The following is a 57,671-nucleotide window of genomic DNA, read 5'->3' on the forward strand; positions in this document are numbered from 1 at the left end:
CAAGATCGAACACACTTGCGATCTCTGATCTGCAAGGCGGCAGCTTCACAATTACGAATGGCGGCGTATTCGGCTCCTTGCTGTCTACACCAATTCTTAACGCGCCGCAAGTTGGTATTCTCGGCATGCACAAAATTCAAATCCGTCCGGTAGCGATCGATGAGACCCGTATGGAAAACCGTCCGATGATGTACATCGCATTGTCATACGATCACCGTATCGTAGACGGCAGCGAAGCTGTTCGTTTCCTCGTGATGGTCAAAGCGCTTCTTGAAGATCCAGAAGCACTTCTTCTTGAAGGCTAATCATAGATAGTTCAATAAGAGCCGCTCTTGAAGTAGAGAAATCTACTTTAGGGGCGGTTTTTTTGGCTGCGGTTAAAATAGTGTCGAAAAATAATCGGAAGATCGATTTTGGACAAGGAGATCTATACTTTCGCAACCGGTATTTTTCGATATGTGGTATACTCCTACGCGACTAGCGTTGGTCTGTTTTCTTTATAAAAATAGCGGCTGCTTGGAGACATTGTTTTTAGAAAGTGTTATTATTGCAGTATTCTTCTTTAGCAAGCGACGCACAAAATGGTCATTATCGGAAGGTGATTAGAAATGGCTGCTATTGGTCAAGGCCAGCTATCAACAAGAGAATACATTGTTCAGCTACTAAAAACGAAGGGCAGCCTAAGCATCAAGGATCTGACTGAAGAATTAGGCATAACAGTCATGGCTGTCAGACGTCATATACAATTGTTGGAGAAAGAGAAACTTATATCGTCCGAAACGGTGAGGCAATCGATGGGCAGGCCGACGGCGGTATATCGCTTAACGGAGCATGCCGGGAGCTTATTCCCGCATAAATATCATTCATTAACGCTGGAGTTATTGGACGAGCTCTCCGATCAATTTGGCAATTCGGCTGTAGAATCGCTCTTCGAAGGGCGTAAAAATAAAATGGCTCATAAATATGACCAAAGCATGTTAGGCAAAGGACTTACGGATCGGGTTTTGGCGCTTGCCGAAATTCAGAACGAAAACGGTTATATGGTCGAATGGGAAAAAATCAATGACGATGAATTTATAATTAAGGAAAACAATTGTCCAATCGAGCAAGTCGCGACCAAATACCAGCATGCATGCCAATGCGAGCTGCAATTGTTTCAATCGCTGCTTGGCGATGCAGAGGTGGCGAGGACGGAGTGTCTGGCCAAGGGCGGGCAGCGATGCACTTATTCTATCAAAAAGAAAAAAGAACAGTGATCAGCCGTCTAAGGCCGCTCACTGTTCTTTTTATTCGTTAGCGCTTCATGCTGCTGCTATGTCCCGGCGAGAGCTTGGCGGCAGGATCCAAATAAACCTTGGCATTGTTGATGGCGGTAGGCGCTTCTCCGAAGCCAACGGCGATAAGCTTTAGTTTTCCCGGATAGCTTGTAATATCTCCCGCTGCAAAGATGCCCGCAATATTCGTCTCCATTCGGGTATTCACCAGGATGGACCCGTTCTCAATGTTTAATCCCCATTCTGTAATGGGACCAAGCGAGGAGACAAATCCAAAATTCACGATAAGAGCGTCACAAGCAAGCTTTGTTTTTTCGCCTGATTTGACATCCGTAATCGTAATCTCTTCTATTTGCTCTTCTCCATGCAGCTCGGTTATTTCCGCGGGCGTTACGACCTTCACCTTGGATTTCAACAAATTTTCTACGCTGTGCTCATGCGCCCGAAACTTGTCGCGCCTGTGAATCAGCGTCACTTCTTTTGCAATTGGCTCAAGCATGAGCGCCCAGTCGACAGCGGAATCGCCGCCGCCATTGATGACGACCCTTTTTCCTTCGTAAAGCGATAAGTCCTTTATAAAATAGTTCAAATTGGCATGCTCGTATCGTTTGGCTTCGGGAAGCTCCAATCGACGCGGCTCGAAAGCGCCAACTCCACCGGTTATAATAACAGATTTGCTGTAATGGACCGCTTTATCGGTAACGATCACAAAGTGATGCTCTTCTTTTTTGATCACTTGAAGCACTTTTTGCTCAAGGCATACCTGTACGGGAAAATGGTTCATCTGCTCATCCAGCTGCTCGACAAGCTGCTGCGCGGTCACTTTCGGGAATCCAGCTACATCGTATATGTATTTCTCTGGATATAAAGCGGCAAGCTGCCCGCCAAGCTGAGGCATGCTGTCTATGATTTTTACGCTTGCTTGACGCATGCCCGCATAAAACGCAGCAAACATCCCAGCGGGACCGCCGCCAATAATGGTGATGTCCGTAAATGTATTTGAGGATTCATTCGTCACTGAAGTTTCTCTCCCTTGATAATTATATATATTATATAAAAATATATAATAAATGTACCTTATGGGCAAGAACGTGTCAATGAGCGGCGTGAATGCTGCATTTTCATGGGGGAAGGAAAAACGCAATTGCAACTATTAAAATTCTATTCCATTTAAATTGGGGGGTGCAGCAGGAAGCAGGCTAGCGATGTTGAAAGTAAACAATCAGACGAAGCTATTTGCTTGGATGAGGTGGGAAACCTATATGAAAATAGTTGGAGTAGGCGAGCAATTAAAAGAGAGTGAAGAAAGATACCAGCATCTCGTCGATATGCTTCCAGACGGGCTTATCGTTTTGTTGAAGGGTGAGATTGTTTTTGCCAACCGTGCATTTCGAAGCATGATCGGTGCGAGCAAGGATAACGATATCATCACCAATCACATGAGCAAGTTTGTTCATCCCGATTTTTTGGAGCAGTTTAATGCAAACATTAACTTTTTGATACGAGAAGACAACCCATCTAATTTTATATATTACAAGCTGCTCCGACTCGATCTAGAGATCGTAGAGGTGGAGCTCAGAGCGGTAGCGGTAAAATTTGACGGTATGCCGGCCGTTCAGCTTATCATTCATGACATATCCGACCAGATCAGGATGGAAGCATCCCTGCATGAGAAGGATTATATGTACAAAAGCTTGATGGAAAACGTCGTGGCAGGCGTATTTGTAGGACAAAAGCATAAAGTCGTCTACGCGAATCCGTATTTGGCCGAGCTGTATGGGTATACAGAGGAGGAGCTGCTTACGCTCTCGCCTTTTGATTTGGTGTCCAAGGAAGATATTATTCAAATTACAAATGATGTTCTGGATGGCATGATGAACGGAATCGATCAATTTCCTCTCAAATTAAAAGGCACCAAGAAAGACGGAAGCATCATCTATTTGGAAGGGAACAGCTCGATTATTATGTTTAACGGTCATCCTTCCTTGCTCGGCACCTTGCAGGACGTTACCTTTAAGCGTGACAAGGAAAAAACGCTGAGCGACAGCGCAAAGCTCTATCAGAAAATAATTAAATTTGTTCCCGAACCCATCATGCTGAGCGATCAAGGCACGATTCTTTATGTAAATAGGCTGGCGATGCAGGTAATGGGAATAAGCGATACCGCACATATTATTGGCAAAAGCTTGCTTGAGTTGATCCATCCATACGGGCATGATACGCTCTTGGAAACGATGGAGAATATAACGTTTTCGGATGATCCGACGCCGTTTCAAGAACGAGTGATTATAAGGCCGGATGGGCAGCATATCGATGTGGAGCTATCAAGCATCCGAATTAACAATTACTTGGGCAAGGATGTTATGCTCACCGTCATTCGTGATTTGACCGACCGCAAACGCTCGGAGGAGTTGCTAATTCGTTCGGAAAAGCTGTCGGCAATCGGACAGCTTGCGGCAGGCGTGGCGCATGAAATACGCAACCCCTTGACGGCGCTTAAAGGCTTTACTCAGCTGCTCAGCGCAAAATATCCGGAGACGCCGCATTATTTTACGATTATGGCGAATGAAATAGACCGGATAACACTGATCGTAAATGAGTTTATGACGTTAGCGAAGCCTCATTTTACGCAGTTTAATTACGAGCCGCTTGAGCCTATTTTGCAGAGCGTTATTTCGATATTGGAGACGCAGGCGATATTGTTAAATGTGGAGCTGAAGGTTGTTTACGATCAAACGAGGCCATCGGTCTATGGGAACGTGGATCAGCTCAAGCAGGTATTTTTGAATATTATTAAAAATGCGTTAGAAGCGATGCCGCAGGGCGGCGTGGTAGCTTTGTCGGTTATGACGATGGAGGACGGCTACGTCCATATTCGGATAAAGGATGAGGGTTCAGGCATACCGGAGGAATTAATCAAGAGAATTGGTGAGCCTTTCTTAACGACGAAGGAGAAGGGGACTGGGCTTGGCATTATGATCAGCACGCGCATTATTGAAGCGCACAAGGGTACGCTTCAACTTAGCAGTGCTCCCAATGAAGGGACAGTCGTCGAGATTACATTGCCCGTTCAGAACAACCATTTGGAGCTGAATTTATGATACATAAGCCTCTTCGCTGGCTGCATTCGTCAACCGTTTGCGCTTGTGATGAAGCGTGAAATAGATGATCGATGAAGAGGCGATAATAATAGCGCAGAAAATATACATCACTCTGTAGCCATAGTTGGATGCAAGTGATCCAAGCGTATAAGAGCCTATGCCGTATCCAAGATCAAACAGCAGGTAGAAGGTTGCCGTGGCGAGTCCTCTGCGGTGAGCAGGGGCAGCAAGTACCGCAATCGTCTGGAAGCAAGGCAGCAATGCCCCGTACCCAAGGCCGATAACAGCACCAGAGACGAGCAGCAGCACTGGCGAGCTGGCTTGGCTGAGCAGAAGCATGCCAATCGTGAATATGGCAATGCTAGGATAGACGATAACATGCTCGCCTACGCGGTCGAGCAATTTGCCGACAATCGGACGCGGCAAAACAATCATGATGCCGAAGCAAACGAAGAAATAGCTGGCATATTGATCAATGGCCTGTTCGTGAGCATAGACGGACATAAAGGTAACTAAGCCGCTATAGGCGAACGCGACAACAAATCCGCTAAACGCAATCGGAACGGCTTTTTTCTCGATAAGATCACGCCAATGCAGCTTGCTTTTGGATTTTTTTGGTTGAGCCTCTGCGGCAGCAGGTACCTGCTTGTCAGCCTTGCGCCTAGTTGAAGCGCCAAGCACAAATGCGATCAGCGAGCAAACCGCGCATAAAGCGAACATAGCGGTAAAGCCGCCATGCGTCGTTATCGTTAATCCGACAAAAGGTCCGATGACCATTGCGAGGCTCATGAACAAGCTGAAGTAACTAATGCCTTCTCCTTTGCGATGCTCAGGGATGATGCCGATCGCGGTCGTATTGGTGGAAGTGGTAGCAATCGCGAAGGTGCCTCCGTGAAAAAAGCGGACAAGCAAAAGCATGGCATAGCCAAAAACGCCTAAGTATGCCATCGAAAATAATAAAAATAGCAATAAGGAAATGACGACGATCTTATGCTCGCCATATTTGGACATAAGCTGTCCGGCAAAGGGACGAAGCAGCACGGAGGCGATGACGAATACGGTCATGGACAAGCCTGCTTGCGTATCAGAACCGCCGAGTCCGTTCGTCACATATACCGACAACGCGGTCGCCAGCGTATAAAAGGAGAAAAATAGAAAAAAACTGCTTAAGCATATTTTTATGAAGTCAGCGCTCCATAATTTGTTGGTGTTCATTAGGTGTTCCCCTCTCAGTTGGCAGCGTTGCAATGGGTTTATGAAGCCGGGAGCTTACATGGGCTGCTCCACGTTGTTTTTAATTTTAGCCATGAAGCTCATAAATGCTTGAATTTCTTCTTCGCTAATATCCTTAAGCATCTGCGTCACTAAATTAGCCTCGATCGGCGCGAGCGCATGAGCATTCGTTCTGCCATTTTGGGTTAAGTAGAGAAGCTGTGATCTCCGATCTCCCGGATTTGCTACGCGCCTTACGAGCTCTTTGCGCTCCAGCTGATCCACTAATCTCGTTATGTTGGCAGGATCTTTATCGGTGCGGTGTGCCAAATCTTTATGCGTAATGCCGTCATGCTCATCTAGGCACATAAGCAGCGACCATTGCTCAGGCGTAACGTCGTGCTCTTGAAAAAGCTGCTGCAGCTTATGGTTTAGCTTGCGTCCCGTATTGCTGATGACATAGCCTACGGACTGTTTGAATTCCACTTGCGATCACCTGCTCCATTCATTTAGTTGATATAACAATAATACGCTTATCAATTAAATGGGTCAACTGCTCCAATCGAAAATTTCCAATTGGAGTTTATTGCTGGCCAGCGGAAAGCAGTTGATGCTGCTTGCGATATTGTTCGGGTGTCAATTCGGTATGCAGCTTAAAGGCGCGGCTGAAATGAGAGGGATGTTTGAAGCCGACCTCGTATCCGACCTCGGTTATCGGCTTGCCGCTGTCAATGAGATCGATTTTGGCTTGATAGATTCTGCGCAGCATGAGAAACTGGAAGATCGTGCTGCCGGTAACCTCTTTAAACGTTTTGGCCAAATAAAATTTGCTTAAATGAAGCTCCGTTTGAATGCCCTCAAGCGTGATATCCTCGCCGTAATGAAGCTCAATGTAGGAGATGATCGCCTGCACATGCTGCTCCTTGGAGGAGGGGAATGTAGGTTTTTCATTAAGCGGCTTCTGGCAATGCTGATTGATCAATATTAACAAGTCGAGCATCCTTGCCTGAAAACGCTGCTGCGAAAAGGGATCCTGCTGATCGTATAATTGGCCTAGCTTGAGGAGGATTTCCTCAACCTCGGCCTTCTCCGAGCCGCGCAGCTGCAGTCTGACGTTTTGAAGCTTCTGGAACGGCTCCAGCAGGTCGGCAGCAAACAGAGGCTGAATAAATTGTTTGAAATAAAAGGGGTCAAAGTGGAGGATCGAGCGGACATATTCCTCGCTTGGGTCGACATTTGCCCGGTGCAGCGTCATTCCGTGCATGAGCAGCAGATCGCCTGGCTCAAGAACGTGAATGCGGTCATTAATCAGATAATTGACCTTTCCGGCATGAAAATAATAAATTTCATAATGAAAATGGGTATGGTATGGAATTTGAGCGCTAAAGTCTGAGCTTGTACCCATCGTGTAAGGCAAGCTAATTTGGTGCTGCGTGCTCATCATTTTGCCTCCCCTTGTAAATACCCTCATTATACACCAACCACAGTCAAATAAAAGCGCAAACAGGATAATGCGAATGAAGCCGGCGCGAGCTTGAAGTGCTACCATAAAAGCAGGTTCAAATGAGTGGGAAAAGCAGTTACTAAACTTTCAAATAAAGGGGCGGCATTCGAATGCAGATCGTTCGTTTAGGTATTATCGGGCTTGGAAATATGGGCAAGGGGCATATCGGATACTTACTTAAGGGTGAGGTGAGCGGCGTTGAAGTTACAGCTGTCAGCGACAGCTTGCAGCCTAATCTGCAATGGGCCAAAGAAAAGCTAGGCGATCAAGTAGGCTTGTATGCCGATCCGTATGAAATGATGGATTCCGGCTTGATTGACGGCGTTCTAATCGCTACGCCGCATTACTCGCATCCAGAGCTTGCAATCGCTTCCTTTGAGCGCGGCCTGCATGTGCTTTGCGAGAAGCCGGCTGGCGTCTACACGAAGCAGGTCCGTCAGATGAACGAGGCGGGAAGCAAGGCAAATGTGAAATTCAGCATGATGTACAACCAACGGACAAATCCGTTATATGTGAAGCTGAAGGAACTGATTGATGCCGGAGAGCTTGGCGAGGTAAAACGGACCAACTGGATTATTACGAACTGGTACCGCTCACAAAGCTATTATGATTCCGGGACTTGGCGCGCAACATGGGCTGGCGAAGGCGGCGGCGTGCTGCTCAATCAGGATCCGCATCAGCTTGACCTGTGGCAGTGGACGATCAGCATGATGCCAAAACGCGTCCGTGCATTCTGTTATTTCGGCAAGCATCGCAATATCGAGGTTGAGGATGACGTGACCGCTTTCGTAGAATACGAAAATGGCGCAACTGGCGTATTCGTTACGACAACAGGCGAAGCGCCGGGCACGAACAGGCTCGAAATAAGCGGTGATCGCGGCAAAATCGTAATCGAAAATAATACGTTAACCTTTTGGCGGCTGCGCGTGTCTGAGTCTGAATTTAATAAAAGCTTTACCGGCGGCTTCGGGGAGCCGGAATGCTGGAAATGCGAGATTCCGGTTAAAGGCAGCTATCCTGATCATAAAGGGATTACGCAAAACTGGGTAAATGCGATTTTGTTTGACGAAGCATTGATCGCTCCAGGCGAGGAAGGCATTAAAGGGCTGATGCTTTCCAATGCGATGCTTCTCTCTACTTGGACCGATAATTGGGTTGACCTTCCGATTGACGAAGAGCTGTTCCATCAGCATTTGCAAGAGCGGATTTCAAATTCATCTTATCAGAAGGAGGACTAACGGCTATGAGCAAAGCAGATGGCATGAAATACGCGCCAAAAGGAAAACCGAATCGGGTAGTAGAGGACGGACAATTCGTAATCGCCGCCGTTAGTCTCGATCATGGTCATATTTATGGAATGTGCAATGGGCTCATGGAAGCGGGAGCCACTTTGAAATGGGTGTATGACCCCGATTCTGCTAAGGTAGAGGCGTTTATTCGCCAGTATCCGCGGGTGCAGGCGGCTGACTCGGAGGAGCAGGTGTTGGCAGATCCCGAGGTTCAGCTAGTAGCTGCTGCCGCGATTACCTCGGAGAGAGGACCGCTTGGCGTTCGCGTGATGCGAAGCGGCAAGCACTATTTTACGGATAAAGCGCCATTTACGACGCTAGAGCAGCTCGAGGACGCGCGTGTCGCTTTCTCCGAGACAGGCAAAAAATATGCCGTGTATTACAGTGAGCGACTGCATGTGGAGAGCGCCGTATATGCCGGTCAGTTGATTGAGCAGGGCGCAATCGGACGTGTCGTGCAGGTGATTGGACTTGGGCCGCATCGCTTGAATGCAGCGTCAAGACCGGCATGGTTTTTTGAGAAGGAGAAGTATGGCGGCATTATTTGTGATATCGGATCGCATCAAGTTGAGCAGTTTCTATATTTTACAGGCAACCGCAATGCCACCGTCGTGAACAGCAAGGTCGCTAATTATGCAAATAAAGACTATCCGGAGCTTGAGGATTTTGGCGATGTGACGCTTGTGGGGGAGAACGGGGCAACCGGTTATTTACGTGTGGACTGGCTGACACCAAGCGGTCTTGGCACATGGGGCGACGGCAGGACAGTCATTCTCGGAACGGAAGGTTATATCGAAATGCGTAAGTATATCGATATTGCCCGCGAGAAGGACGGCGATCAGCTATATCTGGTTAATGCCGATGGCGAGCAGCATTTGAAGCTGGGCGGCAAGGTGGGTTTTCCTTATTTCGGTCAGCTGATACTTGATTGCTTAAACGGAACGGAGCATGCGATGACGCAGGAGCATACGTTCAAAGCGGCAGAGCTGTCGCTGCTGGCTCAGAAGCATGCAACGAAAGTAGAGTAGCGTCATAACGAAAATAAGTGAGGTTTGCGGAGCTGTCTTCGCGGTCATTGACCGGGGACAGCTTTTTTTAATGTACATGATACGCAGAAGGGGCGAGTGGAGGTTTTATTTGTAATGGTTACTATCTTGACGGGCTTGGGTGCTGCTGCTATACTGTTTAAAGCGTAATTATTACTATTAGTCGGCGGGACCGATTTTTTCTTTACTGTATAATCGTAATAATTACGCTTAATTATCAAACAAGAATAGAATTGAGGAGCAACCGATGACTGTGAACCACACATTAAATAACGAAGTATACAATACAACGAACCAAATTCCAGTTACCGTATTGAGCGGTTATTTGGGCGCCGGCAAGACCACGATTATGAATCATGTGCTGAACAATCGCGATGGTCTTAAGGTCGCTGTTATCGTAAATGATTTAAGCGAATTGAATATCGATGCCAGCCTCATTAAGGAGGGCGGCGGCTTATCCCGGACAGATGAGAAGCTAGTCGAGATGTCCAACGGCTGCATTTGCTGCACGCTGCGCGAGGATTTGCTGAAGGAAGTCGAGAAGCTGGCGAAGGAAAACCGGTTTGATTACATATTGATTGAATCGACTGGCGTCGGCGAGCCGGTGCCTGTCGCTCAGACCTTTACGTATATCGATGAAGAACAAGGCATTGATTTGACTTCATTTTGCAGGCTTGATTGTATGGTAACGGTCGTTGATGCGTATCGCTTCTGGCATGATTATTCGTCAGGCGAGACGCTGCTGGAACGCAGTCAAGCCGTGGGCGAGGACGACACGCGCGAGGTCGTTGATCTGCTGATCGATCAAATCGAATTTTGCGACGTGCTTATTCTGAACAAGTGTGATCTTGTCGGCGAAGAGGAGCTGGCGGAGCTGGAGGGGGTTCTTCGAACGCTGCAGCCTCGCGCCAAATTCATTCGCACTGCTAACGGCGAGGTCGATCCAAAGGAAATATTGTTTACTTCTTTGTTCAATTTTGACGAGGCTAGCCAATCCGCTGGCTGGATCAAAGAAATGGAAGCACCGGCACATACGCCTGAAACGGAGGAGTACGGCATATCCTCCTTCGTCTATGAGCGTGCAAAGCCGTTTCATCCGCTGCGCCTTATGGAGTGGATGGAGGAATGGCCGGAGGAAATTGTGCGTGCCAAGGGAATGGTATGGCTTGCGACGAGAAATGATTTCGCTCAAACCTTAAGCCAGGCCGGTCCTTCCATCCAATTCGGGCCAGCGGGCAAGTGGGCGGCTGCACTGCCTGAAGCGGAACGCGAGTCCATTTTGCAAGAAGATCCCGGGCTTGCGAGCATTTGGCATGAGGAATACGGCGACCGGATCAATAAAGTCGTATTTATCGGCATCGAAATGAATCGGGCGAAGCTGATCGATTCACTGGATCGCTGCTTGTTGAACGACGCGGAACTGGTGCTCAATTGGAATGAATTCCAAGATGAATTCCCAAATACAGCAAATGTCCAGATGGAGTCATCCGTTCATTAGAAAGCATTATCTGCAATGAAATTCGATTAGGAGGTGAACATGGTGAGAGTAATCGTAACGCTTGCTTGTACAGAAACGGGCGACCGCAACTATACAACAACAAAAAACAAAAGGACAACGCCGGAGCGGCTCGAGGTTAAAAAATACAGCCCGCGGCTTAAACGGGTTACCGTTCATAGAGAAACAAGGTAATAGCAGCGATGAGACGACTGGACGATCACGTCCGGTCGTTTTTTTGGCTGAACGGATACATAGCCCTTTTTCTACATCTGCTTGCCGCAAGCAGGAGGAAGAGGCGGCCAGTAGCTGCAGCGACATAGCTGTTTAAATGATAGGGGCTGCTAGTTTATTTGGATAGCTGGCTTGAGCATTAAGCTACACTGTATTTAGTGCAGCAGAAAGGTGCAAATGGTGGAGCTGAGGAGCTTACACAAGGCAAGATAAGTTTAGGAGCAGTAGCTATGCCGCTTGGAACGCAGGAACTTATACAATTGCAGGGCGCTTCTGCACAGATTTGTAATAGAGATTTTTTATAATCGTAGAATTATGAATTGACAGCGCTTCAGATCATTGGTACCATATGCCCATAAACACGTGTTTACGGAAAGAGGGTCTTTGGTTGAGCAAGGAAATAAACAGCACGGAAATCGCCAAGCTGGCGGGCGTTTCCAGAAGCACGGTCAGCCGAGTAATTAACAACTATGCCAATGTCCCGGAGAAGACGAAGCAGAAAGTGATGAAGGTTATTCAGCAGCACAATTATTACCCCAATCTATCCGCTCAAGTGCTGGCAGGCAAGCGTACGCGCACGATCGGATTATTCATGATTGATTCCGGCCGCGTATCCGGCGACAGTCTCTCTAGCCTGCTGCTTGCCCGAATTATTGACAGCGCCTCTTCTCATGGGTATTACGTGCTGACCCATATCGTTCGGGATATGAAGGAGCAGGAAGAAACCCGCGCGATCAAGGAAAGCTTCTATCAGCGAAGAATCGATGGCGGCGTATTTATTGGTGCAGCCAATCACGAACCGCTTATCGAGGAACTTATCGCTGAAGGTTTTATGGTCGCCATTGTCGATCAGCATTTGCCGGGACGCTCCGAGCCAAACCGGATGGTGTTCAACTTTGACAACGAAACCGGCGTTGGCCAAGCGATCGATTATTTAGTGAGCTTGGGTCATAAGCGAATCGGGATGATCAACGGAGACATGAACCGGTATTCTGGTCCATCGAAATGGCGAGGGTTCCAAGCCGCGATGAACAAGCATCAGCTGCCGCTCGCGCAGCAATGGATGCTGCCGGGTGATTTTAACGAGGAAAGCGGCTATAAGGCGATTAAGGAATTTTTGAAAGCGAAGACGGAGCTGCCATCGGCGATCTTTGCCGCTAACGACAGCGTAGCCTTCGGAGCTATTCGTGCTTTCAAGGAGTCAGGCATCAACGTGCCTCAGGATGTTTCGGTAATCGGTTTTGATGATCACATTTTAAGTGCCCATTATAGTCCGGCTTTAACGACGATTCGGGTTGATTTTGCCGATATGATGGATAAATTGACAAAAACGTTAATCTCCAGCATTGAGAATGGCAGCACGGCATTCCAAACGTTTGCGGTAAGCACGGAGCTTGTTGTCCGTGAATCTTGCCGAAGATTAACAGCTGAGAAGTAGAAGCAAGCAAGCCATATAGCAGTGAGGCTGAATGCACATTTGAACGCTGCTCTAATTGGGATAGAGCAGCAGCTTTATTTTTTAGAACAAAATAAACGCGTGTTTACAAAGGTGCTCGACCTTTTGAGAGGGGGGATGTGGATGTAAGGGCTGGTCGTGTTACTGGATCATTTGGAGATAGCGCAATCGATTTTTTAAGCAAATACGACGTTCATTCATTATAAAATCAACCATTATAGGGAGATGCAATCAACATGGATAAAAATATACTCGGCACAAAGACAATCACGCAAATCGGACTTTTAGTACATGATATTGATGAAACCTCACAAGCCTATGCGGATTTTTTTGGCGTGGAGAAGCCAAGCTGGTTTTGGACGGATACGGTCGAAAAAGCGCAAACCGCCTATAACGGCGAGTCGTCGGAGGCTCGCGCTAAGCTTGCTTTTTTTGATATGGGCTCCCTGCAGCTCGAGCTGATTGAGCCGGATGAGCACCCGAGCACGTGGAGGGAGCATCTTGATCAGCATGGAGAAGGCCCGCATCATATCGCTTTTGTCGTCGAAGGAATGAAAGAGAAGGTTGCATTAATGGAGAAGAACGGCATGGCTTTGGTTCAAAAGGGAGAGTACACCGGAGGACGCTACGCTTATCTGGATACGTTCAAGCAGCTTAAGATTATGCTGGAGCTGCTGGAGAACGATAAAAACTAACGGCATTTTGCGAAAACGCTTCACATTTCGAGGAATGAATGGATAGGAGGAAAATAGCAGCATGAACATTCTAATTACAGGTGCCAATCGAGGGCTGGGCTTAGCGCTAGCAAACGAAGCGTGCGAAAGAGGTCATCACGTGCTGGCAGGCGTTCGCAGTCCCGGCTCTTCTACGGAGGGGCTGCAGGAGCTGATTACGAGATTCCCCGGCCAATTGACGATACTGCCGCTAGATGTCGTGGACGAGAACTCGGTTCGTTATGCCAGCGAGCAAATAGAAGGCCGGGAAATCCGCCTTGATTCTATCATTAACAGCGCTGCGATATTGCTTGGCAGGGATCAGAAGCTGGAGCAGCTTGATATGGAGCAAATGGAGCAATCGTTCCAAACGAATTTATTTGGGCCGATTGTCGTGCTCAAGCATTTCTTGCCGCTGCTTCGCAAAGGTGAGAGGCAAAGCATTATAAACATTAGCTCGGAAGCGGGCTGCTTCTCTGGCGCTTATGGCGGCGATTATTCGTATGCGCTGTCCAAGTCGGCACTCAACATGTTCTCGGCTCAGCTTCGCCGCGAGCTCACTCCACACGGCTTTGTCGTTCACGCGCTTCATCCGGGCTGGATCAAAACGGATATGGGCGGCGAGAAGGCACCGGGCGATGCAGGCGTTTCAGCTGCGGGCATTTTGGATATCGTTGAGCGGAAGACGCAAGCCGACGCATTATTTATTGATCATAACGGCGCCCCAATGAATTTGTAGCATACTTAGTTACTTCATCTCGGAGACTATTGAGGTAGTGTCATTCAAGAATGAACCATGTCGCAAAAATAAAATTGTCGGAGGTTATTATGAATTATCGCAGACTTGGAAGAACGGGCTTGAAGGTAAGCGAGATCAGTCTTGGAAGCTGGTTGACGTACGGAAATTCCGTTGATGACGGAACCGCAGCGAAAACCATTGCGCAGGCTTACGAGCTGGGCATTAATTTCTTCGATACGGCTAACGTCTATATGCGCGGCAAAGCGGAAGAGGTCGTTGGCGAAGCTTTGCGGGGCTACGCGCGCGAATCTTATGTCATCGCGACTAAAGTATTTGGCGACATGGGCTCAGGCCCGAATGATCGCGGCTTGTCGCGCAAGCATATTTTGGAGCAGGCGAACGCGAGCTTGAAGAGGCTGGGGCTCGACTATGTAGATATATATTATTGTCATCGCTTTGACCCGAATACGCCGGTTGATGAAACGCTGAGGACGATTGAGGATCTTGTTCGATCCGGAAAGGTGCTGTATGTCGGCGTAAGCGAGTGGACGGCAGCCCAGATGCAGGAGGCGCTTCAGGTAGCGGATAAATATTTGCTGGACCGGATCGTCGTCAACCAGCCGCAGTACCATATGTTCCACCGCGCAATCGAGAAGGAGATCATCCCGCTCGGCGAACGTAACGGCATCAGCCAGGTCGTGTTCTCGCCGCTCGCGCAAGGCGTGCTTACGGGCAAGTATAGCAGCGGGGAAGCAGGCAAGCCTCAGGGCAGCCGCGCGCTGGATGCAAGCTCGAACATGTACATCGGCGGTTATTTGAGCGATTGGCATCTATCCCGCGTGGAGCAGCTAAAAGGAGTGGCGGCTGAGCTTGGTTATTCCGTTGCGCAGCTAGCGATTGCATGGGTACTGAGACAACCGAATGTAGCAAGCGCTTTAGTTGGCGCAAGCCGTCCCGAGCAAATTGTAGAAAACAGCAAAGCGAGCGAGCTTAAACTATCAGATGAGCTTATTGCGCGAATTGACGCTATTTTAGCGGACTAATGCAAACGCGCAAGCCGTCCTTGATTATTGCAGGAGCAGCAATAGCGCCCGTCATAGCGGCAGCTCCCTTTTTGGAAGATAGATAGCTAGTCGTTTGTCGCGAAAAAAAGGAGCTGCCTCCAGGGTCTTATCAGACCTTGCGAGGCAGCTCCTTTTTGTTGCTTATAGGTATACGGCTTTGCCGGTTTTGGATGATTCATAGATCGCTTCAAGAATTTGCGAAACGACGAAAGCTTGCTCTGGCGTTACAACCGGATCGGTATCTTCGTCGATTGCTTTCAGCCACATTCTCATTTCAAGATCTGCGTCGCTCTCGGTTTTGCCATCGTAGAAAGCAACTCCGCCTGCGTTCAAATCCACTTTTGTTGCGTATAGACGGCTGTGCTTCTCGCCATTAATGCGAAGGCCATCCTTCATGTCAGCGCCGCCTTCTGTACCGGAAAGCGTACATTTTGCTTCGTCAACCTCTAGCGTGTTAAGCGCCCAGCTGGATTCAAGCACGATTGTAGCGCCGTTCTCCATGACGATCATGCCGAATGCAGAATCCTCAACTGTGAATTTCGCTGGATCCCAAGGTCCCCAAGCGTTTGCTGCGTTTTCGCGCTGCGAAAGCTTGTGGTACGAAGTGCCAAGCACGACTTTTGGCTTGTAGTTGTCAAGCATCCATAGCGTCAAATCAAGAGCGTGGGTACCGATATCGATAAGCGGTCCGCCGCCTTGTTTTTCTTCATCCAAGAATACGCCCCAAGTCGGAACGGCACGGCGACGAATCGCATGCGCTTTAGCGTAATAGATATCGCCAAGCTCGCCAGCTTCACAAAGCTTCTTCAAGTGTTGGCTGTCTGGACGGAAACGGTTGTTGTAGCCAACAGTCAGCTTCTTGCCTGTACGGCGAGCCGCGTCAACCATGCGCTGTGCGTCATGAGCTGTTTTTGCCATTGGCTTCTCGCTCATAACATGTTTGCCTGCTTCAAGCGCATCAATCGCGATATCCGCATGCGAGTCGTTTGGCGTACAAACGTGAACGATCTCGATGGAGGCGTCAGTCAAAAGCTCTTTGTAATCCGTGTAGACGCGAGCGCCTTCAGCGCCGTATAGGGCAGCCGCTTCGATAGCACGGTGCTCGACGATATCGCAAAATGCAACGATTTCAACGTTGTTTAGTTTCTTAAGGCTTGGCAAGTGTTTGCCGTTAGCAATTCCTCCACAGCCGATAATAGCAAGTTTATATATTTTGGACATGTTAAAAGCCTCCTAGTGGTTTGGTATGATCGATCATTGCGGTACGGCTTGGCGCGAGCTCTTCCGGTATTCGGAGGGCGTAACGCCAAATTTTTTGCGAAATACGGCATGCAGGTAGTTGCCGCCGGCAAAACCGGCCAGCTTCGCGATTTTTTCAACGGATTGCTCGCTCTCCTGCAGCTCGCGGCATACGACAGCAAGGCGAATGTCTTCGAGAATACGACTAAAAGTATGCCCGTGATGAAGCTCCTTGAACAGCCGCTGAATATGCCTGGAGCTTAAATTAAGCTTGTCTGCTACGTCTTCAAGCGTAATGAAGCCGTCATAGTTCGCGTAGATATACTCCAAAGCAAGGCGGTAGCGATAAGCTTTCATATCGCGCGTTGGAAATTGCTTCTGCTCGCTTGCGCTATCGTAAGCGCGAACGGCACGCAGCAAAATTTGGATTACCGTTTGCTTAATGGTCGTATAGCTTCCGACGAAATTATCGTTGCAGGCTTGATAAGCTTCAAGAAAACGCGGCATCGCTTGATGCAGGTCGGCAGTCGGAAAATGAGGAAGATTTCTCAGCTTCTCGATGCAATCACGCGCCTCGGCGGCTTCCCAATCGTCGTCGGAATGGGAGGCGCCGCTATTATCCTGAGCACTCCTGTCAATGATGTCCACGTGCAGACAGAGCTCATCCATCGCTTCAAGGGCATCCGCTTCTTGGTAATGCATAATTTCGGGTCCGGTTAAATAGAACATGCCGGGCTTAAGCGCGTATTCTTGGTCGACAATAATGACTTTCCCTTTGCCCTGCGGGATGAAATGGAATTCATATTCCGCATGCTTGTGAAATCCGACGATTCTGCCGGGAGGAAATTGGGTCAGATGGAAGCGCAGCACATGAATGTCATAGGGTCCCCACCTGATACATAGCTCTAGACGCTCCAGCGCATCCTGACGCTCATGCATGACCTCATAAGGAAAGTTAGGCATGCCGATTCCTCCTCGGTGTACTCCGCTTTACGGTAGCGGTTACTCGCTCAGCTCATCAATTCTAACGGCACGATGCTCGCGAGCGGACAGATTCGAAGCTTCCATCAGCTTAGTCAAGTCGATGGCAAGGCTTACATTTTCGTCAGCCGACGTATTGTTTTCGATATGCGATACCCACTGGTCAAAAGCGCTCTCTCTTGCTTGCGGAATCGGCTGAGCTGTCCAAGCCTCGGAGGATTCAGCGCCTGCGTTGGAAGTGCGAAGCAGCAGCTTGTTATCTGGCGTGCCGTAAAGCAGCGAGCCTTCCGTGCCATGTACTTCCAGCGTGAACGGTGAATGATTGTTAACGAAACCAGCTTCTACAATGCCGATCGCACCGGACGGAGCAGACAGAACCGATACCGCGTTATCTTCCACTTCTTTGCCAGTTACATAGCCGAAATGAGCCGAAACTTCTTTAGGCATTTCATTCATGAACAGTCTAGTCAAATACATCGGATGGCAGCCCAAATCGATCAGCGCGCCGCCGCGGCATTCTTCCAGGTTGTAGAAATGCTCGGGAAGCCAGTTTGCTGTCGCACCGTTGTGAGATAAACGAGCTCGTACCAGCGTAATCTTCCCAAGTACGCCTTGTGACAATATATCACGAATCGCGAGCGTATAGCCGTCATTTAAACGAGGCAGCGATACCGTTAATTTTACATTATTTTTAGCTACTTCATCCAGTATAACGTTAACTTCTTTTAAAGTTGCCGCAACAACCTTCTCTGTGAAAATATGTTTGCCGGCTTTAGCAGCCGCAACCATGACCTCTTGGTGTCTAACAGTCGGCGCGTCAACGATTACCGCGTCAATATCGTCGCGTTTTAGCATTTCGTCTAAATTTTCGTAGAAAGTAACGCCCAGCTTCTCAGCAGCCGCTTGGCCGCGTTCTGCGATTTCATCCCAAACCGCTACGATTTCCGTGCCTGGATGCTCCTGTGCTTGCTTCGTATAATCCCATGCGTGTACATGCCAATAGCTGATTTTACCAATTCGAATCATCGGTTCATCTCTCCCTGGGCGTCTATTAGTGAATTCGTAATTCGTATATAAATATATGACAACAAATATAATCTAACATATTTGCGTTCTTATTTTTAGTGCAATTTAATGACCATCTATATACGAAATTACGACACTTCTATTAATCATTCACAAGTACTGCTTGCGATATTCACGCGGGGATACACGGATGATTTTTTTGAATGTTTTGCCGAAATGGGAAAAGTTATCGAAGCCGACCGCGGCGGCTATGTCGGTTATGCTGATTTCGGTTTCGCGCAGCAGTCGCTGCGCTTCCTTAATGCGCGTGAGAATGACGTAATCGGAAAAGGTGAACCCGGTCATTTCCTTGAACATTCGGCTTAAATAGTAGGGACTGATAAAAAATTGTTCAGCTAGCACGCCAAGCCTAAGCGGTTCTGCAAAGTGAGCATTAATATAGCGGATTACTTCAGATATTTTTGCATGCATGGGCGTAGCATGGTGGAGCGGAGCAGGCTCATGCTTCTGCAAGTATCTGGCTGCGGTCAGCAGCAGCTCGGTTACCGCATGCGGCGGGAAAAGCTCAAACCCTTCTGGGCGCTGTTCGATCTCTGCAAGCAGCCTTCGCATCAATTGGTCAACAGCAAGCTGCTCTTGCCTTGGCAAACGGATAATATGGGAGGCTTGCCTAAACGGCGTTAATAGAAGCTCGGCATGCTTGCCTGCTAGAGAGCGGATCGTTGCATCATCAAAATGAACGATCAGGCGCTCATGCGCGGCATCGCCGCTTTGCATCGTTTTATGAAGCTCATGCTTTTGGATGAAAACCAGGTCGCCTTGCTCGACAGAATAAGAGCGGTCACGGATAAAATAAATCCGCTGGCCAGCGAGCATATAGTATATTTCGTAATAGTCATGATAATGGTCATCTTCCATCGTGAATGGAGCTGCGCGCTTGGTATATTCTATATACAGCTCGGGAGTGGCGCCAAAGCTGTGGAATTCCAGCGGAATATTTTTCATCGATTCGCTCCTTTTAATATTTTCGCAAAATAAGCGGTGTTTTATGAAAAATCAGCATCATATGCAGAGAATTATATCACTCTCATGCAGTAAGATGAAAGCAAGCGAATTGAGGGAGGAATCATAGTATGACAAAAAAACGTTATGTATTGGTAGGAAGCGGAGGCAGGGCTGAATTTTTTTACGGTGCGCTTGCAACCGATTTCAGAGAGACGTCGGAGCTGCTCGCATTTTGTGATATTAACCAAACCCGGATGGACTATGCGAACCGCATTTTAGTGGATAAATATAAATATGAGGCAGTAAAAACATACAAGTCCAATGAATTTGATCGGATGATCGAGCAGGAGAAGCCTGATGCGGTTATCGTGACGAGCATGGACCGGACGCACCATACGTACATCATTCGTGCGCTGGAGCTTGGATGCGATGTCGTGACCGAGAAGCCGATGACGGTTGACGAGAAAAAATGCCAGGATATTTTGGATGCGGTGGAGCGCACGGGCCGTAATGTGCGGGTAACGTTCAACTATCGCTACGCGCCGCATCATACGAAAGCTAGGGAGCTTATCGCGAATGGAACAATCGGGAAAGTAACTTCCGTCCACTTTGAATGGCTGCTGAATACGCAGCATGGCGCCGACTACTTTAGAAGATGGCATCGCAACAAGCAAAACAGCGGCGGTCTGCTCGTGCATAAATCGACGCATCACTTTGATCTCGTCAATTTCTGGATCGGCTCGCAGCCGGAGTCGGTGTTCGCCTTTGGCGACCTATTGTTCTACGGACGTGAAAATGCCGAGCAGCGCGGCGAAACGAAGTTTTATGAGCGCGCGACTGGAAACCCGATTGCTGAGAACGATCCGTTTGCGCTACACTTGGATAAAAATGACCATTTAAAGGCGATGTATTTGGATGCGGAGCATGAGGATGGCTATCGCCGCGACCAAAGCGTGTTCGGAGACGGAATCAATATTGAAGACACGATGGGCGTGCTTGTCCGCTACAGAAACAACGCGATTTTAACCTATTCGTTAAATGCATACTTGCCATGGGAAGGCTATCGCATCGCTTTTAATGGGACGAAGGGCCGCATTGAAATGAATATCGTCGAGCAATCGTATGTCAATTCGGGCGGGGAGAAATCACAAGAGGGCGCCTTGAAGGAAAAAACGATTAAGGTGTTCCCTATGTTCGCAGCCCCTTATGAGGTTGATGTAGAGGTCGGCGTTGGCGGCCACGGCGGCGGCGATCCAGTCCTGCTGAACGATTTGTTCGGGACGCCAGTGGAGGACCCGTTCAACCGTGCGGCTAATCATATTGACGGAGCAAGATCGATTCTAACGGGCATTGCAGCGAATCGTTCCATTCAGACGGGGCTTGCCGTACAGATCGATGACCTTGTGAAATTCCACAAATAGTGTACTGGGGGAAACGGAATGAAGCCATTTATGGACGACGATTTTTTGTTATCGAACGAAACGGCAATCCGGTTATACCATGATTTTGCGAAGGACATGCCTATTATTGACTATCACTGCCATCTAAGCCCGCAGCAAATTTTCGAGAATACAAGCTTCTCGAACCTTACGGAGGCATGGCTGTACGGCGATCACTATAAATGGCGGGCGATGCGGGCGAATGGCGTTGAGGAACGTTACGTAACCGGCGGAGAGGGCGTGACTGATTACGAGCGCTTCGAGGCTTGGGCGAGGACGGTACCGCAAACGGTTGGCAATCCGCTGTATCAATGGTCGCATTTGGAGCTTCGCCGCTATTTTGGCGTGAACGAGCTTATTAATGAGAAAACGGCGCCGGTGATTTGGGAGAAGGTCAATGCGAAGCTGGCAACCGGCCAGTATCGAGCGCGTGATTTGATCAAAATGTCGAACGTAGAGGTCATTTGCACGACGGATGACCCGGCTGATTCGCTTGAATACCATATGGCGATTAAGGGTTTAGAAGATTTTAACGTGCAGGTGCTTCCGTCCTTCCGGCCGGACAAAGCGCTCGAAATAAACCGCGCGACGTTCTTGGAGTGGATCGGCAAGCTTGGCGCCGCGGCTTCAAGCAAAATTGGCAGCTATGATGAGCTGCTTGATGCGCTTGCGGCGAGAGTGAAGTTTTTTGACGAGGTGGGCTGTAAGGTATCCGACCATGCCCTGGATTATGTCGCTTACGCCGAGACGACGAAAGAGGAAGCTGCCGCTATTTTTGCCAGAGCTTTAAATGGGGAAACGGTAAGCTTGGAAGAAGAAAAGCAGTACAAAACGCACACGCTGCTCTTTCTTGGAAGGTTGTATGCCGAGCGCGGCTGGGCGATGCAATTCCATATCAACGCGGCTCGCAACAACAGCTCGCGCATGTTCGGCAAGCTTGGACCGGATACGGGCTTTGACTCGATCAACGATAGCGCAGTAGCGTACCCGCTCGCCAGACTGCTTGATGCGCTGGATACGGATGATGCGCTTCCGAAAACAATCGTTTATTCGCTTAACGCCAAGGACAATGACGTGCTCGGCTCAATTATTGGAAGCTTTCAAGGCGGCGGGGTGCCGGGAAAAATTCAGCTCGGCTCCGCATGGTGGTTCAACGATACAAAAAATGGTATGCTAGATCAAATGAATGCGCTTGCTAATCTGGGACTGCTTAGCCGCTTTGTCGGGATGCTTACTGATTCCCGCAGCTTCTTATCCTACACCAGGCATGAGTATTTCAGACGATTGCTCTGCAATTTGCTTGGCGAATGGGTTGAAAATGGCGAGGCCCCGGCGGATATGGAGCTGCTGGGCAATATGGTCCAGAACATCTCCTACCGCAATGCGAAAGCATATTTCGGCTTCTAGCGTTTAAGAAACGTTCTGCAATTCCGCTAGCTCGGCGGGGGCTGCGGAACGTTTTTTGCGTCCAGCCGATAAGCCGCCATTAAGTATTTGAGCATTTGCGGCCCGGCTATGTTGGCAGCGACGCCAAACAGCTCGGAATGAGCGGTTTTACGGCAAAGCAAATAGAAGGCAGTGCCGCCGATAAGCTCGAAGGCGATAAATTCCTTCCATTTCCACGCCGGAATGACGTATATCGTAAATTCTTTATTTTTGGCAGCACGTTTACGCAAAATAGGAGCCCTCCTGCTTGATTGGGAGCTTTACAACCGTATCTAAATTATGCAAAGCGGCTTATCCAACATTCGCAACCTTTTTAAAAGATTATTAGAGGAGTGGGTCAATTGACGAAAACAGCATTCGTAACCGGAACGGACCGTGGGGTAGGGTTAGCGCTTGTTAAAGGTTTGCTTAAGCAGGGTTATCATGTGTTTGCCGGACAATATGCTGAGGAAGTACCTCAGCTTGCGGAGCTTAAGGATACATATTCCGATCGGCTGAACGTGCTGCGGCTAGATATATCAAGCGATGAATCGGTGGCTGGGGCGTGGCGGGCAACGTCTGCGTTGACGGACCGGCTTGATTTGTTGATCAATAACGGTGCCATTTTGGGCGATATTGGTGCGACCGTGCTTGATCCGCTCAATTATGCGGAAATGATGGAGGTGTATAACGTCAACACTTTAGGCAGCCTGCGGATGAGCCAGACGTTTATGCCGCTGCTGCTAAAGAGCGAAGCGAAATTTCTCGTTAATATTTCGTCAGAGGCAGGCAGCATCGGCGATTGCCACCGAAATAGCTGGTACGCTTATTGCATGTCGAAGGCTGCGCTGAACATGCAATCGAAGCTCGTCCACAATGGCATCAAGCCGCACGGCGGACGAGTGCTCGTCGTACATCCCGGCTGGGTGCAGACGTATATGCAGGGCAAGCTTGATGCGGGTGCGGCGCTCACACCGGAGCAGTCAGCCGATTCAATATTGCGGCTAGTCGAGGCACGCCTAAATACGAATGCGGCCGCAGCCGATTGCGAGTATGTTGATCATGCGGGGAACGCGCTGAATTGGTAGCGGAGGTTGGCGTACGAACCGTTCGCTTCGCATATAATCAGAGTAGTAAGAAGGAGCCGCGTTGCAAATTGTTTGTTGGAGCGTGCTTGGAAAAGTAACTGGAGATGCTGCGCCATGCGAGCAGATTGCTTCTCGCCCATAAAAAAACTCGTCCTTCCTGAATCGGAATTGGACGAGTTGTTCGAGGGTTGGCTTAAGTGATGCGGATTAGCGCCTCTGCCCTGCACCTGCTGCCCAAGCTTAACCAGCTTGCAGCTGGCCGAAAGCGCGGAACAGGATGCTCAGCATTTGGTCGATGTCCTTTTGGGTTACGATTAGCGGCGGTACGAGCCGGATCGTTGACGCGTTTAATGCGTTGATGAGCAGCCCTTCCTGCAAGCAAATCGCAGCAAGCTCGGGCGCGGTCCCCTCTGGTACGTCAAATGCCAGCAGAAGCCCTTTGCCGCGAATATTTGAAATCGGAACTTCGCAGGATAGGTTGCGCAGGCTAGCTGTCAGATACTGCCCTTGCGTCTTGGCGTTGCTCGCCAAATTTTGCTCCAATAGCTCCTGAAGCACGGCGTAGCCTGCTGCCATTGCAAGCGGCGCTCCCGTGTAAGTTCCGCCTTGGTCGCCCGGCTCGAATAGATCGTATTTGCTTTTCGTCAGCATCGCCGATAGCGGGAAGCCGCCGCCAATGCCTTTGCCAAGGGTGATAACGTCGGGCATAATACCGTAATGCTCATAGGCAAAAAGCTTGCCCGTTCTGCCCATCCCCGTCTGTACTTCATCAAAAATAAGCAGCATGCCGTACATGTCGCACATTTTGCGCAGGCCATACAAATAAGCTTCATCCACAGCATGGACGCCGCCCTCACCTTGTACAAGCTCGACCATTATCGCGCAGGTCTCGTTCGTAACCGCAGCGAAGCAAGCATCAAGGTCATTGATAGGCACATGCTTGAAGCCGTCCACCTTGGGCGCAAAAAGCTCCTTCCACTGCTCTTTTCCTGTCGCAGACATCATGGCCAAGGAGCGACCGTGAAAGCTGTTCTTTAACGTAATGATTTCATAGGCGCCATTCATATGAACTGCGCCATGCTTTCTTGCCAGCTTTATTGCGCTTTCGTTCGCTTCGGCGCCGCTGCTCGCAAAAAAAGCTTTGTCCATGCCGCTTACGCTGGTCAACAGCTCGGCGAATTCAATCATAGGCTTATTATAGTAACCGGGGCTTGCATGCACTAACGTTGAAGCCTGACGTGACAAAGCCTCCTGCAGTACAGCAGGGGAATGTCCCAAGCTAGTTACAGCCCAGCCGCCGACAAAGTCCAAGTAACGTTTTCCATCCGTATCCCATAAATGCATCCCTTCGCCGCGTTCCATCACAATGCTAGGACGGCGTGCCGTAAAAAGAACCGATTTCTGAGCCGTTTCCAATAAAGCTGCCGTTACCGAATTTTCCATCTGAATCATTTACGTGCCTCCCGATTATTCGTCTCATTGCATAAATATACAACATAGAGAATAAAAATTCAATACCCTACTTAAATCTTATTATGTCAAGCAAAGTCACGATAAGAAATCACAGACATAGCTATTTCTTCTTAAAAAGCTTGCTGAAGAGCATTATCAAAGGAGGAGAGACCTAAATGTGGAATGGAGATTCTTATTTAGAAAAGCTGTATAACGAAGCGCTTGATCGGCATCGCAATCAAAATCTGCAGCTCAGAAACGAACGGAAGCCTAAGCTGAAAGCGGCGCTGCGCGAGTTGATCGGCCATTTTGAGCCAAATCCTGATCATGCCCCTAAGCTGCTGGAGCGCGTTCAGTGCGACGGATATATTCGCGAACGCGTGGAGCTGTCGGCTACACCGGAGCTGGCCTTTGCCGCTTATGTGCTTATTCCAGATGGCGCCAAAGGGCCGCTGCCAGGCGTGCTGGCGCTGCATGGCCATGGCTACGGCAGCCGAGAAATTGTTGGGCTGTTGAAGGATGGCTCTCCTGATGAGTCTGAGCCAGGCATCCATCAGCATTTTGCCGTGCAGCTAGTTAAGAGGGGGATGGCCGTTATCGCTCCCGATGTCATCGGCTTCGGCGAACGCAGGCTGCTTGCCGATCTTGCGCATAATCCTGATTCCCCAAATTCCTGCCACAACTTGTCGACGCAGCTGATGATGCTTGGGAAGACGCTTACCGGCTTGCGCGTAGCGGAAGCGTTAAAGACATTTCAATGCTTCTCTTCACGGCCAGAGGTCGATGCGGACCGGATAGGCCTTATGGGCTTCTCCGGCGGCGGCTTAATTGGCTTCGCGGCTGCTGTGCTGGAAGCTCGGATACAGGCAGCTGTGCTGACTGGCTTCACGAATACGGTCAAAGAAAGCATCTTCGCCGTCCATCACTGCATCGACAACTACACGCCGGGGCTGCTCCTTCACGCGGAGCTTCCAGAGCTAATCGGGCTTATTGCGCCTCGCCCGCTATTTCTGGAATCAGGCGAGCGTGATCCGATTTTTCCAGTGGCAGGGTTTCGGAAGGCAGCCGCAGAAATCCAGGCAATTTATGAGTCCGAGGGAGCGAGTGGCAAGCTCGAAATCGACGTATTTCCAGGCACGCATGAAATAAGCGGACGGCTTGCTTACGACTGGCTGAAGCGGACGCTTGTTAAAGCGCCATGATAACCAGCTGCTTTCAGGCATGAAAGCGGGAGGCGTTATATTACACCATCGATTTGAATGGGCAGGCCGCTGGGGGTGTCATCATTCGCCATACATAATCGCAGTAGAGGCTGTCTTCCGGGGACCGCCTCTTCTTTCATTTAAGTCGTATACCGCTTGCGGAACTTGGTCGGCGCCAGTCCGATTTGACGGGTGAAGCAATTGGAGAAGTAAGGGACATTCTCGAACCCGACGTATTGGGCAATTTCAGCTATTGGCCATTCGGTCTTCAGCAGCAGCAGCTTAGCCTGCTCAAGCCGATATTTCGCTAAGTAGTCGATAGGCGTCATGCCATAAACCTGCTTCATGCATCTCGTAATATAGTTGTAGTGAAAATTGAGCGCTTCCGCCATCGTTTTGCTCGTCACTTCGGTGCGGTAGTTGTTTTTAATATAAGCCTCCGCCTTCTCCGCGAGCGTAACGGATGGGCTTGTATAGCTGTCATTTTGCCGCAAATCCATCATGCGCAGCAGCTCCTCGAAAGTTTGCTGCTGCGTCCAGAAGGCGCTTGATTGGCGCTCCCCTCCCGCTTTGTTCAACGTTCGCATCAAGCGATACGTTTGCTCGGGGTAGGGAAGCGTCCATGCTTTTTGGAGATGGAGCGAATAGGGGGACGCTAGGAAACGATTGTAATGATCTTCATGGCTGATGCTGGCATGGTCGAGCCCGGACTGCTGCCACTCTCCCACAGACTGAAAATGGACCCAGTAGAAGACAGTCCGCTCCTCCGATGGCTTCACCGAGTAATGGGGACCGTCTGGAAGCAGCAGCAGCGTTTGCCCTTCGGTCAGGCTCCATTTCCGGTCCTCCTCGCCGATAAATAAGCAGCCGGATTCAACGATAAGCAGATCAAATACGCCGAGCTGCTTCCGGTTCGGATGCTGATCGCCGCGTTTGTGGACGGTCACGCCGCTCTCTAAATAATAGGGCAGCGGAGGCGCTGCGAAATAGACATGATCTTGTGCTTCCGGCATCATGCTTACTCCCTCCAAGCTTGTGTGAAATTTTATAAGAAATAAGTTATATTCGTTCATATTTATGTTTTATTCTAACCCATACAATAGAAATCAGCAGTATGAAATTTAATAGATGCTAAGAGAGGTGCGATAGATTATGGGGCAAACGGCGAGCAAGGATAACGCAAAGCCGGTTTCACTTAAGCAAGTTAAAATAAAGGATGGTTTCTGGAATTATTATATTAATCTAGTGAGGGACGTCGTTGTTCCTTATCAGTGGGATGCGATAAACGACCGCGTAGAGGGAGCAGAGCGAAGCGGGGCGGTTAGCAACTTTAAGATCGCGGCCGGACTTACGGAAGGTGAGTTTTACGGCTTCGTCTTCCAGGATACCGATGTGGCAAAGTGGCTGGAGGCGGTAGGGTACCTGCTTGAGACGAAGCGGGATGATCGGCTTGAGCAGGTTGCTGACGAGATGATCGACATTATTGGCAAAGCGCAGCAGCCTGACGGTTATTTGAATACGTTCTACACGATCAAGGAGCCCGGCAGCAAATGGACCAATCTAACGGAGTGCCATGAGCTTTATTCTGCCGGTCATATGATTGAAGCCGGTGTTGCTTATTATAAAGCGACTGGCAAGCGGAAGCTGCTGGATATCGTATGCCGCATTGCGGATGATATCGCAGTCGTCTTCGGCGATGGACCCAATCAAATTGCCGGCTATGACGGCCATCAAGAGATCGAGCTTGCGCTGGTGAAGCTCTATGAGACGACGGGCAATCGCAAATATTTGGAGATGAGCAGCTACTTCATCGACAAGCGCGGACAAGAGCCAAGCTTCTTCGAGGCAGAGGCTGACCGCAGAGGCAGAACGACGCATTGGAGCAATAACAAAATCCATATCGAACCGGAATATTTTCAAGCCCATGCTCCTGTGCGCGAGCAAGAAGCGGCGGTTGGCCACGCTGTACGCGTCGTTTACATGCTGGCGGGCATGGCGGATGTTGCGCGCGAGACGGGAGACGAGTCTTTAATTGAAGCTTGCCGCAGGTTATGGGACAACATTGCCTCGAAGCAGATGTATATTACGGGCGGCATTGGCTCGGTGGCGCATGGCGAGGCGTTCTCCTTTGACTATGATTTGCCCAATGACACGGTCTATTCGGAGACATGCGCGTCGATTGGTCTGATCTTCTTCGCCCACAGAATGCTGCAGCTCGAGCCTAACAGCCGATATGCGGACGTTATGGAGCGGGCATTGTTTAATACCGTTATTGCCGGGATGTCGCGTGACGGCAGGCATTTCTTCTACGTGAATCCGCTAGAGGTAACGCCAGACGTGTGCGACGGCAAAAACAAAAACTTTAATCACGTGAAGCCTGTTCGCCAGGAATGGTTCGGCTGCGCTTGCTGCCCGCCGAATATCGCTCGGCTGCTGGCATCGCTAGGCGAGTATGTGTATTCAACGAAAGGGAATACGATTTATTCGCATCTCTATATCGGCGGAGAGATGGAGCTTGCGTTAGGCGATACAACAGTTAAGCTTAATCAGCATTCCAGCATGCCGTGGGAAGGCTCGGCACGCTTCGAAGTGACGCTGGAGCAGCCGGCTTCGTTTGCCCTAGCGCTGCGTATACCGGACTGGTCAGAGAATGCGGCGGTGCTCATAAACGGAGAGGCGTACCCAATAGCGGATCAAATCGTAGACGGCTATGCTCGTATCGAGCGGCAGTGGATATCCGGCGATGTTGTGGAGCTTGCGCTTGAGATGCCTATTCAGCGTGTAAGAAGCCATCCGCTGGTTAAACAAAACGCAGGTAAGGTTGCCTTGCAGCGGGGGCCGCTGGTCTATTGCGTAGAGGAAGCGGATAACGGACCGCTGCTAGGGCAGCTGCTGCTGCCGCAAGATGCGAAGCTCGAAGCTGCTTTTGCAGAAAATCTCATTGGCGGCATTCAGGTAATCAAGGCGGAGGGTCTTAAGCTGCAATTCGAGCAGTGGGGCTCGCAGCTATACCGCTCCAATGCCGAAGCGGCTCTTGAGCCAGCGAATATCACCTTTATCCCTTACTACGCTTGGGCCAATCGAGGCAAAGGCGAGATGGCTGTTTGGGTGAAGGAGCGTATCTAGGAAACTTAAATAGAAGGCGATTGCTTCCCGGACTGAATTCGGAAGCGGTCGCCTTTTTTGGATTTTAAAATCTATAGTTTATAGGGTTGACACTATACTTTTTACATTGTGTAGATTTTTTTTTGAAATTACAATTTAATTAATGTATGCCAGAAACGAACCATTAAGGGCGGATCGATGCGATGATAAAAATACAGCAAGTAATAGACGATTTAACGGCATCCGTTGATTCGATTGCAAGTCGCGTAGATACACTAAAGTTTGGCGATTCCCAAGCGGAAGCCAAGGGCATTGCCGTTACGTTTATGGCGACGCAACAGGTGCTTGAAGAGGCGGTTCGACTTGGGGCGAATTTAATTATAACGCATGAAGGCACGTTTTTTAGCCACCATGACCAAACGGAACCGCTGGGTGTGGACGATCTTGTTTACGAGGCTAAAAAACGGTTTATCGAAGAGCATAAATTGGCTGTTTATCGTTTCCATGATTATTGGCATCGGTATCGGCCCGATGGCATTATGGAGGGGCTTATTGAAGCTTTGGATTGGCAGAACCATCTAACGGAATATTTGCCGAGCGCTGCGCTCGTAACCATCCCCGCGATGAAGCTCGAACAAGTCATCGGCTATATCAAAAAACAGCTGGGCATCGGCTATATTCGCGCAGCTGGCGATTTATCGATGAATTGCAGCCGCATCGGCCTGCTTGCCGGCTACAGAGGAGGGGCTGAGAACGCGATTCCTTTGTTCGCCAAACATCATGTAGACGTGATCCTTTATGGCGAGGGCCCAGAGTGGGAGACGCCCGAGTATGTGCGAGATGCCATGTTTAACGGCAAGAGCCATGCGCTTGTCGTGCTCGGGCATTTGGAAAGCGAGCAGCCGGGCATGAAGCTGCTTGCCGATCGGCTCGGCAGTCGTTATGCCCATATTCCCGTTCATTTCTTACCTGTAGACCCCGTGTTCCGAGTGTTATAAACCGCTAATTAGGAGGAAAAATGATGCATTTGCATAGTGCAATTTTGGTCGATGATGAATCATTTACTCGCAAAGGCTTGATGAAGCTGATCGATTGGGAAGCCTGCGGTTTTCATATTGTAGGGGAAGCAGACAATGGCGAGGATGCGCTTGAGCTGATCAAGCGCGTACAGCCTGATCTTGTTATAACGGATATCCGTATGCCTGTTATTGATGGGCTTGAGCTGATTCGGCGCGTCACCTTGGAAAATATAGCCATTCCTTATTTTATTATTATAAGCGGTTACAACGATTTCAACTATGCGCAGCAAGCGATGCGTTACGGCGTCCATGACTTTGTCGTGAAGCCGATTGATGAGGTTGAATTCAGCGCGATTCTTGATCAGCTGAACCATAGGCTGAGGCTTGAGCAAGAGGAGCAGGTGCGCAGCGACCGGCTGCTCGGCGGCGAAATGATTAAATCCCTTATTCTCGGAGAAGCAAACGAAGCATCCATTGCAGAATGGGAGCATCGTCTGCAATTGAGACAAGCAGAACGTTTATACTATTTGTTCGCTGAGCTGAATGACAACCACGGCTGGCAGCCTGCCGAGGCTCAAATTTCAGATGCACGTTTCAAGGAGGTCGTGGAGCAGGAGCTGAATCGAATTACGGCTGCGGGTCAGCCCATCTGTCTGCATGAGCATCGCAACCGTATCGGCATTCTGCTGCCCAGCTCCCTCTTTGCGCCCTTCAATGGGGAGCTTGAGCGATTTTTGAGCCATTTCAGGGCGGCGCTGGATGCTCATTTTGGCAAAGGCGTGTTTCTGTATGCGGGATCTCCCGTCCATAAGCTGTCAGACATTCGTGAATCCTACATGGCTGCGAAAGAAGCGATTTTATATAAATATGTAAATGAAGAGCAGCGAATCGTCATCTCCGAGCAGATCCAAGCCGAGAAGCTGAATTACATCGGATTTGATTCGGCTGCATTTAATCGGTTTATGGAGCAAATGGAGGAGCTGCAGCTGGAAGCGGTGAAAGCGACTATCGATAGATGGTTTCACGATTTTCGCGAGAAGCGTTACGCGCCAGAGGCCGTGAAGATGAACATTCAACAGTGCTTGATGGGCGTCCTGAAGACCATTCGGAGCATGGAGGGGGACGAGCAAGCATTGCTGACGCTCAGACCGCTGCTTGGCTGGCATGACATTAATTTATCGCTAGGCGAATTGAAGCGGCTGTTTACCGCATTTATCGAAGAAAGCCAGTTGCATATTGCGGAGCTTAGGAAGGAACAGCAGAAGGGCGGCATTCAAAAAATTAAAAGCTATATAGAAGTTAATTATTCGCAAAATATGAGCTTGAAGAGCATCGCGGCGCAGTTTTACGTCAATCCGGTCTATTTAGGGCAATTGTTCAAAAAGACGTACGGCGTATATTTTAATGAGTTTTTGCTTCAGCTACGGGTGAACGAAGCAAAAAAGCTGCTGCGCCAATCCTGCACCATGCGGATCTATGAGATTGCCGAGATGGTCGGATTCAGCAACGCTGATTATTTTGTCACCCAATTCGAGAAAATCGAGCATATGACACCGTCCGAATACCGCAATAAGCTCATTTAAGCTTGCACTCCAACATCATCCGATTGCGCTGGAAAAGGGGAATAAACGCGTGAAGCTGCACCTTAGTCTTAACAATGTTCGCCTGAGGAATAAGATGCTCATCCTGTATCTTTTTTCCGTGTTTCTTCCAATCGTATTAACCAACGTGATTTTCTATAACGTAACGACTAACAATGTGAAAAATCAACGAATGAAGGATATTGCACGGGCAGTGGAGCAGATCAACAATGAATTCCGCTCCGAGGTTGAGGATGCCGTTACGATCTCATCGGTGTTTTATACCGATTTTAATTTAAATCAAATTTTAGAAACCGATTATCAGGAGCCTGCTGCCTATATCGAAGCCTACGATACCTATTTTCGAAGAATTTTGAATAGCTATACCCCCGTTTATACTTCCATCCAAAGCATCAAAATTTATGTTGAAAACCCGACCATGCTGCATTCAGGCGGCGTTGGTTATTTGTCGAACGAAGTGAAACAGACGGATTGGTTCAAGCTGCTGGAAAAAAGAAACAACGCCTATCCGATTTTTATCCGGACGCAGCAAGAGGACTTATATTTGAGAAGCGAGGAAACGGCCGTCCGGGATACGTTCAGCATCATCCGCGAGATGAACTATTACGAATCAAAAAATAAATGGAAAAAGTATCTGAAAATTGATTTGAAGACGAGCACGATCGAACAGATTTTCCGAAACCAGAACCTGCAGGGCAACATCTATTTGGTCGATGACAAGGGACTTATTGAATTTACGACGGACCCTGCGGTGGACTGGAGAAAAGAAGCTGTTGCCTATGACTCGCTGGACTTTCCAGCCGATTCGATTGCTTTTGACGCTAACAATGCCTATGTAAGCTACTTGGAGAACTGGCGTATTGTAGGGACGATTTCCGAGGAAGAGGTGCTGAGGGATGTACGCCAATCACGGGAATTTGTCATTGTTTTGGCATGCCTAAATATATTCTTCCCGACGCTCATTATATTATGGATTACGCGCTCCTTGCACGAGAGGTTAGTTCGTATTTTGCGGCATATGAAGAAAGTGAAAAACCAGCATTTTGATACGATCAAGCAAGGGGAGTCACTCGATGAAATCGGGCAATTAACGAGTGAGTTCAACCGGATGACGATCCAAATCAAAAGCTTGATTGATGATGTGTATATCGCGGATATTCAGACCAAATCATTAGAGCTCGAGCGCAGGAAAGCCCAGCTCAATGCGCTGCAAAGCCAGATCAACCCCCACTTTCTGTTTAATGCGCTGGAAACGATTCGGATGCGCAGCTTAATCAAGGATGAGACGGAGACGGCTAAGATCATTCATAATATGGCGAAAATATTCCGAACATCGCTGACCTGGGGCAAGGATCGCGTGATGGTTAGCGAGGAAGTGGAATTTATCGTTTGCTTCCTGGAAATTCAGAAATACAGGTTCGAGGACCGCATGAATTATCAGATACACATTGCCCCTTCCGCCAAAGATTGCATGGTGCCGAAAATGATGTTTTTGCCCTTTGTCGAAAATGCGAGCATTCACGGCATTGAGCCGCTGAGAAACGGCGGCAAAATTGACGTGCGCGTCGAGCGCGAGGCGGACATGTTAATCTTCTCGATCAACGATAACGGAATTGGAATGGACGAGGAGAAAGTGAAGCAGTTTTATGGTTATTTGGAGAGCGAAGAAGAGCTGGGGGAAAGAATTGGCGTCCAAAACGTTATATACCGCTTGAAGCTGATCTATGGCGACCGCTTTCAGCTGTTAATCAAAAGCTCGCGTGGACAAGGCACTTTTATTCGGGTAGTCGTTCCCGTGGAACTCTAAAGCCAGCCCATATGCGAATAACGTATATGTTTTTTAAAGCACGAACTATAGTTTATCGGGTAAACAAAGTATTTTATTTTTCCTATAATGAAAGTGCTTACAAAATATATTTAGACTTGAAAGGGGCTAGAAAAAAGTGACAAAGAAATTATTATTTGTTTGTTTGGCTGCCTTCATGATTTTCACTGCTGCATGCTCGAATAATAACAACGGCGGAGAAGCAAAACCGTCAAACGGCGCTGGCAGTCCAACTACGGCGACGGAGGGTGAAACGGATAAGCCGGTTGAAAAAGTGACGTTTAGTTATTTTAACGGCGTTGCGGCAGCCAAGGATACGAACTCTAACGAGACAACGATCGGAAAGCTGCTTGAGGACCAAACGGGTGTTAACTTTAAAATCGAGCATTTGGTAGGCGACCTGAATACGAAGATCGGAACGATGATTGCCTCTAACGCTTACCCGGATGTGATGATCCCGGATGCGGCAATCGATAAAATTCTGGATGCGGGAGCTTTCATCGCGCTTGATGATCTTATAGAACAATATGGTCCGAACATTAAACGCGTGTACGGTCCTTATTTCAATCAAATGAAAGCTGCGGACGGTAAAATTTACTTCCTGCCTTTCTCGAATACGGTTGGCGAGTATATTCCCGATCCGAACATTAACCAAGGCGCGTTCTGGGTGCAGCGCCGCGTGCTTAAGGAAGCGGGATATCCGAAGATCAAAACGCTTGATGAGTATATGGATCTAATTAAAAATTTCGTAGAGAAGCATAAGGATGAGGATTTGACAGGTATCGTTTCCTTGACGCATGACTGGAGATTTTTCGCAACCTCCAACCCGCCGAACCATTTGGCAGGTTATCCGAATGACGGCAACGTGATCGTGGATATGACGACTTTTGATGCGAAGACGTATGCAGCGGATGGCAATACGAAGCGTTGGCTGCAAAAATTGAACCAAATCAACGCCGAGGGCTTGTTCGATAAAGCTTCCTTCGTAGACAACTACGATCAGTATTTGGCGAAATTGACTTCCCATAAAGTAGTCGGCTTCTTCGATTATGGCTGGCAGTTCGCGAACGCGCAAAATGCGCTTAAAGACGCTGCCAAGCAAGACCCAACGCAGGATGACTTTGTGTATTTCCCATTGCCTGTTACCTTTGACGGTCAGAAGGACCAGTACCTGGATCCTCCAGGCTTCGTTAAAAACCGCGGCATGGGCATTACCGTAAGCGCGAAGGACCCTGCCCGCATCGTTCAATATTTGGATAATCTCTTGACGGACGAGAACCAAATTCTTCAAAAATGGGGCATTAAGGGCGAAACGTACGAAGTGGACGACAAAGGCCGGATGTACCGTACGGCTGAGCAAATCGCGAAGATCGATGAAGCGTTTAACGAAAAGTTCGGCTTCAAATATTATTCGTGGAACTGGCCGCTGTACGGCAACGGCTCATCTCTTCCAGACGGCAACTCCGTTGCTCCTGGCTTGCAGCCTGAAGTATTCCAAATGAGCTTAACGAATGAGGATAAAGCGATTCTTGATAAATACGGCGTAAAAACCTATGCCGAATTGTTCGCGGCTCCGGATGACCGTCCATGGTACCCGGCATGGGGCATTCCGAAGGAGCAAGGCTCCGAGCAGCAAATTTGGGAAACGAAAAAAGACGAACTCACGAAAAAATATTTCCCTAAGCTTGTCCTCTCGAAACCGGCGGATTTCGAAAAGGTATGGACGGAGTATACTGACGCATTTGGCAAGCTCGATACGGCAGCCTACGAGAAATGGACGACAGAAGAAGTGAAAAAGCTGATCGAAGCTGCAAAATAATCGTTATCTAGGTTGTGGCGAAAGGCCGGATGAAGCAAGCTTGCGCCGGCCTTTCCTTCTCCACAGCCCGATTCAGTCCGGAAGGAGAGAGATAAGATGGACAGTAAACCAACAATGTCAACGTCAAATCCGGTGTTGCCAAAGAAGCCGACAGGACTGAAGTATTTTGCCAGAAAGCTGGTCGAGCAACGCGTATTAGTGCTCATGTCCGTACCGTTTCTAGCGTGGTTGTTTATTTTTAAATACATGCCTCTATGGGGGTGGACGATCGCCTTCCAAGACTATAAGCCTGCCAAAAGCTTTAGCGAGCAAAAATGGGTCGGGTTTGATCATTTTCAGTTTCTGTTTCAGGATGAACGGTTTATCCGCGTTTTAAGAAATACGCTTGCGATGAGCGGAATCAACCTGATTCTTGGTTTCGTGACGGCGATTACGCTGGCATTGCTATTGAATGAGGTACGTAAGGTCGCCTTTAAACGGATCGTTCAGACGGTCAGCTATTTGCCGCATTTTATTTCTTGGGTCGTTGCGGCCAGCATCATTCAAACGACTTTATCGCCGGATGGCATCATCAATCAATTGCTGCTATGGGGCGGCTTTGTCGAGAAGGGCGAGGAAATTTTATTTCTTGGCATACCGGAATATTTCTGGGGCATTTTTGGAGCTAGCTCCGTGTGGAAGGATGTTGGCTGGAATACAATCGTCTATTTGGCTGCAATGACCATGATTGACCCCGCGCAATATGAGGCGGCGGAGATGGACGGGGCAGGCCGGATTAAACGAATGTGGTACGTCACGCTGCCGGGCATCAAGCCGGTCATTATCGTATTGCTGATTATGAATATCGGGTATTTGCTGGAATCGGGATTCGAGCCGCAGTATTTGCTGGGCAACGGCATGAACATCGATTATTCAGAAAACCTTGACATATTTGTTCTGAAATACGGCATTGCGCAAGGCAACTACTCGCTCTCGATTGCGGCGGGGATGTTTAAGACGATCATCAGCTTTATCCTATTGTTCGGAGCGAACAATCTTGCGAAGCGAATGGGCGAGTCCAGACTGTTTTAAAAGGAGGGGTACAACGTGGATAATAGGGCAACAGAATCGATGTCCAAAAATGTAAGCCGGGTACGCTCGTCACGCGGCGATCTTATTTTTGATCTATGCAACTATGTTTTTCTGACCTTGCTTATGATCGTAACCTTATATCCCTTCTTGAACACGGCCGCCGTATCGCTTAACAATGCGACCGATTCGATTAAGGGCGGCATTTATTTGCTGCCAAGGATATGGACACTAGACAACTATGCTTATGTATTAAAGGAATCAACGATTTTCCATGCGACGCTGATCTCGATTCTTCGTACCGTCATCGGTACGGTAGCTACCGTATTTTGTTCGGCGATGGTCGCATACACGATTACGAGGCAGGAGTATGTCCTCCGCAAGTTCGTTACGATCGCGTTTATTTTGACGATGTATTTTAACGGGGGCCTCATCCCTAACTTTCTCTTGATTCGCGACTTAGGGCTGCTGAGCAATTTTTGGGTTTACATTTTTCCGGGCTTGATCGGCGTGTTCAACTTGATCATTATTCGTTCTTTTATTGAAGGGCTGCCGGAGAGCATTTTGGAATCTGCGAGAATTGACGGAGCGGGCGATTTTAAAATGTTTTACAGCATCGTGCTGCCGCTGTGCGTTCCCGTGCTGGCAACCGTTGCTCTATTCTCGGCAGTTTATCAATGGAATCAGTGGTTTGACGTCTTTCTCTACAATTCATCGAATATCGAGCTTAGCACGCTGCAATATGAGCTTCAGAAAATTTTGCAAAACTCCAACGCCTCATTGACGACGAAGACGGCTGGCGACGCGTTTGCCAATGCGAACAACTCGGGAGCCAATACGGTGACGCCGTTCGCGATCCGCGCAACGATGACCATCGTGGCGTCCTTGCCGATCATTATGGTGTATCCGTTCCTGCAAAAATATTTTGTAAAAGGCATGACGGTAGGCGGCGTGAAGGGTTAATCGAATAGGGGGAAGATTCATGAGAAGAATGGATGGCGGTATTCCTAAGCTGTACGAAGCATTTAGCGGCTCCTTTGATATTGGGGCAGCGGTTAATCCGCGCACGATCGTTCAGGCAGGCGATTTAATTGCGAAACATTTTAACAGCCTGACCGCTGAGAATGAAATGAAATTTGTGAGCGTGCATCCATCAGAGGATACCTATACGTTTGAAGCGGCAGACAAAATCGTAGCTTTTGCAAAAGAACATGGCAAAAAAATGAGAGGGCATACGCTGGTTTGGCATAATCAGACGACGGAGTGGCTTTTTCAAGAAGCGGATGGAAGCCCCGTTAGCCGTGAAAAGCTGTTTGATCGTTTGAAATCACATATCGATACGGTTGTGAAGCGTTACAAAGAGGACATTTATGCTTGGGATGTAGTAAATGAAGTTATTACGGATGAGGGCTCAGACCCGCTGCGCCCATCGAAGTGGCTGGCTATTGTGGGACCGGAATTTATCGCCAAAGCGTTCGAATTCGCTCATGAAGCAGACCCGAAGGCACAGCTTTTTTACAATGATTATAATGAGTCCAATCCGCTGAAGCGCGATAAGATCTATCAAATGGTCAAAAGCTTGCTCGAGCAGGGTGTGCCGGTGCATGGCATCGGACTTCAAGCCCACTGGAGCTTGTATAGCCCCGGCTTAGATGAGATCAGGGCAGCCATCGAGAAATATGCGTCACTTGGTCTAAGATTGCAATTGACTGAGCTTGATATATCGATGTTCCGGCATGATGATTTGCGGACAGATTTAGCCAGCCCGACGGGCGAGATGCTGGAGCTGCAGGAGCAGCGGTATGAAGCCGTATTTCATTTGCTGGAGGAATACCGGAATCATATTGATGCCGTCACCTTCTGGGGGGCTGCGGATGATTATACATGGCTGAGCGACTTCCCTGTTCGAGGGCGGAAAAACTGGCCGCTGCTGTTTAATGAGAGCCATGAGCCAAAAGGCTCGTTCTGGCGCGTCGTCAAGCAGGCTTCGCAGTCTAAAGGGAGCTAAGACAGCTAACAAGGAGGCAATTTGTTTAGTGAATAGCCATGCATATAAGGCTTGGCTGAATGATTCTCCGCTGAAGAATGAACAGTTGAAAGCGGAGTATTCAGCTATAGTTGAGCAGATTGTATATGGCGGTGAACCATCCGGCGTCTTGGAAACGGCAATAAAGGAGCTGCTTAAGGGCATCCAAGCTTGCCTCGGCATAACGCCAACCATTCAGAAAAAGCCCGATGCCGGCGGCTGCCTTCAAATCATCGTTATATCGGATGGAGTGCAATTGGAGGATTGGAAGCTTGGGAAAGAGGGATTTGCGCTTCAATACAAGCAAGCTGCCGATAATGGACATTTAACGCTTGCCGCAGTTTCGGAAGCGGGTATCTTGTATGGCGTTTTCCATCTGCTGCGTCACATAGGCGCAGGCAAGCCTGTAGCGGAGCTTAATGCGGAAGAGTCGCCCAGCAACCAACTGCGCATGATTAATCAGTGGGATAATGCCGATGGTTCGATTGAGCGAGGGTACGCGGGACGTTCTATTTTTTATGAGAATGGAGCGATAACGACCGATTTGCAGCGCATAAAAGACTATGCCAGGCTGCTTGCTTCCGTCGGACTTAACGCGATCTCCATTAACAATGTGAATGTCCATGAGGTGGAGACGGGATTCATTACCGAGGAGCTGCTGCCATCAGTAGCGGGCATTGCGGGCATTTTTCGCGACTACGGCATTAGGTTGTTTCTAAGCGTTAATTTTGCAGCGCCTTTGCAAATAGGAGGCTTGTCCACAGCAGATCCGCTTGATGCGGGCGTGCAAAGCTGGTGGAAGGAAACGGCAGAGCGGATCTATTCGTTTATACCTGACTTTGGCGGTTTTGTCGTGAAGGCAGATTCCGAGCATCGGCCGGGCCCGTTCGCTTATGGGCGTGATCATGCGGATGGGGCGAACATGCTTGCTGATTCGCTCTCGGCCTATGACGGCATCGTTATTTGGCGGTGCTTCGTGTATGACTGCATGCAGGATTGGCGGGACCGGAAGACGGATCGCGCCCGTGCGGCTTATGACCATTTTAAACCGCTGGATGGGCGTTTTCGGGGCAATGTGCTGCTGCAAATTAAAAATGGGCCGATGGATTTCCAGGTGCGGGAGCCCGTTTCCCCGTTGTTCGGCGCGATGAAAAAAACGAATCAGATGATGGAGTTTCAAATTACGCAAGAGTATACCGGCCAGCAAAAGCATTTGTGCTACTTGGTGCCGCAGTGGAAGCAGGCGCTGGATTTTGATACCTATGCGGAAGGCGCGGCAACGGAAGTAAAACGAATCGTCGATGGCTCGATATTTGGCATGAAGCAAAGCGGGATTGCTGCCGTATCCAATATTGGGAATGACGAAAGCTGGACTGGGCATATTCTCGCACAAGCTAATCTTTACGGTTACGGCCGGCTCGTCTGGAATCCGAATCTATCAGCCGAGGAAATTTCCATCGAATGGACAATCGCTACGTTCGGAGTCGATCCGCTCGTTACGTCCACGATGAGCGGGATGCTGATGAAGTCGTGGTCGATCTATGAAAGCTACACGGCGCCGCTTGGCGTTGGCTGGATGGTTGCGCCGAACCATCATTATGGCCCGGATGTAGATGGCTATGAGTATTCACGGTGGGGAACCTATCATTTTGCAGACCGGGATGGCATTGGCGTAGACCGGACACGGGCAAGCGGAACAGGGTATACGGCGCAGTATGAGGAACCGAATGCTTCGCTTTATGATAACCTTGAGACGTGTCCGGACGAGCTGCTTCTCTTTTTCCACCATGTGCCCTATACCCATAAGCTCCATTCTGGAAAAACAGTCATCCAGCATATTTACGATACTCATTTTTGGGGCGTGGAGGAAGCGGAGAAGCTGGAGCGGGAATGGGCGGGCTTAGCGGGCAAAATCGACGAAGCAAGGTTTGTTCCGATTGCGAATCGATTGTCCGATCAAGCGAAACACGCCAAGCAGTGGCGCGATATTATTAATACGTATTTTTTCCGAAAATCGGGTATTCCTGATGCGCTAGGCCGCAAAATCTATTAAAACCTTAACAGCCCTTTACCGTGATTCGGTAGAGGGCTGTTTGCCGCTCGTTTGATGCAACCTTTACAAATTTGTAAACGTTTGTAATCATGAGGTGATCGTAGTATGTTTATGACAAAAATAAGGACTGCACTACTATTGGCCGTATGCTTGACGGCAGCTGTGGGCTGTACGCCAAAATCAGAGCAGCCAGCTGCTTCAACCGGAAGCAATAATGAATTAGCGACGACACCGAATGCCGGTGAAAGGGTTGCTGCCGAGCAGGTTACGGTAAGCAGATCGTTGCAGTTTGGAAAAGTGAATGCTGCGGTATATGGTGTTTTTAAACAATCAGCGGATATAAAGGTATTTGAAGAGGCGATAAAGACGGCTGGAAAAATAGAAGGTATCCTTGATATCTCAAAGCCGGATTACGATATTGTCATCGCTTCTGGCCGCTCGCAGCGCAGCGTGCATCTATGGCTGCACCCAAAGTCGGAGATCGGCATGTACACGGAGGTAAGCGATACCGGCACCGGTTATAGACTGACGGCTTCGTCGACAGAAAAGCTGAAGAAGCTGATTATGGAGCAGCGCTACAGTTCGGATCTGGCAGAGAAAAATGGAGATGTCGTGAATCTGCATGGTAAATGGAGCAACGCAAGCAAGTGGAAACAATTCGTAAACCACGTGAAAGACGGCACAATGGATGCTGTTCATGTCACCTCCTATACGATTGAAGGCGATCCTATTTTTCAGGATTTATTGTTCGATGGAGAAAAGATTGAATATACATTTGATAATACGCATGATGCATTTGGAAGCCCGATTAAGCCGGTCTCTTTCTGCAGCGCAATTGAAACGAGCAAAACAGCGGAAGGAACGGAATACAGGCTAGCTGGCTGCAGCGGGGGAGAATCGGAGAATCCGACTTTTAGCTTGCTGATGCCGTGAAAGTTAGTGGGGACTGTACTCAGCATTACTTTAAGGTAAGGAGTGGGGTTGTGAAGTTAAACAGAGGATTCGAGTCTATAGCGATTGCGATGAAATGGAGTCTGATCACCGCTGTTTTTGTTTTGTTAAGTGCTTGCGGGGACGGTGTGAAAGTCGAGCATATAGAAGCTTTTGCGATGGAAACCTCGGAGGAAAATGAAGAAGGCATATATGAACGAACAGGCTACCTGAAATCGAATTCTATTTCAATTATTGTAGAAGGCAAAAATTTTATCAAATCTGAAATTAAATCGATTGAGGACTTTTACGATAAAGATGGAAACTATATGAAAACGGAAATCAAACATTCTAAAGGTGGCATAACTCAAATCACGGAGGTTGAAAACGGAAACACTCTGAAAAAAGAGCTGCTCGAGCCTTCAACTATTTTGATTCCTGACGAAAACATAGTGCATGTTCAAAGATATGAGCTGTCTGACGATGAGAAAAAGCAGCTCAAAGAGCATGTATTATCTTTTATGAAGAAGCTGTAGGTGCTTCTAAGCTGCAAGAGGTTCTCTTTTGGAAAAGAGAGCCTCTTGCTTTTTTGTCTTGTCATGTTCGAAGTAACTAATCGAGCAGTTCAATTTTTAGATTCGGATAGTTTTTTCGCAGCTCAGCTATTTGATTAGTTAGTATCGTTTTGTCAAAGCGGGCTCCAAAAACATGCTGATCCGGCGTGAATGTCAAGGTTGTACCCGTTTCCTTCGTCACGCCAATGATCATGAGCTCGGATTGTGGAATGCCATGCTTAAAGTCCTGCCTGAACACCTTGCCATCGCGGCGGACCTCCACGGAAAGCTTCTCCGAGAGCGCATTAACGACAGGCATGTCAATGCCTTTGAGTCCGCCCGGAGCAAGGATGGATGCACTAGCGTTAAAATGGCCGATTCCAGTTAGTACGGCTTGCACCGGGGTCTTCGTGGAATGCGGGAAAGCTTGGGTAGGAATGCCCCGTCCATTATCGGCAACAGTGATGCTTTTATCGTCTTGAACAATGATGGTGACCTCGGTGGAATAGCCGGCTTGATGCTCTAGAAGGGTGTTTTCAACGACTGACCACAAGAGATGATGAGGATCATAATCGCGGCCTGCGCCTAGATAGGACTCGGCGTCATTTCTGACCTCTGTCAGCTCCATATAATCTGTTGTATCAAGCAAATCAGAGCTTGCGGCGAGCAGCAATAGAAACGGAAGCGAACGATGTGGAGGAAGTGAATACTTACCGCCGCGTTCCTCTTGCATTAACAGGTCGGCGCCTAACAAAGCCTTGGTATGGTGATAGAGCTGGCCCGTTGTCCCCATATTCAATTGCTCCACGATTTCAGAACCGGTAAGCGGCTGGCGCATGACGGCTGTTAAAATGTCCAAACGTTGTTTGTTGCCGAGGGCGGCCAATATTTTAGCTACTTTATCACTGTTCAGGTCAAGCAATTGCGCGACGTCTTGCTGTCTAGGTGCCCATCGAAAACCATTTCCACCATGATATTGGCCAGAATAAAAGATGGCTCCTAATTCATTTTCAACGGCTGCATTAGCGCTTTGTTCATTTAGATCATCCGTCTTCAAAAGCTTTTGCGGGGAGCGGGCGCTGATTAATTGGCTTACCAGCTGCTTAAGCTCATTCATATCTTTGGTCAATAAATCCAGCTCTGAACCGTAATCCCTTGCTGTAGTCAAGCAAATCACCTCACTGTTGTTTTTAAAAAACGTAATTACGTAACTACGTAAATTATAGCATGCCGGATTGATGTTGTAAATGATAACTAAATGCTCTGCGTAGATTTAATGTTCTCCGCGTCCACTCACTGGGGTTAATGTTCAGCAGGTCAAGGACGGAGAGGCGTAGAAAGTATATGGAGCAGAACATCGTGGAAACAACTGGAGGGAACAGCAAATGATCTCATTAAAAAATAAAATAGCAATCGTTACCGGCGCCAGCAGGTCAACGGGGATTGGAACGGCGATTTGCCGCTCGCTGGCACGGTTAGGGGCAGATATCTTTTTTACGCATTGGCAGCCCTTTGATGAGACGGAAGGCAACGGCAGTGAGAAGGATTGGCCGGAGAAGCTGCGCCATGAATTGGAAAGCTTGGGCGTTAGGGCAAGCCACATGGAGGCGGATTTTGCTAATCCTGAGACACCGGCTCTTATTATGGAGCAAGTTGAAAAGTCGCTAGGCAGCGCTTCGATTTTGATCAACAATGCCACCTACTGCGTACCAACCCATTTTCGGAGTTTAGACTTTCAATTGCTCGATCAGCACTATGTCGTGAACAATCGCGGGCCGATTTTGCTAAGCACAGCATTTGCAAAAAGCTTCGAGAAAAATCATGCCAAAGGGACGCCCGGAAGAATTATATTTATGGTGTCCAAAGGACCTGACCCGGATAATCTGGCGTATATTGCAACGAAGGGTGCTTTGATCGGTTTGATCGAGCCGCTCTCGGTAGGATTGGCGCCGCTCCAAATTACCGTTAATGGATTTGATCCTGGCCCCACCGATTCAGGCTGGATGAATGAAGAGATGAAAGCAGGTTTCCTGCCGATGTTCCCTATGGGACGGATCGGATTGCCGGAGGATGCAGCTAGGGCGATCAGCTTCTTAGCGAGCGATGAGTCCCAGTGGATTACAGGACAAGTGATAAAATCCGAAGGTGGGTTTTTGGGCAAATAGTTAGCATGCAAAAGGGGGAGCTGGAAGTGGAAGACCGTCAGTGCTTAGGTTGTAAACTTGCAAATAATAAAATGGAAACGCATATCGTTTATGAGAATGAGCTGGTCACTTGTTTCCTTGACCATGCGCCTCTAAATGAAGGGCATATTCTCATCCTTCCCAAGCAGCATTACGTTGATGTCGATGATTTGGACGAAGCAGCCGCATTTGAAATTATGAAGACATCCGCCATGCTGGCGAAGGTGCTGAAGAGACGGTTCCAGCCGGATGGCATTACGGTTATTCAAAATGGCGGTATATTTAATGAGCTGAACCATTATCACATGCACATTTTTCCGCGTTATGAGTCGGATGGTTTTGCATGGGTTGAGCCGGCTGATACGACGAACGCGAAGGGGCGTTTAAGCGATACCCGTGAGCAGTTGATGACGTTAGTTAGCCAGCAGTTGTCTGTTTAGCTTCGTCACCAGCAAGTCAAGCAGAGAGGCATTGAGCTAGTTTTTATCTTTAATCTCCGAATAATTGGGCAAAAGCGGGAAATAAGTATAATGAATAGACTTATTCCGGCAGGAATGCAATAGCAGGTTAGCCAACGAGAGGAGATGTCGATCTCCTCTTTTTTGCGTGGCTGAGGAGAGCATAGATAAGGACAAGCTCACGCCAATACCTTGATAAACATTTTCTATGCAGACCATAAAAAACTTGAAATATTTCTTATCGAGAGAGGTGTTACAATGCCGTTAAGTAGAAAATGGAGGGATGGCATTGATGACAACCGGAATATCCGATCGTTTCAAGAGGTTCGCAGTGGATTGTACAGGTTCAAGCCGTTTATATGAACGTCTTTCGTTAGAAATCGCCGAAGACGATAAGCTGCTTCAAATGGCTGCTCATTGCAGAGCGGGGCAGCCTGAGCCGAATCTTTTTTTCGGAGCGGTCCATTACTTGTTATTGAAAGGTTATGACGATGAGTTGAAAGCGTATTATGCCAGCATCGTAAACGATCCGCGTGAACCGGAGACAGCCTTCCCTTATTTTAGGCGTTTTTGCTTAGAGCATGAACACGAAATCATTCCGCTCCTTCAAAGCAAGCTTGTCCAGACGAATGAGGTTAGGCGATGTGCATATATGTACCCTGCTTTTTGTTATATCTTTGAAAAGGCAAGGAAGCCGTTAGCATTAATTGAACTGGGAACGAGCGCGGGCTTGCAGCTTTTTTGGGATAAGTATGGTTATGCGTATAACGATCATGAAAGATACGGAGATGCAGCATCGGAGCTGGTGCTCCGCTCGGAAATAAGAGGAGGCAATTTGCCGTATCTTCTCAAGGATAGCCCGCCGGTAACGGCAAGAATCGGAATCGATCTGCATGTAAATGATCTTGAGGATGCTGAGGACTATCTATGGCTCCGTTCATTGATATGGCCGGAGCATAAGGAACGAATTACGAATTTTGAGAAAGCGGCCCTTTATTTTGAAAAACAAGCGATCCAGCTTATAGAGGGAAATGGCGTAAAGCTGCTTGCTGAGACAGCTGCAATGGTCCCCGAGGGATCTGCATTATGTGTTTTTCACACGCATGTAGCGAACCAAATGTCTAATGCAGACAAAGCGGCGTTAACTATGGCGGTACAAAAGCTGGGCAAAGAAAGAGACGTGTTTCACCTCTATAATAATATGTATGATTTAAATCTTCACCTTGATTACTACTTGGGTAGCAAAGAGTATATGGAAACGATAGCGGAGGCAGATGGCCATGGCCGCTGGTTTCATTGGAAGGTTTGATTGTATTTTAGCGTCTGGCGCACCTTTACAAAAGAAAATGTGATTGGTAAGATTTCCATAAATATAGCAATAGCCTTGACGATAGAATCCCGCCGCTGCTGCTTAAGTTTATATTAGTGCACGGGAAGCAAAGTTAGAGGTGGAGCTGACAGTTTGCTCATTATCGTAGTAGGGTTCGCCGGCATGGCGTAGTGCAGGAAGCGTGTTTCTCGGTGTTGGCATCGCCACAACGGGCATGGCGGCGATTTACCGTTTTCGCAAAAGTTTGCCTACGAACGAGCAGCAGCAAGTGAAACAATTGCAAAAAGAGATTATTTAATGAAGTGGGGGAGCGTATATGTCTGAAGATTTTTATTGCGAAGAGGTGTTAAGCGGCCGAACTGCTGTGCAGAAGGTAATGGAGACAGAGCATGTGCTTGCCTATCACCATACCCGCCCATTTTATCCCGTTCACATTGTAACGATACCCAAAAAACATATTCCCTCGTTGGTTACTTTAGAGGATCAAGATAACAACCTGCTTCTAGAAATGATGGATATGGTCAAAAAGGTAGCGTCGCAAGTCGTCTCCGAGCATGGCGCTTGCAGAGTCATAACTAATCTTGGAAAATACCAGGATTCGAAGCATCTTCATTTTCATATCGTTTACGGAGAGCCGCTCAACAAGAAATGAAAAAAGGCAAAGCGGAATAAACATCAGGAGGAAACGGCTGAGTACAGCTGGCCCACTGTACCGCATCTGCAAATACCATCTTAGTGAGGGGAATGACGGTATGCGAAGGAAATTGTATCCAACGCTGCTGTTTGTGGCAGTCATTATACTGGGACTCTATTTGAAGACGGCGTGCAGCAGCAACGATTACAGCCCTACCGCTGTAGCTGCCATAGAGAAACAGCGTGGACTTGGTTTCGTCTCTTATATGATTCATGAGCATCCTTCGGAAAAACCCCATTCCCAATGTTCTATGGCGTAATGATTCATCCGGAGATTACGAGATTGACGGCCAAGGATAAGGTGACGGGACTCGAGAAACAAGCTGAGCTGATTGAAGTGGAACGGAATTTTAGGTTGTGCTATGTTTTTGCTGATAAGAAGCAAGGCATGAAGTTTGATATAATCGGTTATTCAGCCGATGGGAGTGTCCTGCACCAGGAGACGAATGATGAATCGCTTCCTTATCAGGCTAATGCTACGACGAACAGCGCGGGTGAATAAGGTGCTTACTTAAGGAGGCAGCGAGCCAACAATGAGAGTCAGCCAGTTTTTACAAAAAGATCGCTTTGAATTCCGTTTTTGTAGCAATGAGAGCGCCGAGATCAGAGCTTGGCTTGAAAAGCTCGGCATCACGGTTTCGCCTGGCTCTAATCTTAATCACGCTATAATCGTCTTTCATAGTTCTACAGGTGTTAATCTTCAGTTTAAGATACGGGATCTGAAACAGGAAAAATCACCGATGCTCAGCGCAATGCATGCTAGTGTCATTGATGATTCTGACGATGAAAATTTCGATTTTTGGGATAAGATTCCCCCATTCGGAGTAATTGAGCAATATGGGTTTGAATTAATTAATGAGCAAGAAGCCTCGTCCGAGGAGCTGGAGTCGTTGTTTCATGTGATCGAACTTTTTATGCTGGACCATTTTATGATGACTACGTTTAAAGTAAGTGAGATAAAGCCTGTAGAGCGTTATATGAAGCAAACAATAAGCATGTCTATTCCATACCTTTATGATGGGATTGCCTGCTACCGTTATAAAAACTACTGAACGATTAACCGTTCATATCGCTGCGAGGCTCATTGTCGTTCGCATCGGCGGATGCTTCCTTCATAAATTCGATGTGCTTAAACCCCCATCCGCACATATCGGCAAGGACCGAGCTTAACGTGCTGCCATGATCGGATAAGTAGTATTCGACCTTGGGAGGAATCTCATGATAGACGCGGCGAATGATGAGCCCATCCCGTTCCATCTCGCGAAGCTGACTGGTGAGCATCCCTTGCGTGATTCTCGGCAGTTGGCGCCTGAGCTCGCCAAACCTTTTGGTGCCTTCATGCAGCAAAATAAACAAAATGAGGGGCTTCCATTTTCCCCAGATCACCTGTAACGTAGCCAAAATGCCTTGTGTCGTGCTAGATTCGTTCATTTCCTCGCGCATCATTCCATCCCTCCCATAACTTATGCTTATATGTCTAACGATTACTTTATCAAAGTATCCGGAAATAAAACAGTACGCTGTTTTAGTGTACTTAGTACGGTTTTTGGTACTGCTCAAACACTTCAATTAACATCCATGGTACGTGCTAGAGAACTTAGTATGATTAAAAAGCGTACTTTTCAAAAATAAGATTTCAATTAATAATGGGGATTGTAAATCGCGATATTACGAATAAAACGAGAATGGATGATCCTCATGAAAACAATGGTTATTGCTGCGCATCCCCAATTAAATACATCACGTGCCAATCAAGCATGGTTGCTTGAGCTGCAAAAAAATTCCAACATTCATGTCCGAGACCTGTATAATGAGTACCGCGACTGGAATATCGATATAGAGAAAGAACAGCAACTCTTGCTTCAATATGACCGGATTGTATTTCAGTTTCCTTTATTTTGGTATAGCTGCCCGCCGCTTTTGAAAAAATGGTTTGATGATGTATTAACGTACGGCTGGGCATTTGGAGCTGACGGCGAGTGTTTGTTGGGCAAAGAGTTTATCGTTGCCACGACAACCGGAGGCACAGAGAATGAATACCGTTCGGGCGGCGCCAACTGGCACACGATCAGCGAGCTATTAAGACCGATACAGAGCACGATTGCCAAATGCAACGGCGTCTATCTGCCTGCATTCGTTACCTATAATGCGAATAGGGGCACGGATGAATATCTCTCGCAAGAAGCGAAAAAGTATGCGAAGCATATCGAAACGCCATTTAACGTACTCGTCCATTAATATCTGCAAATGAAACAACGGCCTCTTCGCAGCTTGTGCGGACGGAGGTCGTTTTTTTATCGAGTAAAATGTTCTTTTTATGTTCGTAAATGTGTGTTAATATAAAAATGAACAATAACAAACATAAGCGTAAGTCCAGCGAAGCTGACTTAGCGCTATAAAAACGTTTAGGAGGCTTTTATCCAATGGAAGTACGTCATACAACTAACCCAACTGATGTGAAGCAATATGATACGGAACGTCTGCGCAGCGAGTTTTTGATCGAAAGCTTGTTCGAGCAGGATCAACTGAAGATGACCTATTCGCATTATGACCGGATGATTGTAGGCGGGGCGCTGCCGGTGAACGAAGCACTTGAGCTGGAGGATGCGGCTACGCTGAAAACCGAATTTTTCTTGGAGCGCCGCGAAATTGGATTTTTGAATATTGGCGGCCCGGCTTCGATTTCCGTTGATGGAGAAGTATACGAGCTGAACAAGCTTGACGTGCTGTATGTCGGCAAAGGCAAACGCCAAGTGCTGCTCTCAAGCGTTGACAAGGCGAACCCTGCGAAGCTTTATTTCTGCTCTGCGCTCGCGCATGCCGAGATCGCTACGCGCAAGATGACGATGGAGGAAGCGAATCCAACTCATCTTGGCTCGCAAGAAACTTCCAACGAACGTATTCTTTACAAATACATTCATGCAGACGGCATCCAAAGCTGCCAGCTTATGCTTGGCGTAACAAGCCTCAAAACAGGAAGCGTCTGGAACACAATGCCTTCGCATGTTCATGACCGCCGCATGGAAGCGTACTTGTACTTTGATATGAACGCTGACGCACGCGTATTCCACATGATGGGCGAGCCTTCGCAGACGAGACATCTGGTTGTAGCAAGCGAGCAAGCGATCATCTCGCCGCCTTGGTCGATCCACTCCGGCGTTGGCACGAGCAACTACACGTTCTGCTGGTCGATGGCAGGCGAGAACTATACCTTTACAGACATGGACGCGGTACCTGCAAGCGAGCTAAAATAGAAACATTCGCTACAGGGGGTGCACCATGCTTGCTGCTGAACGGCATCGTAAAATTATAGAAAAATTAGAGCAGCTTGGCGCGGTTAAGGTTTCCGAGCTAAGCGAGCAATTTGGCGTTACAGAAAAGACGGTTCGCGAGGACTTGGAGAAGCTCGAGGAGAAGGGACTTCTGAAACGAACGCATGGCGGAGCTGTCGTGGAGCAGGAGGGTGAAGATAGCCTTTATCCCTTGCAATTTCCAAACAGCAAGCATCAACAGGAGAAGTCGGCCATTGCGGCGCTTGCGCTCACCTGCATCGAGCCTAACGATATCATCGCGCTGGATGCGGGCAGCACGACGCTTGAGATGGCGAAGCGGCTGCCGAATATCCCCGTAACCGTGCTTACGAATGATCTGCTTATTATTCGGGAGCTGACCTTGAAGGATCAAGTTAGGCTCGTTATTCCCGGCGGCTACCGCCACAACAATCTGCTCATTGGCGCGGAATCGCAGGAGTGGATTAAACGGTTGAATGTCCATAAGCTGTTCCTATCCACCACGGGCATTCATTTGGAATACGGGCTTACGATCTTTACAGAGGAATTGTCGAAGCTGAAGAAGCTGTATTTGGAGAACGCCAAGACTGTCTATTGTCTGGCTGATCATAACAAATTCGACAAAGGCGCCTTGATTACTTTTGCTGAGCTGAGCGAGATTGACTATATCATTACCGATGATGGCATTTCGTCCGAGGTTGCAGCGAAATACGAGGCACTTGATATAAAGATGATGAAGGCGGAGCTTCCAGAAAGCGGGAAGCGTGCGAGAGGGAGGACATAACCGATGGGTTTGTTTGATTTAACGGGAAAAACAGCTATCGTAACGGGCGCAGGCCGTGGGCTTGGCGCAGCGATTGCGCTTGGACTAGCCGAGGCGGGCGCCGATGTGGCGCTTGTCACGAACAGCACGCCTGCTGACAAAGCAGCGGACGCCGTTCGGGCGCTGGGGCGCAAGGCGATTACGATCCAAGCCGATATTTCGGATCGCGCCAAGCTTGCGGGCATTATCGAACGTACGGTTGATGAACTGGGACGCATCGATATTTTGGTCAATAATGCCGGCATTATTCGCCGGACTCCTGCTGCTGAGCATAGCTATGAGGATTGGCAGGATGTGCTCGACGTTAACTTGAATTCGGTCTTTGTCCTTTCCCAGCTTGCGGGCAAGCATATGATCGAGCAAGGCTCCGGCAAAATCATTAATATCGCATCGATGCTCTCCTTCCAAGGGGGGATTAACGTTCCTGGTTATACATCCAGCAAACATGCGGTAGCAGGGCTCACCAAAGCGCTTGCTAGCGAATGGGCGGGCAAAGGCTTGCAAGTGAATGCGATTGCGCCTGGATATATGAGCACGGACAATACGGAAGCGCTTCGTGAGGACCCGGTGCGCAGCGCCCAAATTTTGCAGCGCATCCCTGCGGGACGCTGGGGAACGTCTGAGGATTTGATTGGCCCGGCCGTATTTTTGTCCTCCGCTGCCTCTGATTATATGAATGGTCATATATTGGCAGTAGACGGCGGTTGGTTAGTTAGGTAGAACGATTTTAATAGGGCTTTCCCAGCGCAGCGCAGCCTGCGAGTGGGGAAGCCTTTTTTTCGTATAATACAGTTAATACATGCGTATAGTGCGAATTGTCGCTAAATTGGCGAAATTATAGTATAATTACGTGTGCCATGCAGTAGTTGAGCTTGATATGCGTTACTTGCATGGAATGATTATTAATTCGAGTGTATGGTTATTCGTATTGCTAGCTGATAGCGATCAATAACTGAATAAGTGGAAATAGGTGCTCATGCTTAAGAGGCTTGAGCTTAAAAGGGAAGTCCGGTGCGATGCCGGCGCGGTCCCGCCACTGTAACAGAGGAGTCCAAGCGTTGATGCCACTGATCCGAGCGGATTGGGAAGGCAAGCTGAAGATGATGATACTGGAGCCAGGAGACCTGCCTATTTGAACGACACTGCTTTTACCTACGGGAGATAGGGAGGTGTTAAGACAGGACCGCTGTTTAATTTAACGACGGGCGTCTTTACCTTTGTTTCTTTTAAGGTAACGACGCCCTTTTTGCGTTCTTATTTTAACTTAATTACATTTATTAGGAGGAACATGGAGTATGAGTAAACTAAAAAGCAGCGTACTTGGTTATCCGCGTATCGGCGAAAACCGGGAATGGAAAAAAGCGCTTGAAGCATTTTGGAAAGGCGATTTGGAGGAGAGCGTTTTTCTTGAGACGCTGGAAGGCATTCGGTTGAACAACCTGAAGCTGCAAAAGGAAAAAGGCATTACCATCATCCCGGTTAATGACTTCACGCTGTATGATCAAATGCTGGATACTTCGGCGATGTTTGGCCTAGTGCCGGAACGTTTTGGCTATGAAGGGGGTCCTGTTCCTGTTAAAACGTATTATGCTATGGCAAGGGGCACGCAGCAGGCGCAAGCTTGCGAAATGACCAAATGGTTCAACACTAACTACCACTATATCGTTCCTGAGCTTGCCGGCGCTAAACCCGTATTAACAGAAAACCGTCCATTGCTGGCGTACCGCGAAGCGAAGCAAAAGCTAGGCATTGAGGGCAAGCCGGTCATTATCGGACCTTACACCTTCCTAAAGCTCTCCAAAGGTTATGATGCGAAGCAGCTTCCGCAATTGGTAGAGCAGTTTGTACCGCTTTATGCGCAATTGCTTCAGGAGCTTGAGCAAGAGGGTGTGCAGTGGGTACAAATCGACGAGCCGATCCTTGTTACTTCGGTATCCGAGGACGAGATTAAATTGGTGCAATCCATTTATGAGCAGCTAAATGCGGCAGCGCCTGCGCTTCATATTTTGCTGCAAACGTATTTCGATGCAGTAGAGCATTATGAAGCCGTAGTGGGGCTTCCGGTGCAAGCGATCGGTTTGGATTTTGTTCATGGCTTGGAGAAAAACCTGCAAGCACTCGAGCAATTCGGATTCCCTCAGGACAAGCTGGCAGGTATCGGCCTTGTGGACGGGCGCAATATTTGGCGTTCAGACTATAAGCAAAAGCTTGCGCTGCTTGATAAAATTTCGGCTGTTATCGAGGCTGACCGCCTTATCATTCAATCGTCGAGCAGTCTGCTGCATGTGCCTGTAACGGCAAAGAACGAAAATAATTTGCCAGCTGAACTGCGTGAAGCGCTCGCTTTTGCTGAGGAGAAGCTAGACGAAATCGTATGGCTTAGCGAAGCGGCATTTGCCGTTGATACGGAAACAGCGGGTCTTCGTGCTGAGGAGCTTAAGCTAAACGGCGAGCGGATTCACAATTTGTCGGTATCGCCAGCCCGTAATCGCCAAGCAGCAGACGCGGCGGCAGTTGCCGCTCATCCGTCCGCTAGGCAAAAGCCTTTTGCAGAAAGACAGAAGCTGCAGCAGCATAAATGGAATTTGCCTCTCCTGCCAACAACGACGATCGGAAGCTTCCCGCAAACGCTGGATGTGCGCCAAGCAAGGCAGAAGTGGAGAAAGAATGAGCTTAGCTCGCAAGACTACGCTTCCTTCATTAATGGAAAAATTAAAAACTGGATCGAAATCCAAGAAGAGCTTAACATTGACGTACTCGTTCACGGTGAATTTGAGCGGACGGACATGGTTGAATTTTTCGGCGAGAAATTGGATGGTTTCGCCTTTACGCAGAACGGCTGGGTACAATCTTACGGCTCCCGCTGCGTGAAGCCGCCGGTTATTTACGGAGATGTCGTATTTACCGAGCCAATGACCGTAACCGAAAGCGTGTATGCGCAGTCGCTAACGGATCGTCCGGTGAAGGGGATGCTGACTGGCCCGATTACGATATTGAACTGGTCCTTTGCCCGCAACGATATTACGCGCGAGCAAGTGGCATACCAAATCGCGCTGGCATTGTCCGAGGAAGTAAAAGCGCTTGAGTCGGCTGGCATCGAGATGATCCAAGTGGATGAGCCGGCACTGCGTGAAGGCTTGCCGCTTAAGCGCAGCGACTGGGATGCTTATTTGAAATGGGGCGTGCATGCATTCCGCTTGTCCACATCAGATGTGCGCGACACGACGCAAATCCATACCCATATGTGCTATTGCGAGTTCCACGACATTATCGATTCGATCTTGGCGCTTGATGCGGACGTTATTTCCATTGAAACGTCACGCAGCCATGGCGAGCTGATTCACAGCTTCGAGGAGAACACCTATGACCAAGGGATCGGCCTTGGCGTATACGACATCCACAGCCCGCGCGTGCCGTCCGTTGAGGAAATGGTCAGCATGATCGAGCGTGCGATTAAAGTGCTTGATCCTGCCCTCTTCTGGATCAATCCTGACTGCGGCTTGAAGACGCGCGGCATGGAAGAAACGGTGGCTTCGCTGCGCAACATGATGCTGGCAACGTACAAGGTTAGAGAGCAGCGTGCCGCATTAGCATCGATCTAAGCTTATCGACCGGAAACAAAGAAGCCCGTGCCTCTCTGAGGAGAGCGCGGGCTTTTCGTGCTGAGTATGGGGACAAGCGATCCTTCATGTATTAAAATAGGAGTAAATTCAGTATGCTTGGATAGGGTCGTCATAACGGTAGCGGAATTCACTGGGAGTGCCTATGAAGACTTCAATGATCCGTCCGCTGTTGACCTAGATAAGGTATTAGAGGACTTGAATGACTCTTTGTCGAATGAGCGCTACTCGGTGGAAGAAGCGATAAAGGAATATCTTGATGTGGTCAGATTCAGCCATGACCGTTATGTGGAGCCGACAAGGTGGCATGCGGATGTTATCATCAATGGTTCGCAAAGTACTAATTACGGAGAAGGGCAGCCAGATGCTGCTTGACCGGGCATTGCAGAAGCTGAGGACATAGCAGGCAAAAAGCAAGACAGTCCAGAACCTAGTTGCTTGTTCTGGACTGTCTTTTTTTTGCAATAAAATCATTTAATCCAAAGAAACATAGGAGACAGAGCGTTGACGCAAAACAGATTCTTCAAGATCGCTGTTGTACGGAGACGAATCGGCGGAATGTGCGAGAACATGATTGACTGCAGAGGCGAATAGGTCGAGAATACGTCCGTCCTCATCCGTTTTGTCGTATTGGAAATGGTGAAGCGGCGGAAGAGGGACGCTGCCGATAAAGCTCTGAAGCAGATCGCTCCAACGTTCCAGGTCAATCGAATCCTCGGTATCGCTAGCAAACAGCTCGCTCCATCCGAATCCTTGATTGCTTGTTAAACGAAGGCAAATGCGATAGCCTGCAGAATCGACTGCGAGAGCAGGGATGACGAATAGCTCGATTCGTGTGACGGATAAAGAAGGGGTCTGTTCCGTGAAATGGTGCAGATGGTTTGCACAATTGGTCAACATGAATAAATCTCTCCTTTGCTCGCTTACGAGGTTAGCTGTCGGATTCGGGCTAGAGAGAATGCCCTACCAGGATTACAAGTCCCTGGATTCACCCCTTGCGGGACGTTAGTTAACGTTCGCGTTGGTTCCCCCGTTTTTTCAATCGAAAAATTCAGCGTTAATATTGTACTCTTCATTATATTCCTTAATTGCTTATCTGTAAATCTTTTGATTTAAAACAATGAAATGTATGAGATTGCTTGTTTGAATAAAACAGCCTCATCCCAGTTATGATTACGGAATGGACAAAATGAGTGAGTACCCGCTAAGCCCGGTGCCGCGGCAGCAAATAAATGCACAAGGCGCTCGTCCTTAATCATGGAATTCGGCTGGAGCAGGGAGGGCGCGGCGAGAGGGAAGATGCCGATGAACCGAAGCAGCATGCTGCTCCATCTAGTCCAGTCGCATGGTTTTTCGGATCGTTTTATAAATAATTCACTCCAGCCCAAGCCTATGTCGCTCGTCACCTTGAGACAAATCCGGTAGCTGGAAGGCTCGGGCAAAACGGAGGGCAGAACAAACATTTCGATTCGTTTGATCATAATAGAGTCTGCAGGCTGCGCTGCTAGTTTTTCTGAAAAAATGTCTGCTTGCGTGGTCATTCAATAATCTCTCCTCAAATTCGCTTGCGAGGTTAGCTGCCGGATTCGGGCTAGAGAGACACCCTACCGAAGTGAATTGGCTTCGGATTCACCCCATGCGAACAAGCTGTTTTGCCGTCCGCGATTGGTTCCCCCGCTTTTTCAAATGAAAAATTCAGCGATAATAGTTAGCCTAAATCGGCTTGCCGTCTATAGTAAACCCGATTGTGATTATTGTAAAACAGTGGTATTTCGGGATTGGGCATCGTAAAGCCATTTTGCAAGATATACAATCATTTATGCAGTAAAAACAGCTTCATTCACCGAAAAACTCGTTGATCCTCTTCTAATCTCTCCTTTTGAAAAATCTGATAATTCGCACTGATAAACGGTGGTTGGGTGAATGACACTATTTTCGAAAATAGGAGTAAAGCGTAGAAATAGTGAGATATATCGAGATCGAATTCTATGTAAGCGCTGCGAAACGTTCTGCAGGGCTGAAATTAGCTAAATTCGCCAGCGGACTCTCTTTACAGTGTCAATAGCGAGGAGTAAGATTCGATACAGGATTTACTAATAAGTTTCGATTTACTGATCGCTGAGTTTCCGTGAATGCGGAAAACGGGGGAACCACTAAATAAGCTTTGCGCATGTTCGATGTGAGAGTCGAACGGCCGCAGAGCAGGGGTGAATCTTTGACAGGTGCCATGGACACCGGTCAAAGTAGGGCGACTCTCACCGCCCGAATCCGACAGCTAACCTCGTAAGCGTGGACTTGGAGAGGATTGATGAAACTTGTGATCGATTAAAGTCGACCACAGAGTGTCATAGGCCTCTGTGGTTTTTTACTGCCCAAAAACGGGGAAATTGCTAGAAAATGGTTACAATTTACTGAATCCTGCACCAGCAGGAACGGGGGAACCAACGAAGCATAAGGCGTGTAAGCACGCTTGTTGCTTCATGGGGTGAATCGCTTGGCAGCAGCCAGGCGTAGGGCAACTCTCAGGCCCGAATCCGACAGCTAACCTCGTAAGTGTACTCGAGAGGGGCAACAGCCATCGCGCTTCCCGCGGCTTATTTTAGCTGCGGGGTATAAGAAGCCGCGGGATTGGTACCTCTTATCCCAAGGCTTCTTTTTTGTTGCCATTTTTGCCAAATGGAGGATACGGGTGTTGGTAGAAGAGCATATTATCGTTGCGGGGTTCAACGAATCTGGCAAATCATTTATACGGACGTTAATGTTTCATCAAATGAAATTTATCGTGTTGACAAATAGCAAGCAGGAGGAGAAGCTGCTTCGCAAGCAGGGGATCATGAACGTTCATTACATCAATACGAATGATCGCCAAAGCTGGCAGCCGCCGCATTATCCGATTCGTGAAGTGTTCATATTCGAGAGCAGCTTCGCGCTTAGCTGCCGCTTCGTCCATTGCTGCCGGATATGGACGGCCAAGCCGATCTACGTGATCACGCAGCAGTGGAATCCGCGGGCGATTTATAAAGGGCTGGGCGCAGACCATATCGTATATTCTCAAAACGGCGAAGTCGGTTTTCTATTAAGCCACAAATAATACAGGAGGAAAACAATATGCTAGATGTTTATATGATCGTCGCTTTGCTGGCTTGCTTCGGTTTATTTTACGGGTTTTTAGCTTGGTGCGGCAGCGTTGTCGACCAAACGGGGGGCGAAAGCCAATGATCATCGTAATGGCAATGGCCTTGTTTGTTTTCGTTTATCTCGTATATGCCTTAATTCATCCGGAAAAGTTT

Annotated in this window: 56 protein-coding genes and 5 riboswitches (2 of these 61 cut by a window edge); of the genes, 41 read left to right on the forward strand and 15 right to left on the reverse strand. The window is 48.4% G+C overall.

The window, feature by feature from the left end; all coding sequences use genetic code 11:
- A protein-coding gene (gene odhB / locus A7975_RS17480; protein ID WP_065385970.1) for a 2-oxoglutarate dehydrogenase complex dihydrolipoyllysine-residue succinyltransferase crosses the window boundary here: on the forward strand, positions 1–305 show its final stretch. It extends 910 nt beyond the left edge of the window; only the last 305 of its 1,215 coding nucleotides appear in the window; its start codon lies off the left edge, out of view; the stop codon is at positions 303–305.
- Between the two features lie 303 nt (positions 306–608).
- Entirely contained in the window at positions 609–1,256 is a 648-nt protein-coding gene (locus tag A7975_RS17485) for a helix-turn-helix transcriptional regulator (RefSeq protein ID WP_065385971.1), read from the forward strand.
- Positions 1,257–1,293: 37 nt separating this feature from the next.
- On the opposite strand, the gene A7975_RS17490 is transcribed toward A7975_RS17485, so the two are convergent.
- Complete coding sequence (locus A7975_RS17490) at positions 1,294–2,292, reverse strand: NAD(P)/FAD-dependent oxidoreductase (RefSeq protein WP_065385972.1); 999 nt, start codon at positions 2,290–2,292, stop codon at positions 1,294–1,296.
- Between the two features lie 187 nt (positions 2,293–2,479).
- Between A7975_RS17490 and A7975_RS17495 the strand changes: the two genes are divergently transcribed.
- Entirely contained in the window at positions 2,480–4,375 is a 1,896-nt protein-coding gene (locus A7975_RS17495) for a PAS domain-containing protein (protein ID WP_065385973.1), read from the forward strand.
- Here A7975_RS17495 and A7975_RS17500 read toward each other — a convergent pair.
- The 3 genes from A7975_RS17500 to A7975_RS17510 all read right to left on the reverse strand — a co-directional run bounded on the left by A7975_RS17500 (position 4,370) and on the right by A7975_RS17510 (position 7,031).
- The gene (locus tag A7975_RS17500) at positions 4,370–5,590 is read right to left on the reverse strand and encodes an MFS transporter (RefSeq protein ID WP_065385974.1); all 1,221 of its coding nucleotides are present in this window, start codon (positions 5,588–5,590) and stop codon (positions 4,370–4,372) included. The two genes, A7975_RS17495 and A7975_RS17500, sit on opposite strands and share 6 nt — an antisense overlap.
- Positions 5,591–5,644: 54 nt before the next feature.
- A complete protein-coding gene (locus A7975_RS17505) occupies positions 5,645–6,073 on the reverse strand; it encodes a MarR family winged helix-turn-helix transcriptional regulator (RefSeq protein WP_065385975.1) in 429 nt (142 codons plus the stop codon).
- Between the two features lie 97 nt (positions 6,074–6,170).
- Positions 6,171–7,031 carry a helix-turn-helix transcriptional regulator gene (locus tag A7975_RS17510; protein WP_176707756.1) on the reverse strand — a complete coding sequence of 287 codons (861 nt, stop codon included), beginning with the start codon at positions 7,029–7,031 and terminating at the stop codon, positions 6,171–6,173.
- A 170-nt stretch (positions 7,032–7,201) separates the two neighbouring features.
- On the opposite strand from A7975_RS17510, the gene A7975_RS17515 reads away from it, so the two are divergent.
- The 8 genes from A7975_RS17515 (at position 7,202) to A7975_RS17550 (ending at position 15,106) form a co-directional block, all read left to right on the forward strand.
- Complete coding sequence (locus tag A7975_RS17515; protein ID WP_065385976.1) at positions 7,202–8,329, forward strand: Gfo/Idh/MocA family protein; 1,128 nt, start codon at positions 7,202–7,204, stop codon at positions 8,327–8,329.
- Positions 8,330–8,334: 5 nt separating this feature from the next.
- Positions 8,335–9,408, forward strand: a complete 1,074-nt coding sequence (locus A7975_RS17520; protein ID WP_065385977.1) for a Gfo/Idh/MocA family protein — start codon at positions 8,335–8,337, stop codon at positions 9,406–9,408.
- Between the two features lie 265 nt (positions 9,409–9,673).
- On the forward strand, positions 9,674–10,924 hold the full coding sequence (locus A7975_RS17525; RefSeq protein ID WP_065385978.1) for a GTP-binding protein: 1,251 nt from the start codon (positions 9,674–9,676) through the stop codon (positions 10,922–10,924).
- Positions 10,925–10,966: 42 nt separating this feature from the next.
- Complete coding sequence (gene rpmG / locus A7975_RS17530; RefSeq protein ID WP_053377650.1) at positions 10,967–11,116, forward strand: 50S ribosomal protein L33; 150 nt, start codon at positions 10,967–10,969, stop codon at positions 11,114–11,116.
- A gap of 427 nt (positions 11,117–11,543) precedes the next feature.
- On the forward strand, positions 11,544–12,593 hold the full coding sequence (locus A7975_RS17535; protein WP_231637406.1) for a LacI family DNA-binding transcriptional regulator: 1,050 nt from the start codon (positions 11,544–11,546) through the stop codon (positions 12,591–12,593).
- 254 nt (positions 12,594–12,847) lie between these two features.
- Positions 12,848–13,306 carry a VOC family protein gene (locus A7975_RS17540; protein WP_065385979.1) on the forward strand — a complete coding sequence of 153 codons (459 nt, stop codon included), beginning with the start codon at positions 12,848–12,850 and terminating at the stop codon, positions 13,304–13,306.
- A 61-nt stretch (positions 13,307–13,367) separates the two neighbouring features.
- A complete protein-coding gene (locus A7975_RS17545; protein ID WP_065385980.1) occupies positions 13,368–14,063 on the forward strand; it encodes an SDR family oxidoreductase in 696 nt (231 codons plus the stop codon).
- Between the two features lie 89 nt (positions 14,064–14,152).
- Positions 14,153–15,106, forward strand: a complete 954-nt coding sequence (locus A7975_RS17550; RefSeq protein ID WP_065385981.1) for an aldo/keto reductase family protein — start codon at positions 14,153–14,155, stop codon at positions 15,104–15,106.
- Between the two features lie 162 nt (positions 15,107–15,268).
- Here the strand turns inward: A7975_RS17550 and A7975_RS17555 are convergent, their stop codons facing one another.
- From A7975_RS17555 to A7975_RS17570, 4 genes are all read right to left on the reverse strand, one after another.
- Positions 15,269–16,348: a Gfo/Idh/MocA family protein gene (locus tag A7975_RS17555; RefSeq protein ID WP_053374560.1), complete on the reverse strand. Its 1,080-nt coding sequence runs from the start codon at positions 16,346–16,348 to the stop codon at positions 15,269–15,271.
- Positions 16,349–16,381: 33 nt separating this feature from the next.
- Positions 16,382–17,329 carry an AraC family transcriptional regulator gene (locus A7975_RS17560; protein WP_053374561.1) on the reverse strand — a complete coding sequence of 316 codons (948 nt, stop codon included), beginning with the start codon at positions 17,327–17,329 and terminating at the stop codon, positions 16,382–16,384.
- A 39-nt stretch (positions 17,330–17,368) separates the two neighbouring features.
- A complete protein-coding gene (locus A7975_RS17565; protein WP_053374562.1) occupies positions 17,369–18,373 on the reverse strand; it encodes a Gfo/Idh/MocA family protein in 1,005 nt (334 codons plus the stop codon).
- A 150-nt stretch (positions 18,374–18,523) separates the two neighbouring features.
- Positions 18,524–19,378 (reverse strand): AraC family transcriptional regulator, encoded by an 855-nt coding sequence (locus tag A7975_RS17570; RefSeq protein WP_065385982.1) that lies wholly within the window; start codon positions 19,376–19,378, stop codon positions 18,524–18,526.
- 128 nt (positions 19,379–19,506) lie between these two features.
- Here A7975_RS17570 and A7975_RS17575 point away from each other — a divergent pair, with 128 nt between their 5' ends.
- Together A7975_RS17575 and uxaC are read left to right on the forward strand one after the other, a co-directional pair.
- Positions 19,507–20,799, forward strand: a complete 1,293-nt coding sequence (locus A7975_RS17575) for a Gfo/Idh/MocA family protein (protein WP_065385983.1) — start codon at positions 19,507–19,509, stop codon at positions 20,797–20,799.
- Positions 20,800–20,817: 18 nt separating this feature from the next.
- Positions 20,818–22,224, forward strand: a complete 1,407-nt coding sequence (uxaC, locus tag A7975_RS17580) for a glucuronate isomerase (RefSeq protein WP_065385984.1) — start codon at positions 20,818–20,820, stop codon at positions 22,222–22,224.
- A 26-nt stretch (positions 22,225–22,250) separates the two neighbouring features.
- Here uxaC and A7975_RS17585 read toward each other — a convergent pair whose 3' ends face one another.
- The gene (locus tag A7975_RS17585) at positions 22,251–22,493 is read right to left on the reverse strand and encodes a hypothetical protein (protein WP_053374566.1); all 243 of its coding nucleotides are present in this window, start codon (positions 22,491–22,493) and stop codon (positions 22,251–22,253) included.
- Positions 22,494–22,595: 102 nt separating this feature from the next.
- On the opposite strand from A7975_RS17585, the gene A7975_RS17590 reads away from it, so the two are divergent.
- On the forward strand, positions 22,596–23,330 hold the full coding sequence (locus tag A7975_RS17590) for an SDR family oxidoreductase (protein WP_255314324.1): 735 nt from the start codon (positions 22,596–22,598) through the stop codon (positions 23,328–23,330).
- Between the two features lie 240 nt (positions 23,331–23,570).
- Here A7975_RS17590 and A7975_RS17595 read toward each other — a convergent pair whose 3' ends face one another.
- Positions 23,571–24,782 carry an aspartate aminotransferase family protein gene (locus tag A7975_RS17595; RefSeq protein ID WP_053374568.1) on the reverse strand — a complete coding sequence of 404 codons (1,212 nt, stop codon included), beginning with the start codon at positions 24,780–24,782 and terminating at the stop codon, positions 23,571–23,573.
- A gap of 176 nt (positions 24,783–24,958) precedes the next feature.
- Between A7975_RS17595 and A7975_RS17600 the strand changes: the two genes are divergently transcribed.
- The gene (locus tag A7975_RS17600; RefSeq protein ID WP_065385986.1) at positions 24,959–25,984 is read left to right on the forward strand and encodes a dienelactone hydrolase family protein; all 1,026 of its coding nucleotides are present in this window, start codon (positions 24,959–24,961) and stop codon (positions 25,982–25,984) included.
- 140 nt (positions 25,985–26,124) lie between these two features.
- Here A7975_RS17600 and A7975_RS17605 read toward each other — a convergent pair whose 3' ends face one another.
- On the reverse strand, positions 26,125–27,000 hold the full coding sequence (locus A7975_RS17605; protein ID WP_255314325.1) for a helix-turn-helix domain-containing protein: 876 nt from the start codon (positions 26,998–27,000) through the stop codon (positions 26,125–26,127).
- 136 nt (positions 27,001–27,136) lie between these two features.
- Between A7975_RS17605 and A7975_RS17610 the strand changes: the two genes are divergently transcribed.
- From A7975_RS17610 to A7975_RS17660, 11 genes are all read left to right on the forward strand, one after another.
- Positions 27,137–29,110 carry a glycoside hydrolase family 127 protein gene (locus tag A7975_RS17610; protein ID WP_065385987.1) on the forward strand — a complete coding sequence of 658 codons (1,974 nt, stop codon included), beginning with the start codon at positions 27,137–27,139 and terminating at the stop codon, positions 29,108–29,110.
- Between the two features lie 182 nt (positions 29,111–29,292).
- Positions 29,293–30,087, forward strand: a complete 795-nt coding sequence (locus tag A7975_RS17615) for a Nif3-like dinuclear metal center hexameric protein (protein WP_065385988.1) — start codon at positions 29,293–29,295, stop codon at positions 30,085–30,087.
- Between the two features lie 23 nt (positions 30,088–30,110).
- Entirely contained in the window at positions 30,111–31,691 is a 1,581-nt protein-coding gene (locus A7975_RS17620) for a response regulator (protein ID WP_065385989.1), read from the forward strand.
- Between the two features lie 94 nt (positions 31,692–31,785).
- Complete coding sequence (locus tag A7975_RS17625) at positions 31,786–33,516, forward strand: sensor histidine kinase (RefSeq protein ID WP_053377654.1); 1,731 nt, start codon at positions 31,786–31,788, stop codon at positions 33,514–33,516.
- Positions 33,517–33,652: 136 nt separating this feature from the next.
- On the forward strand, positions 33,653–35,353 hold the full coding sequence (locus A7975_RS17630; protein ID WP_053374573.1) for a type 2 periplasmic-binding domain-containing protein: 1,701 nt from the start codon (positions 33,653–33,655) through the stop codon (positions 35,351–35,353).
- 96 nt (positions 35,354–35,449) lie between these two features.
- Entirely contained in the window at positions 35,450–36,424 is a 975-nt protein-coding gene (locus A7975_RS17635; RefSeq protein ID WP_053374574.1) for an ABC transporter permease, read from the forward strand.
- Positions 36,425–36,463: 39 nt separating this feature from the next.
- Positions 36,464–37,384 carry a carbohydrate ABC transporter permease gene (locus tag A7975_RS17640; protein WP_065386384.1) on the forward strand — a complete coding sequence of 307 codons (921 nt, stop codon included), beginning with the start codon at positions 36,464–36,466 and terminating at the stop codon, positions 37,382–37,384.
- Positions 37,385–37,403: 19 nt separating this feature from the next.
- A complete protein-coding gene (locus A7975_RS17645) occupies positions 37,404–38,429 on the forward strand; it encodes an endo-1,4-beta-xylanase (protein ID WP_065385990.1) in 1,026 nt (341 codons plus the stop codon).
- A gap of 28 nt (positions 38,430–38,457) precedes the next feature.
- On the forward strand, positions 38,458–40,500 hold the full coding sequence (locus A7975_RS17650; protein WP_065385991.1) for an alpha-glucuronidase family glycosyl hydrolase: 2,043 nt from the start codon (positions 38,458–38,460) through the stop codon (positions 40,498–40,500).
- Positions 40,501–40,605: 105 nt separating this feature from the next.
- Positions 40,606–41,433 (forward strand): DUF4362 domain-containing protein, encoded by an 828-nt coding sequence (locus A7975_RS17655; RefSeq protein WP_065385992.1) that lies wholly within the window; start codon positions 40,606–40,608, stop codon positions 41,431–41,433.
- 50 nt (positions 41,434–41,483) lie between these two features.
- Positions 41,484–41,966 carry a hypothetical protein gene (locus A7975_RS17660; protein WP_255314326.1) on the forward strand — a complete coding sequence of 161 codons (483 nt, stop codon included), beginning with the start codon at positions 41,484–41,486 and terminating at the stop codon, positions 41,964–41,966.
- Between the two features lie 76 nt (positions 41,967–42,042).
- Here the strand turns inward: A7975_RS17660 and A7975_RS17665 are convergent, their stop codons facing one another.
- Positions 42,043–43,161: an ATP-binding protein gene (locus tag A7975_RS17665; RefSeq protein ID WP_255314327.1), complete on the reverse strand. Its 1,119-nt coding sequence runs from the start codon at positions 43,159–43,161 to the stop codon at positions 42,043–42,045.
- Between the two features lie 208 nt (positions 43,162–43,369).
- On the opposite strand from A7975_RS17665, the gene A7975_RS17670 reads away from it, so the two are divergent.
- From A7975_RS17670 to A7975_RS17695, 7 genes are all read left to right on the forward strand, one after another.
- Positions 43,370–44,149, forward strand: coding sequence for an SDR family oxidoreductase (locus A7975_RS17670; RefSeq protein ID WP_065385993.1), 780 nt, complete (start codon positions 43,370–43,372; stop codon positions 44,147–44,149).
- Between the two features lie 5 nt (positions 44,150–44,154).
- Complete coding sequence (locus A7975_RS17675; protein WP_065385994.1) at positions 44,155–44,607, forward strand: HIT family protein; 453 nt, start codon at positions 44,155–44,157, stop codon at positions 44,605–44,607.
- A gap of 310 nt (positions 44,608–44,917) precedes the next feature.
- Positions 44,918–45,934, forward strand: coding sequence for a DUF2332 domain-containing protein (locus A7975_RS17680; protein ID WP_065385995.1), 1,017 nt, complete (start codon positions 44,918–44,920; stop codon positions 45,932–45,934).
- A 337-nt stretch (positions 45,935–46,271) separates the two neighbouring features.
- Positions 46,272–46,607: an HIT domain-containing protein gene (locus A7975_RS17685; RefSeq protein WP_065385996.1), complete on the forward strand. Its 336-nt coding sequence runs from the start codon at positions 46,272–46,274 to the stop codon at positions 46,605–46,607.
- Between the two features lie 100 nt (positions 46,608–46,707).
- The gene (locus A7975_RS33720) at positions 46,708–46,908 is read left to right on the forward strand and encodes a hypothetical protein (protein WP_141680345.1); all 201 of its coding nucleotides are present in this window, start codon (positions 46,708–46,710) and stop codon (positions 46,906–46,908) included.
- Positions 46,909–46,931: 23 nt separating this feature from the next.
- Positions 46,932–47,150, forward strand: coding sequence for a hypothetical protein (locus A7975_RS17690; RefSeq protein WP_141680346.1), 219 nt, complete (start codon positions 46,932–46,934; stop codon positions 47,148–47,150).
- Positions 47,151–47,181: 31 nt separating this feature from the next.
- Positions 47,182–47,700, forward strand: a complete 519-nt coding sequence (locus A7975_RS17695; RefSeq protein WP_065385998.1) for a hypothetical protein — start codon at positions 47,182–47,184, stop codon at positions 47,698–47,700.
- Positions 47,701–47,704: 4 nt separating this feature from the next.
- On the opposite strand, the gene A7975_RS17700 is transcribed toward A7975_RS17695, so the two are convergent.
- Positions 47,705–48,091 carry a winged helix-turn-helix transcriptional regulator gene (locus tag A7975_RS17700; RefSeq protein WP_065386387.1) on the reverse strand — a complete coding sequence of 129 codons (387 nt, stop codon included), beginning with the start codon at positions 48,089–48,091 and terminating at the stop codon, positions 47,705–47,707.
- Between the two features lie 255 nt (positions 48,092–48,346).
- Between A7975_RS17700 and A7975_RS17705 the strand changes: the two genes are divergently transcribed.
- From A7975_RS17705 to A7975_RS17730, 6 genes are all read left to right on the forward strand, one after another.
- On the forward strand, positions 48,347–48,886 hold the full coding sequence (locus tag A7975_RS17705; RefSeq protein ID WP_065385999.1) for an NAD(P)H-dependent oxidoreductase: 540 nt from the start codon (positions 48,347–48,349) through the stop codon (positions 48,884–48,886).
- Positions 48,887–49,071: 185 nt separating this feature from the next.
- Entirely contained in the window at positions 49,072–49,902 is an 831-nt protein-coding gene (gene kduI / locus A7975_RS17710) for a 5-dehydro-4-deoxy-D-glucuronate isomerase (RefSeq protein ID WP_065386000.1), read from the forward strand.
- 25 nt (positions 49,903–49,927) lie between these two features.
- Positions 49,928–50,722: a DeoR/GlpR family DNA-binding transcription regulator gene (locus A7975_RS17715; RefSeq protein ID WP_053374583.1), complete on the forward strand. Its 795-nt coding sequence runs from the start codon at positions 49,928–49,930 to the stop codon at positions 50,720–50,722.
- A 3-nt stretch (positions 50,723–50,725) separates the two neighbouring features.
- Positions 50,726–51,481, forward strand: a complete 756-nt coding sequence (gene kduD / locus A7975_RS17720; RefSeq protein ID WP_053374584.1) for a 2-dehydro-3-deoxy-D-gluconate 5-dehydrogenase KduD — start codon at positions 50,726–50,728, stop codon at positions 51,479–51,481.
- A gap of 231 nt (positions 51,482–51,712) precedes the next feature.
- Positions 51,713–51,907, forward strand: a riboswitch (cobalamin riboswitch).
- Between the two features lie 149 nt (positions 51,908–52,056).
- Positions 52,057–54,363 (forward strand): 5-methyltetrahydropteroyltriglutamate--homocysteine S-methyltransferase, encoded by a 2,307-nt coding sequence (gene metE, locus A7975_RS17725; protein WP_065386001.1) that lies wholly within the window; start codon positions 52,057–52,059, stop codon positions 54,361–54,363.
- Between the two features lie 117 nt (positions 54,364–54,480).
- The gene (locus A7975_RS17730; protein ID WP_065386002.1) at positions 54,481–54,756 is read left to right on the forward strand and encodes a nucleoside/nucleotide kinase family protein; all 276 of its coding nucleotides are present in this window, start codon (positions 54,481–54,483) and stop codon (positions 54,754–54,756) included.
- A 99-nt stretch (positions 54,757–54,855) separates the two neighbouring features.
- Here the strand turns inward: A7975_RS17730 and A7975_RS17735 are convergent, their stop codons facing one another.
- Together A7975_RS17735 and A7975_RS17740 are read right to left on the reverse strand one after the other, a co-directional pair.
- The gene (locus tag A7975_RS17735) at positions 54,856–55,281 is read right to left on the reverse strand and encodes a hypothetical protein (RefSeq protein ID WP_053374587.1); all 426 of its coding nucleotides are present in this window, start codon (positions 55,279–55,281) and stop codon (positions 54,856–54,858) included.
- A gap of 5 nt (positions 55,282–55,286) precedes the next feature.
- A riboswitch (cyclic di-AMP (ydaO/yuaA leader) is annotated at positions 55,287–55,448 on the reverse strand.
- Positions 55,449–55,493: 45 nt separating this feature from the next.
- Positions 55,494–55,922 carry a hypothetical protein gene (locus tag A7975_RS17740; protein ID WP_065386003.1) on the reverse strand — a complete coding sequence of 143 codons (429 nt, stop codon included), beginning with the start codon at positions 55,920–55,922 and terminating at the stop codon, positions 55,494–55,496.
- A 6-nt stretch (positions 55,923–55,928) separates the two neighbouring features.
- Positions 55,929–56,092: riboswitch (cyclic di-AMP (ydaO/yuaA leader) on the reverse strand.
- 395 nt (positions 56,093–56,487) lie between these two features.
- A riboswitch (cyclic di-AMP (ydaO/yuaA leader) is annotated at positions 56,488–56,686 on the forward strand.
- 94 nt (positions 56,687–56,780) lie between these two features.
- Positions 56,781–56,952, forward strand: a riboswitch (cyclic di-AMP (ydaO/yuaA leader).
- A gap of 118 nt (positions 56,953–57,070) precedes the next feature.
- Here A7975_RS17740 and A7975_RS17745 point away from each other — a divergent pair.
- On the forward strand, positions 57,071–57,472 hold the full coding sequence (locus tag A7975_RS17745; protein WP_231637410.1) for a hypothetical protein: 402 nt from the start codon (positions 57,071–57,073) through the stop codon (positions 57,470–57,472).
- Between the two features lie 136 nt (positions 57,473–57,608).
- Positions 57,609–57,671 carry the 5' portion of a K(+)-transporting ATPase subunit F gene (gene kdpF, locus A7975_RS35480; RefSeq protein ID WP_369688940.1) on the forward strand. Its footprint extends 3 nt past the window's final position, so the window shows 63 of its 66 coding nt (coding positions 1–63); its start codon is at positions 57,609–57,611; the stop codon falls past the right edge of the window.

It is taken from the genome of Bacillus sp. FJAT-26390 (assembly GCF_001682865.1).
GTDB lineage: Bacteria > Bacillota > Bacilli > Paenibacillales > Paenibacillaceae > Pristimantibacillus.

Coding starts and splice junctions, on each gene's coding strand:
- A7975_RS17485 (WP_065385971.1), top strand. CDS start 609: ATGGCTGCTATTGGTCAAGGCCAGCTATCAACAAGAGAATACATTGTT.
- A7975_RS17495 (WP_065385973.1), top strand. CDS start 2,480: ATGTTGAAAGTAAACAATCAGACGAAGCTATTTGCTTGGATGAGGTGG.
- A7975_RS17500 (WP_065385974.1), bottom strand. CDS start 5,590: ATGAACACCAACAAATTATGGAGCGCTGACTTCATAAAAATATGCTTA.
- A7975_RS17510 (WP_176707756.1), bottom strand. CDS start 7,031: ATGATGAGCACGCAGCACCAAATTAGCTTGCCTTACACGATGGGTACA.
- A7975_RS17515 (WP_065385976.1), top strand. CDS start 7,202: ATGCAGATCGTTCGTTTAGGTATTATCGGGCTTGGAAATATGGGCAAG.
- A7975_RS17520 (WP_065385977.1), top strand. CDS start 8,335: ATGAGCAAAGCAGATGGCATGAAATACGCGCCAAAAGGAAAACCGAAT.
- A7975_RS17525 (WP_065385978.1), top strand. CDS start 9,674: ATGACTGTGAACCACACATTAAATAACGAAGTATACAATACAACGAAC.
- A7975_RS17540 (WP_065385979.1), top strand. CDS start 12,848: ATGGATAAAAATATACTCGGCACAAAGACAATCACGCAAATCGGACTT.
- A7975_RS17545 (WP_065385980.1), top strand. CDS start 13,368: ATGAACATTCTAATTACAGGTGCCAATCGAGGGCTGGGCTTAGCGCTA.
- A7975_RS17550 (WP_065385981.1), top strand. CDS start 14,153: ATGAATTATCGCAGACTTGGAAGAACGGGCTTGAAGGTAAGCGAGATC.
- A7975_RS17555 (WP_053374560.1), bottom strand. CDS start 16,348: ATGTCCAAAATATATAAACTTGCTATTATCGGCTGTGGAGGAATTGCT.
- A7975_RS17560 (WP_053374561.1), bottom strand. CDS start 17,329: ATGCCTAACTTTCCTTATGAGGTCATGCATGAGCGTCAGGATGCGCTG.
- A7975_RS17565 (WP_053374562.1), bottom strand. CDS start 18,373: ATGATTCGAATTGGTAAAATCAGCTATTGGCATGTACACGCATGGGAT.
- A7975_RS17570 (WP_065385982.1), bottom strand. CDS start 19,378: ATGAAAAATATTCCGCTGGAATTCCACAGCTTTGGCGCCACTCCCGAG.
- A7975_RS17575 (WP_065385983.1), top strand. CDS start 19,507: ATGACAAAAAAACGTTATGTATTGGTAGGAAGCGGAGGCAGGGCTGAA.
- uxaC (WP_065385984.1), top strand. CDS start 20,818: ATGAAGCCATTTATGGACGACGATTTTTTGTTATCGAACGAAACGGCA.
- A7975_RS17595 (WP_053374568.1), bottom strand. CDS start 24,782: ATGATTCAGATGGAAAATTCGGTAACGGCAGCTTTATTGGAAACGGCT.
- A7975_RS17600 (WP_065385986.1), top strand. CDS start 24,959: ATGTGGAATGGAGATTCTTATTTAGAAAAGCTGTATAACGAAGCGCTT.
- A7975_RS17605 (WP_255314325.1), bottom strand. CDS start 27,000: ATGATGCCGGAAGCACAAGATCATGTCTATTTCGCAGCGCCTCCGCTG.
- A7975_RS17610 (WP_065385987.1), top strand. CDS start 27,137: ATGGGGCAAACGGCGAGCAAGGATAACGCAAAGCCGGTTTCACTTAAG.
- A7975_RS17615 (WP_065385988.1), top strand. CDS start 29,293: ATGATAAAAATACAGCAAGTAATAGACGATTTAACGGCATCCGTTGAT.
- A7975_RS17620 (WP_065385989.1), top strand. CDS start 30,111: ATGCATTTGCATAGTGCAATTTTGGTCGATGATGAATCATTTACTCGC.
- A7975_RS17625 (WP_053377654.1), top strand. CDS start 31,786: ATGCTCATCCTGTATCTTTTTTCCGTGTTTCTTCCAATCGTATTAACC.
- A7975_RS17635 (WP_053374574.1), top strand. CDS start 35,450: ATGGACAGTAAACCAACAATGTCAACGTCAAATCCGGTGTTGCCAAAG.
- A7975_RS17640 (WP_065386384.1), top strand. CDS start 36,464: ATGTCCAAAAATGTAAGCCGGGTACGCTCGTCACGCGGCGATCTTATT.
- A7975_RS17645 (WP_065385990.1), top strand. CDS start 37,404: ATGAGAAGAATGGATGGCGGTATTCCTAAGCTGTACGAAGCATTTAGC.
- A7975_RS17655 (WP_065385992.1), top strand. CDS start 40,606: ATGTTTATGACAAAAATAAGGACTGCACTACTATTGGCCGTATGCTTG.
- A7975_RS17670 (WP_065385993.1), top strand. CDS start 43,370: ATGATCTCATTAAAAAATAAAATAGCAATCGTTACCGGCGCCAGCAGG.
- A7975_RS17675 (WP_065385994.1), top strand. CDS start 44,155: ATGCAAAAGGGGGAGCTGGAAGTGGAAGACCGTCAGTGCTTAGGTTGT.
- A7975_RS17680 (WP_065385995.1), top strand. CDS start 44,918: ATGACAACCGGAATATCCGATCGTTTCAAGAGGTTCGCAGTGGATTGT.
- A7975_RS17685 (WP_065385996.1), top strand. CDS start 46,272: ATGTCTGAAGATTTTTATTGCGAAGAGGTGTTAAGCGGCCGAACTGCT.
- A7975_RS33720 (WP_141680345.1), top strand. CDS start 46,708: ATGCGAAGGAAATTGTATCCAACGCTGCTGTTTGTGGCAGTCATTATA.
- A7975_RS17695 (WP_065385998.1), top strand. CDS start 47,182: ATGAGAGTCAGCCAGTTTTTACAAAAAGATCGCTTTGAATTCCGTTTT.
- A7975_RS17700 (WP_065386387.1), bottom strand. CDS start 48,091: ATGCGCGAGGAAATGAACGAATCTAGCACGACACAAGGCATTTTGGCT.
- A7975_RS17705 (WP_065385999.1), top strand. CDS start 48,347: ATGAAAACAATGGTTATTGCTGCGCATCCCCAATTAAATACATCACGT.
- kduI (WP_065386000.1), top strand. CDS start 49,072: ATGGAAGTACGTCATACAACTAACCCAACTGATGTGAAGCAATATGAT.
- A7975_RS17715 (WP_053374583.1), top strand. CDS start 49,928: ATGCTTGCTGCTGAACGGCATCGTAAAATTATAGAAAAATTAGAGCAG.
- kduD (WP_053374584.1), top strand. CDS start 50,726: ATGGGTTTGTTTGATTTAACGGGAAAAACAGCTATCGTAACGGGCGCA.
- metE (WP_065386001.1), top strand. CDS start 52,057: ATGAGTAAACTAAAAAGCAGCGTACTTGGTTATCCGCGTATCGGCGAA.
- A7975_RS17735 (WP_053374587.1), bottom strand. CDS start 55,281: ATGTTGACCAATTGTGCAAACCATCTGCACCATTTCACGGAACAGACC.
- A7975_RS17740 (WP_065386003.1), bottom strand. CDS start 55,922: ATGACCACGCAAGCAGACATTTTTTCAGAAAAACTAGCAGCGCAGCCT.